This window comes from Streptacidiphilus fuscans, assembly GCF_015690355.1.
In the GTDB taxonomy this organism is placed as follows: Bacteria; Actinomycetota; Actinomycetes; order Streptomycetales; family Streptomycetaceae; genus Streptacidiphilus; species Streptacidiphilus fuscans.
The window spans coordinates 1-57,671 of sequence record NZ_JADPRT010000021.1 but is presented as its reverse complement, the minus strand read 5'-3'; the positions used below and the strand labels follow the sequence as shown (position 1 = coordinate 57,671).

49 protein-coding genes and 1 pseudogene are annotated in these 57,671 nt (G+C 70.7%); 27 read left to right on the top strand and 23 right to left on the bottom strand.

Annotated elements, in window-relative coordinates; genetic code table 11:
* Positions 1-18 precede the first annotated feature (18 nt).
* A complete protein-coding gene (locus I2501_RS35110; RefSeq protein ID WP_196198241.1) occupies positions 19-636 on the top strand; it encodes a Maf family protein in 618 nt (205 codons plus the stop codon).
* A gap of 76 nt (positions 637-712) precedes the next feature.
* A complete protein-coding gene (locus I2501_RS35105) occupies positions 713-1,492 on the top strand; it encodes a hypothetical protein (RefSeq protein ID WP_196198240.1) in 780 nt (259 codons plus the stop codon).
* Here I2501_RS35105 and I2501_RS35100 read toward each other — a convergent pair.
* On the bottom strand, positions 1,407-1,862 hold the full coding sequence (locus I2501_RS35100) for a hypothetical protein (protein WP_196198239.1): 456 nt from the start codon (positions 1,860-1,862) through the stop codon (positions 1,407-1,409). The genes I2501_RS35105 and I2501_RS35100 overlap by 86 nt on opposite strands.
* 231 nt (positions 1,863-2,093) lie before the next feature.
* Here I2501_RS35100 and I2501_RS35095 point away from each other — a divergent pair, with 231 nt between their 5' ends.
* Positions 2,094-3,869, top strand: a complete 1,776-nt coding sequence (locus I2501_RS35095; protein ID WP_196198238.1) for an acetyl/propionyl/methylcrotonyl-CoA carboxylase subunit alpha — start codon at positions 2,094-2,096, stop codon at positions 3,867-3,869.
* 16 nt (positions 3,870-3,885) lie between these two features.
* Complete coding sequence (locus I2501_RS35090; protein WP_196198237.1) at positions 3,886-4,965, top strand: bile acid:sodium symporter family protein; 1,080 nt, start codon at positions 3,886-3,888, stop codon at positions 4,963-4,965.
* A gap of 125 nt (positions 4,966-5,090) precedes the next feature.
* Here the strand turns inward: I2501_RS35090 and I2501_RS35085 are convergent, their stop codons facing one another.
* Both I2501_RS35085 and I2501_RS35080 read right to left on the bottom strand, forming a co-directional pair.
* Positions 5,091-5,939: a DeoR/GlpR family DNA-binding transcription regulator gene (locus I2501_RS35085; protein WP_236047862.1), complete on the bottom strand. Its 849-nt coding sequence runs from the start codon at positions 5,937-5,939 to the stop codon at positions 5,091-5,093.
* A 172-nt stretch (positions 5,940-6,111) separates the two neighbouring features.
* The gene (locus I2501_RS35080) at positions 6,112-7,563 is read right to left on the bottom strand and encodes an NAD(P)H-quinone dehydrogenase (protein ID WP_196198235.1); all 1,452 of its coding nucleotides are present in this window, start codon (positions 7,561-7,563) and stop codon (positions 6,112-6,114) included.
* 72 nt (positions 7,564-7,635) lie between these two features.
* On the opposite strand from I2501_RS35080, the gene I2501_RS35075 reads away from it, so the two are divergent.
* The 4 genes from I2501_RS35075 (at position 7,636) to I2501_RS35060 (ending at position 11,757) form a co-directional block, all read left to right on the top strand.
* Positions 7,636-8,073: a gamma-glutamylcyclotransferase gene (locus I2501_RS35075; protein WP_196198234.1), complete on the top strand. Its 438-nt coding sequence runs from the start codon at positions 7,636-7,638 to the stop codon at positions 8,071-8,073.
* Between the two features lie 153 nt (positions 8,074-8,226).
* A complete protein-coding gene (locus I2501_RS35070; protein WP_196198233.1) occupies positions 8,227-9,057 on the top strand; it encodes a purine-nucleoside phosphorylase in 831 nt (276 codons plus the stop codon).
* Positions 9,058-9,202: 145 nt separating this feature from the next.
* Entirely contained in the window at positions 9,203-10,924 is a 1,722-nt protein-coding gene (locus I2501_RS35065) for a phospho-sugar mutase (RefSeq protein WP_196198232.1), read from the top strand.
* Positions 10,925-10,992: 68 nt separating this feature from the next.
* Positions 10,993-11,757, top strand: a complete 765-nt coding sequence (locus I2501_RS35060; protein ID WP_196198231.1) for a tyrosine-protein phosphatase — start codon at positions 10,993-10,995, stop codon at positions 11,755-11,757.
* Between the two features lie 194 nt (positions 11,758-11,951).
* On the opposite strand, the gene I2501_RS35055 is transcribed toward I2501_RS35060, so the two are convergent.
* A complete protein-coding gene (locus tag I2501_RS35055; RefSeq protein WP_215910258.1) occupies positions 11,952-12,746 on the bottom strand; it encodes a PH domain-containing protein in 795 nt (264 codons plus the stop codon).
* Between the two features lie 206 nt (positions 12,747-12,952).
* On the opposite strand from I2501_RS35055, the gene deoC reads away from it, so the two are divergent.
* From deoC to I2501_RS35035, 4 genes are all read left to right on the top strand, one after another.
* Positions 12,953-13,942 (top strand): deoxyribose-phosphate aldolase, encoded by a 990-nt coding sequence (deoC, locus tag I2501_RS35050; protein ID WP_196198312.1) that lies wholly within the window; start codon positions 12,953-12,955, stop codon positions 13,940-13,942.
* A 5-nt stretch (positions 13,943-13,947) separates the two neighbouring features.
* The gene (locus tag I2501_RS35045; protein ID WP_196198230.1) at positions 13,948-15,384 is read left to right on the top strand and encodes an aldehyde dehydrogenase family protein; all 1,437 of its coding nucleotides are present in this window, start codon (positions 13,948-13,950) and stop codon (positions 15,382-15,384) included.
* The gene (locus tag I2501_RS35040; protein ID WP_196198229.1) at positions 15,377-16,282 is read left to right on the top strand and encodes an aldehyde dehydrogenase family protein; all 906 of its coding nucleotides are present in this window, start codon (positions 15,377-15,379) and stop codon (positions 16,280-16,282) included. The genes I2501_RS35045 and I2501_RS35040 overlap by 8 nt, the downstream gene beginning before the upstream one ends.
* Before the next feature lie 101 nt (positions 16,283-16,383).
* The gene (locus I2501_RS35035) at positions 16,384-17,031 is read left to right on the top strand and encodes a uridine kinase family protein (RefSeq protein WP_328806841.1); all 648 of its coding nucleotides are present in this window, start codon (positions 16,384-16,386) and stop codon (positions 17,029-17,031) included.
* A gap of 101 nt (positions 17,032-17,132) precedes the next feature.
* Here I2501_RS35035 and I2501_RS35030 read toward each other — a convergent pair whose 3' ends face one another.
* Positions 17,133-17,807: a SigE family RNA polymerase sigma factor gene (locus tag I2501_RS35030; RefSeq protein ID WP_196198227.1), complete on the bottom strand. Its 675-nt coding sequence runs from the start codon at positions 17,805-17,807 to the stop codon at positions 17,133-17,135.
* Positions 17,808-18,031: 224 nt separating this feature from the next.
* On the opposite strand from I2501_RS35030, the gene I2501_RS35025 reads away from it, so the two are divergent.
* From I2501_RS35025 to I2501_RS35005, 5 genes are all read left to right on the top strand, one after another.
* Positions 18,032-18,709: a response regulator gene (locus I2501_RS35025; protein ID WP_196198226.1), complete on the top strand. Its 678-nt coding sequence runs from the start codon at positions 18,032-18,034 to the stop codon at positions 18,707-18,709.
* A gap of 215 nt (positions 18,710-18,924) precedes the next feature.
* Entirely contained in the window at positions 18,925-20,352 is a 1,428-nt protein-coding gene (locus tag I2501_RS35020) for a sensor histidine kinase (RefSeq protein WP_236047858.1), read from the top strand.
* A 50-nt stretch (positions 20,353-20,402) separates the two neighbouring features.
* Positions 20,403-20,813: a hypothetical protein gene (locus tag I2501_RS35015; protein WP_196198225.1), complete on the top strand. Its 411-nt coding sequence runs from the start codon at positions 20,403-20,405 to the stop codon at positions 20,811-20,813.
* Positions 20,814-21,049: 236 nt separating this feature from the next.
* Positions 21,050-21,661, top strand: a complete 612-nt coding sequence (locus I2501_RS35010; RefSeq protein WP_196198224.1) for a VanZ family protein — start codon at positions 21,050-21,052, stop codon at positions 21,659-21,661.
* A 68-nt stretch (positions 21,662-21,729) separates the two neighbouring features.
* Positions 21,730-21,918, top strand: coding sequence for a PspC domain-containing protein (locus I2501_RS35005; protein ID WP_196198223.1), 189 nt, complete (start codon positions 21,730-21,732; stop codon positions 21,916-21,918).
* Positions 21,919-21,987: 69 nt separating this feature from the next.
* On the opposite strand, the gene I2501_RS35000 is transcribed toward I2501_RS35005, so the two are convergent.
* The 4 genes from I2501_RS35000 to I2501_RS34985 all read right to left on the bottom strand — a co-directional run bounded on the left by I2501_RS35000 (position 21,988) and on the right by I2501_RS34985 (position 27,342).
* Positions 21,988-22,395, bottom strand: coding sequence for a hypothetical protein (locus tag I2501_RS35000; RefSeq protein ID WP_196198222.1), 408 nt, complete (start codon positions 22,393-22,395; stop codon positions 21,988-21,990).
* Between the two features lie 169 nt (positions 22,396-22,564).
* Positions 22,565-23,686, bottom strand: a complete 1,122-nt coding sequence (locus tag I2501_RS34995; RefSeq protein ID WP_196198221.1) for an adenosine deaminase — start codon at positions 23,684-23,686, stop codon at positions 22,565-22,567.
* A gap of 135 nt (positions 23,687-23,821) precedes the next feature.
* Positions 23,822-26,185 (bottom strand): S53 family peptidase, encoded by a 2,364-nt coding sequence (locus I2501_RS34990; protein ID WP_196198220.1) that lies wholly within the window; start codon positions 26,183-26,185, stop codon positions 23,822-23,824.
* A gap of 188 nt (positions 26,186-26,373) precedes the next feature.
* Positions 26,374-27,342, bottom strand: coding sequence for a LysR family transcriptional regulator (locus I2501_RS34985; protein WP_196198219.1), 969 nt, complete (start codon positions 27,340-27,342; stop codon positions 26,374-26,376).
* 62 nt (positions 27,343-27,404) lie between these two features.
* On the opposite strand from I2501_RS34985, the gene I2501_RS34980 reads away from it, so the two are divergent.
* Positions 27,405-28,688, top strand: coding sequence for an MFS transporter (locus tag I2501_RS34980; RefSeq protein WP_196198218.1), 1,284 nt, complete (start codon positions 27,405-27,407; stop codon positions 28,686-28,688).
* Positions 28,689-28,801: 113 nt separating this feature from the next.
* Positions 28,802-30,016, top strand: a complete 1,215-nt coding sequence (locus I2501_RS34975; protein WP_196198217.1) for a phosphodiester glycosidase family protein — start codon at positions 28,802-28,804, stop codon at positions 30,014-30,016.
* A 43-nt stretch (positions 30,017-30,059) separates the two neighbouring features.
* On the opposite strand, the gene I2501_RS34970 is transcribed toward I2501_RS34975, so the two are convergent.
* From I2501_RS34970 to I2501_RS34935, 8 genes are all read right to left on the bottom strand, one after another.
* Positions 30,060-31,343, bottom strand: coding sequence for a thymidine phosphorylase (locus I2501_RS34970; protein ID WP_196198216.1), 1,284 nt, complete (start codon positions 31,341-31,343; stop codon positions 30,060-30,062).
* A gap of 244 nt (positions 31,344-31,587) precedes the next feature.
* A complete protein-coding gene (locus tag I2501_RS34965; RefSeq protein WP_196198215.1) occupies positions 31,588-31,995 on the bottom strand; it encodes a cytidine deaminase in 408 nt (135 codons plus the stop codon).
* A 16-nt stretch (positions 31,996-32,011) separates the two neighbouring features.
* Entirely contained in the window at positions 32,012-33,325 is a 1,314-nt protein-coding gene (locus tag I2501_RS34960) for an ABC transporter permease (protein WP_196198214.1), read from the bottom strand.
* Positions 33,322-34,707, bottom strand: coding sequence for an ABC transporter permease (locus I2501_RS34955; protein ID WP_215910255.1), 1,386 nt, complete (start codon positions 34,705-34,707; stop codon positions 33,322-33,324). The genes I2501_RS34960 and I2501_RS34955 overlap by 4 nt, the downstream gene beginning before the upstream one ends.
* On the bottom strand, positions 34,704-36,317 hold the full coding sequence (locus I2501_RS34950; RefSeq protein WP_196198213.1) for an ABC transporter ATP-binding protein: 1,614 nt from the start codon (positions 36,315-36,317) through the stop codon (positions 34,704-34,706). The genes I2501_RS34955 and I2501_RS34950 overlap by 4 nt, the downstream gene beginning before the upstream one ends.
* A gap of 143 nt (positions 36,318-36,460) precedes the next feature.
* Positions 36,461-37,546, bottom strand: a complete 1,086-nt coding sequence (locus tag I2501_RS34945) for a BMP family lipoprotein (protein ID WP_196198212.1) — start codon at positions 37,544-37,546, stop codon at positions 36,461-36,463.
* 308 nt (positions 37,547-37,854) lie between these two features.
* The gene (locus I2501_RS34940; protein WP_328806839.1) at positions 37,855-39,045 is read right to left on the bottom strand and encodes an amidohydrolase; all 1,191 of its coding nucleotides are present in this window, start codon (positions 39,043-39,045) and stop codon (positions 37,855-37,857) included.
* Between the two features lie 187 nt (positions 39,046-39,232).
* Entirely contained in the window at positions 39,233-40,816 is a 1,584-nt protein-coding gene (locus tag I2501_RS34935) for an acyl-CoA mutase large subunit family protein (RefSeq protein WP_196198210.1), read from the bottom strand.
* Between the two features lie 168 nt (positions 40,817-40,984).
* On the opposite strand from I2501_RS34935, the gene I2501_RS34930 reads away from it, so the two are divergent.
* The 6 genes from I2501_RS34930 (at position 40,985) to I2501_RS34905 (ending at position 46,319) form a co-directional block, all read left to right on the top strand.
* Positions 40,985-41,731 (top strand): SDR family NAD(P)-dependent oxidoreductase, encoded by a 747-nt coding sequence (locus I2501_RS34930; RefSeq protein ID WP_196198209.1) that lies wholly within the window; start codon positions 40,985-40,987, stop codon positions 41,729-41,731.
* A gap of 292 nt (positions 41,732-42,023) precedes the next feature.
* A complete protein-coding gene (locus I2501_RS34925; RefSeq protein ID WP_196198309.1) occupies positions 42,024-42,569 on the top strand; it encodes a 2-oxo-4-hydroxy-4-carboxy-5-ureidoimidazoline decarboxylase in 546 nt (181 codons plus the stop codon).
* Positions 42,570-42,878: 309 nt separating this feature from the next.
* Entirely contained in the window at positions 42,879-43,256 is a 378-nt protein-coding gene (gene sdhC / locus I2501_RS34920; RefSeq protein WP_196198208.1) for a succinate dehydrogenase, cytochrome b556 subunit, read from the top strand.
* Positions 43,257-43,263: 7 nt separating this feature from the next.
* Complete coding sequence (locus I2501_RS34915) at positions 43,264-43,737, top strand: succinate dehydrogenase hydrophobic membrane anchor subunit (RefSeq protein WP_196198207.1); 474 nt, start codon at positions 43,264-43,266, stop codon at positions 43,735-43,737.
* Between the two features lie 27 nt (positions 43,738-43,764).
* Entirely contained in the window at positions 43,765-45,519 is a 1,755-nt protein-coding gene (gene sdhA, locus I2501_RS34910) for a succinate dehydrogenase flavoprotein subunit (protein ID WP_196198206.1), read from the top strand.
* Positions 45,519-46,319: a succinate dehydrogenase iron-sulfur subunit gene (locus I2501_RS34905; protein ID WP_196198205.1), complete on the top strand. Its 801-nt coding sequence runs from the start codon at positions 45,519-45,521 to the stop codon at positions 46,317-46,319. The genes sdhA and I2501_RS34905 overlap by 1 nt, the downstream gene beginning before the upstream one ends.
* A 121-nt stretch (positions 46,320-46,440) precedes the next feature.
* Here I2501_RS34905 and I2501_RS34900 read toward each other — a convergent pair whose 3' ends face one another.
* Positions 46,441-46,752, bottom strand: a complete 312-nt coding sequence (locus I2501_RS34900; protein WP_196198204.1) for an SCO4848 family membrane protein — start codon at positions 46,750-46,752, stop codon at positions 46,441-46,443.
* A gap of 94 nt (positions 46,753-46,846) precedes the next feature.
* Here I2501_RS34900 and I2501_RS34895 point away from each other — a divergent pair, with 94 nt between their 5' ends.
* Positions 46,847-48,076, top strand: a complete 1,230-nt coding sequence (locus I2501_RS34895) for a D-alanyl-D-alanine carboxypeptidase family protein (protein ID WP_328806838.1) — start codon at positions 46,847-46,849, stop codon at positions 48,074-48,076.
* A gap of 155 nt (positions 48,077-48,231) precedes the next feature.
* Here I2501_RS34895 and I2501_RS34890 read toward each other — a convergent pair whose 3' ends face one another.
* The 4 genes from I2501_RS34890 to I2501_RS34875 all read right to left on the bottom strand — a co-directional run bounded on the left by I2501_RS34890 (position 48,232) and on the right by I2501_RS34875 (position 53,669).
* Entirely contained in the window at positions 48,232-49,149 is a 918-nt protein-coding gene (locus tag I2501_RS34890; protein ID WP_196198203.1) for a YhjD/YihY/BrkB family envelope integrity protein, read from the bottom strand.
* Positions 49,150-49,212: 63 nt separating this feature from the next.
* Positions 49,213-49,968 (bottom strand): decaprenylphospho-beta-D-erythro-pentofuranosid-2-ulose 2-reductase, encoded by a 756-nt coding sequence (locus tag I2501_RS34885; RefSeq protein ID WP_196198202.1) that lies wholly within the window; start codon positions 49,966-49,968, stop codon positions 49,213-49,215.
* A 49-nt stretch (positions 49,969-50,017) separates the two neighbouring features.
* Positions 50,018-51,358, bottom strand: coding sequence for an FAD-binding oxidoreductase (locus tag I2501_RS34880; RefSeq protein WP_196198201.1), 1,341 nt, complete (start codon positions 51,356-51,358; stop codon positions 50,018-50,020).
* Positions 51,359-51,452: 94 nt separating this feature from the next.
* Positions 51,453-53,669 carry a bifunctional glycosyltransferase/CDP-glycerol:glycerophosphate glycerophosphotransferase gene (locus tag I2501_RS34875; protein WP_196198200.1) on the bottom strand — a complete coding sequence of 739 codons (2,217 nt, stop codon included), beginning with the start codon at positions 53,667-53,669 and terminating at the stop codon, positions 51,453-51,455.
* Between the two features lie 257 nt (positions 53,670-53,926).
* On the opposite strand from I2501_RS34875, the gene I2501_RS40410 reads away from it, so the two are divergent.
* Positions 53,927-57,517 carry a bifunctional glycosyltransferase/CDP-glycerol:glycerophosphate glycerophosphotransferase gene (locus I2501_RS40410; RefSeq protein WP_196198199.1) on the top strand — a complete coding sequence of 1,197 codons (3,591 nt, stop codon included), beginning with the start codon at positions 53,927-53,929 and terminating at the stop codon, positions 57,515-57,517.
* 27 nt (positions 57,518-57,544) lie between these two features.
* Here the strand turns inward: I2501_RS40410 and I2501_RS40860 are convergent.
* Positions 57,545-57,671 (bottom strand): annotated as a pseudogene (locus I2501_RS40860) (DUF1048 domain-containing protein); the annotation flags it as partial.

Below are 57,671 nucleotides of genomic sequence, written 5' to 3'. Positions count from 1 at the left end.
ACTGCGTACTGTGGCCGCATGACCGACAACACCGGCAAGCGCCCCCGCCGTGCCCTCGTGCTCGCCTCCGCCTCCCCCGCCCGGCTAGGGCTGCTGCGGCAGGCGGGGATGGATCCGCGCGTCGTGGTGAGCGGTGTGGACGAGGACGCGCTGACCGCGCCCACGCCCGGCGCGCTCGCGCTCGTGCTCGCGGAGGCCAAGGCCGACGCCGTCGCCCCGCAGTTGCACGACGGGGAGGTCGTGATCGGCTGCGACTCCGTGCTGGAGTTGGACGGGGTCGCGCTCGGCAAGCCCGACGACGTCGACGACGCCCGCGCCCGCTGGCACGCCATGCGCGGCCGCTCGGGCATCCTGCAGACCGGCCACTGCGTGATCGACACCCGGACCGGAAAGCGCGCCTCCGCGACCGCCTCGACCACGGTCCGCTTCGGGACGCCGGACGACGAGGAGGTCGAGGCCTACCTCGCGACCGGCGAACCGCTGCACGTGGCAGGCGCGTTCACGCTGGACGGGCGGTCCGCGCCGTTCGTCGAGGGGATCGAGGGCGACCACGGCAACGTCATCGGACTCTCCCTCCCCCTGCTGCGCAGGCTCCTCGCCGAGGTGGACGTCCGCATCACCGACCTGTGGAGCTGACCGGCCTGTGGAGCTGAGCGCCCGCGTCGGGCATGCTCTCTGACGAGATCTCACTTCGACGTCGGGGGCCGGGGACATGAGCAGCGGCGACATATGGAACATCGTGCTGGGCGTCGTCTCCAGCGCCTTCAGCGCCGCGCTCGCGTGGGCGGTCCAGGCGTTGCTGCGGCGTCGACGCCTGGACCGCAAGCGGGAGTTCTTCGGGCTGCGGCCGGGCGGTGAGGCGCTGCTGGTGGTGCCGAGGAAGGTCGGCACCACCGACAACGACCGGATCGTCGCCCAGAACGACGTCTACGCGCTGATGGAGCTCTCCGCCCTGGTCTACGAGTGCGGTGCCCGCTACGCGGTGAAGCCCGCCAACCAGATCCGCCAAGGGATCGGCGACCGCGCCGAGTTCTGCATCGGCGGGCCGCTGGCCAACGAGCGCACCGCCGCGCACCTGCGGCTGAAGCTGCCGGGCTTCGTCCACCACCCGGAGTGGGAGGGCAAGCAGGGCAACGCCTTCGAGATCGGCGACCACCACTACGTCCGCGAGCCGGGCGTCGTCGACTACGTGCTGCTGGCCCGGATCGCCGTGGGCGAGCAGCAGCAGCCGACCTTCCTGGTCTGCGGCCAGACGGCGGTCGCCAACCTCGCGGGGGTGCGCCATCTCCGCAACAACTACCGCCGGTTGAACCAGCGCCACGGCGTGGACGGCACGTTCGCGCTGCTCTTCAAGGTGTTGCAGCCGGACAACTACGGCTCGGACGTCATCGAGCAGGTCGGCGACGTCACGCGGCAGGTGCTGCAGGAGCCGCGGGCCCTCCCGGCGACGGTTCCCGCACCGGCGGCTGCTGCGTCCCGTCCGACGGAATGAAGAGGATCAACACCAGCAGCGTCAGCGTGACCGCGAGCGGCACGAACACCCACACGCCGCTCAGCGCCAGCAGCACCGCGGCCAACAGGCCGTGCAGGACGGCGGCGAGGATCAGCACGATCCGTTCGACCTTCGTCGGCACGACGTCACGAACCGCCACACGCAGCAGCAGCGCCGCGACCAGCAGCAGGAACAGCGCGATCAGCCCGAACCCGACATAGGCGCTGGCGGCCATGGCCGACGTGGGCACCCCGGCGAGACTCATGTGCTGGTAGTCGGCCGCCTTGCCGACGACCAGGGCGACCACGGCCGAGACCCCCGCCTCCAGGACGAGCAGAACCAACGCCGCGACAGCTGTCCATCTCCGCATCCCCGCACCTTACTGAGCGGTAGTCAACTGCGGAAGGCCCTGGACAAGTCCCGAAATCACGGGCTGCGCAGCAGCCCGACAGCCGCACAACGTCGGCTCGAGCCAGGCGGCGTACGGTGGACAGGAACGGCGCTCACCGTGCGTGTGGGCAAGCTCACCACCGAGCCGGACTCGTGGGTACACCAGGAAGTTCCCTAGACTCTCCTGGGTTCTAGAAGGGAGCCACTGACTGTGCGCAAGGTGCTCATCGCCAACCGCGGAGAAATCGCCGTCCGCGTCGCCCGTGCCTGCCGGGACGCCGGAATCGCCAGCGTCGCCGTCTACGCCGAGCCGGACCGGGACGCGCTGCACGTCCGCGCGGCGGACGAGGCCTACGCCCTCGGTGGCGACACTCCGGCCACCAGCTATCTCGACATCGCCAAGGTCCTCAAGGCCGCCGCCGACTCCGGCGCGGACGCCGTCCACCCCGGATACGGCTTCCTCTCGGAGAACGCCGAGTTCGCCCAGGCCGTCCTGGACGCGGACCTGATCTGGATCGGCCCGCCCCCGCAGGCCATCCGCGACCTCGGTGACAAGGTCACCGCCCGCCACGTCGCCCAGCGCGCCGGCGCGCCACTGGTCGCGGGCACCGCGGACCCGGTCACGGGCCCCGACGAGGTCGTCGCGTTCGCCCAGGAGCACGGCCTGCCGATCGCGATCAAGGCCGCCTTCGGTGGTGGCGGGCGCGGTCTCAAGGTCGCCCGCAGCCTCGAGGAGATCCCGGAGCTGTACGAGTCCGCGGTCCGCGAGGCCGTCGCCGCCTTCGGCCGCGGCGAGTGCTTCGTCGAGCGCTACCTCGACAAGCCGCGCCACGTCGAGACCCAGTGCCTGGCCGACCAGCACGGCAACGTGGTCGTCGTCTCCACCCGTGACTGCTCGCTCCAGCGCCGCCACCAGAAGCTCGTCGAGGAGGCCCCCGCGCCCTTCCTCTCCGAGGAGCAGGTCGCTGAGCTGTACCGGGCCTCCAAGGCCATCCTCAAGGAGGCCGGCTACGTCGGCGCCGGAACCTGCGAGTTCCTGGTCGCCAACGACGGCACCATCTCCTTCCTGGAGGTCAACACCCGCCTCCAGGTCGAGCACCCGGTCTCCGAAGAGGTCACCGGCATCGACCTGGTCCGCGAGATGTTCCGGATCGCCGACGGCGAGGCACTCGGCTACGACGACCCCGAGCTGCGCGGCCACTCCTTCGAGTTCCGCATCAACGGCGAGGACCCGGGCCGAGGCTTCCTCCCGGCCCCCGGCACGGTCACCCTCTTCGCCCCGCCGTCCGGCCCCGGCGTCCGCCTGGACTCCGGCGTCGAGACCGGCTCGGTGATCGGCCCGGCCTGGGACTCCCTGCTGGCCAAGCTGATCGTCACCGGCGCCACCCGCAAGCAGGCGCTGCAGCGCGCCGCCCGCGCCCTGGCCGAGTTCCAGGTCGAGGGCATGGCCACCGCCATCCCGTTCCACCGCGCGGTGGTCGTCGACCCGGCGTTCGCGCCCGAGCTCGACGGCAGCGATGCCCCGTTCACGGTCTTCACCCGCTGGATCGAGACCGAGTTCGACAACACCATCCCGCCGTTCGCCGGTGCGGGCGCGGGTGACGCCGACGAGGAGGGCGGTCGCGAGACCGTCGTCGTCGAGGTCGGCGGCAAGCGCATCGAGGTCTCCCTCCCGGCCGGGCTCGGCGTCTCGTCCGCCCCGGCGGCGAAGGCGGCGGGCGGCAAGGCCAAGCGCCGCGCGGTCTCCGGCAAGGGCGGCTCCGCCGTCTCCGGCGACACCCTCGCCTCCCCGATGCAGGGCACCATCGTCAAGGTCGCCGTCGAGGAGGGCCAGACCGTCGCCGAGGGCGACCTGGTCGTCGTCCTGGAGGCCATGAAGATGGAGCAGCCGCTCAACGCCCACAAATCGGGCACGGTCGTCGGCATCACCGCCGAGGTCGGCGCCACCGTCACCTCCGGCGCGGCCATCTGCGAGATCAAGGACTGACGTCCGCGACCTGCATATGGAAGACCTGAACCACCGGACGACGCCCATCTCGGCCCTGCGCACCGCGCTCGGCCGGGTGGGCGTCGATCCGTATCTGCTGGCGATCCTGGCCACCGTCGGCCTGGCCGCGCTCCTCCCGGCACGCGGCGGCGCGGCGCACGCGGTCTCGGACGCGACCGAGGTCGCGATCGGCCTGCTGTTCTTCCTCTACGGCGCGCGCCTCTCCCCGAAGGCCGCGCTGGACGGCGCGAAGCAGTGGCGACTGCACCTGACCATCCTGCTCGCGACCTTCGCCCTCTTCCCGCTGCTGGGCCTGGCGGCGCAGTGGCTCGCCGCCCCGGTGCTGGGTGCGTCCCTGGCCAAGGGCGTGCTCTTCCTGACGCTGCTGCCGTCGACGGTGCAGTCGTCCATCGCCTTCACCTCGATCGCGGGCGGCAACGTCGCGGCGGCGGTCTGCGCCGCGTCGTTCAGCAGCCTGATCGGCATCGTGCTCACGCCGTTGCTGGCGGCGATCGTCCTGGGCGGCAGCGGGCGAATAGACGCGAGCTCGGTTGTCGACCTGCTGGTGCAGCTGCTGTTGCCGTTCCTGCTGGGCCAGTTCTCACGGCGCTGGATCGCGGGGTGGATATCCCGTCACAAGCCCGCGCTGACACTGGTCGACCGGGGCTCGATCCTGCTGGTCGTCTACAGCGCGTTCAGCGAGGGCATGGTCAACGGGGTCTGGAGCAGCCTTTCCGTTGTCCGGCTGGCTCTGCTGCTCGGCGTCTGCCTGGCGGTTCTCCTCGCGGTCCTGGGAGTCACCTCCGTAGCGGGCAAGCGGCTGGGCTTCGCCCGCGCGGACCGGATCGTGCTCGTCTTCTGCGGCAGCAAGAAGAGCTTGGCGAGTGGGTTGCCGATGGCGGCGGTGCTGTTCCCGGCGTCGTCGGTGAGCCTGATGGTGCTGCCACTGATGCTTTTCCATCAGGTGCAGTTGATGGCCTGCACCGTCATCGCCCGTCGGATGGCAGGCAACACCCAGGGGCGCGGGGACTCTGCAGGCGGCACGCCAGGCAACACCCAGGGGCGCGGGGAACTGCGCGACAAGCCACCCACCTAGCTGGCACGCCGAACGAGCAGGGCCATCCGCACAGGGTGGTTTCTCGCGCCCACGCGGCGGAGCCGCATGTCAGCAGAGCCCCGCGCCCCTAGCGTGCTGCAACTCCCCTCTTGCCCAAAGCAGCCTCACCGCCTGCCGGAGGCTACCGGCACGGGCGCGCGGCGCTGGCCGGGAAAGCTGGCCGGCCGGCGCGGAGCGTCCTGCGGTGTGGGGTAGGTGCTCGGTGGAGCCATCGGCGCGACGTGGACCTGGACACCGCAGTCCGCGAGAGCGTCCAGCTCGCGGGCCGCAGGCTCACCCAGCGTGGCCTGCTCGTCGGTGACCAGATGCGTGATCGCCTCGCTCGGCACCGTCTGGAACATGGTGTCGTTGCCGAGCTTGCCGTGGTCCGCCAGGACCACCACCTCCGCCGCCGCGTTGACCAGCGCGCGGTCCACGGACGCCGACAGCATGTTGGTGGTCGAGAGACCGCGCTCCGCGCTGAGCCCGCTGCCGGAGATGAACGCACGGGCGACCCGCAGCCCCTGCAAGGACTGCTCCGCGCCGCTGCCGACCAGAGCGTAGTTGGACCCGCGCAGCGTCCCGCCCGTCATCACCACCTCGACGCGGTTGGCATGGGCCAGCGCCTGGGCGACCAGGAGCGAGTTGGTGACGACGGTCAGACCGGGGACCCGGGCGAGGCGGCGTGCCAACTCCTGGGTGGTCGTACCGGCGCCGACGACGATGGCGTCGCCCTCGGCGACCATGGTCGCGGCGAGGTCGGCGATGGCGCTCTTCTCGGCGGCGGCGAGATGCGTCTTCTGCGGGTATCCGGGCTCTCGGGAGAATCCGCCGGGGAGCACCGCGCCCCCGTGCCGGCGGTCGAGCAGGCCCTCGGCCTCCAGGGCGCGTACGTCTCGGCGTACGGTCACCTCGGAGGTCTGGACGACACGCGCGAGCTCCCGGAGCGACACCGCTCCGTTTGCACGCACCATTTCGAGGATCAACTGGCGACGTTCTGCTGCGAACACGAAACAGACGGTAACGTGCACGACCGTTAGCTTTCAGGCGATTGCGCCTACTTGCTCAAAACGCCCGCAGCGGACCGGCGCATGCCTCTACACTGTGCGCCGCTCCGCTGCCGATCCGCGCTCCCCTCATGCGCCGTCAGTTGTGCTGCCCGCTCCGCTTCCGGACGTGCAGCTGGCGCGCGGCCTCGGCGATGGAGCCGGAGACCGACGGGTAGACGGTGAACGCGTTGGCGACCTGCTCCACCGTCAGGTTGAGGTCGACGGCCAGCGAGATCGGGTGGATCAGCTCGCTCGCGCGCGGCGCGACCACCACGCCGCCGACCACGATGCCGGTGCCGGGACGACAGAACAGCTTCACGAAGCCGTCGCGGATGCCCTGCATCTTGGCGCGCGGGTTGCTGCGCAGCGGCAGCTTCACGCAGACGGCGTCCATCTTCCCGCACTCGACATCCGCCGCGCTGTAACCGACGGTGGCGATCTCGGGGTCGGTGAAGACGTTGGACGAGACGGTCTTCAGGTTCAGCGGCGCGACCGCGTCGCCGAGCGCGTGGTACATCGCGATCCGGCCCTGCATCGCCGCGACGGACGCCAGCGGCAGCACGCCCGTCACGTCACCGGCCGCGTAGACGCCGGGCGCGGAGGTGCGGGAGACCCGGTCGACCTTGATGTGGCCGGAGTCGCTGGTCTTGACGCTCGCCGCCTCCAGGCCCAGGCCCTCGGAGTTGGGGATCGAGCCGACCGCCATCAGACAGTGCGAGCCGGTGATCACCCGGCCGTCGGAGAGGGTCACCTCGACCTTGTCGCCCACCCGGCGCACGGACTCGGCGCGCGAGCGACTCATCACGTTCATGCCGCGGCGACGGAAGACGTCCTCCAGCACGGTCGCGGCGTCCGGGTCCTCGCCCGGCAGCACGCGGTCGCGGCTGGAGACCAGCGTGACCTTGGAGCCCAGCGCCTGGTACGCGCCGGCGAACTCGGCGCCGGTGACACCGGAGCCGACCACGATGAGCTCCTCGGGGAGCTCCTCCAGGTTGTAGACCTGGGTCCAGGTCAGGATCCGCTCACCGTCCGGCTTGGCGTCCGGCAGCTCGCGCGGGTGGGTGCCGGTGGCCAGCAGCACGACGTCGGCGCGCAGCTCCTCGGCTCCTCCGTCGACCAGGTCGACGATGACGGCGCGCGAACCGTCCAGCGCCTGACCGCCCTCCAGGCGGCCGTGGCCGCGCACGACGGTGACCCCGGCGCGGGTGACGGACTGGGTGATGTCGTGCGACTGCGCGACGGCGAGCCGCTTGACGCGTCGGTTGACCTTGCCGAGGTCGACGCTGATGAAACGGTCCGCCGGAGCCGCGCCGCTCACGTCGTCCCGGACGACGATGCCGAGCTCCTCGTAGGAGCTGTCGAAGGTGGTCATCACCTCGGCAGTCGCGATGAGCGTCTTGGATGGCACACAGTCGGTCAGCACAGCGGCCCCGCCGAGGCCGTCGCGATCGACGATGGTCACCTCCGCGCCGAGTTGCGAGGCGACGAGCGCCGCCTCATAGCCGCCAGGTCCGCCACCGATGATCACAATCCGAGTCACGTGCCCCATTCTCCCGCACATTCATGCGCCCGTGACACAGCCCTGGGCCCGGCGTGGCCGGGCTCACGTACGCTATGGCCCATGACGCTCTATGCCGCGTACGCCAGCAACCTCGACGCGCGGCAGATGAGCCGCCGTGCGCCCCACTCGCCGCTCCGTGGAACGGGCTGGCTCGACGGCTGGCGGCTCACCTTCGGCGGCGAGCAGTTCGGCTGGGAGGGCTCGATCGCCACCGTCGTGGAGGACGAGAAGGAGCAGGTCTTTGTCGCCCTCTACGACATCGCCCCCATGGACGAGGAGGGCCTCGACCGCTGGGAGGGCGTCCCGCTGGGCTTCTACCGCAAGCTGCGGGTACGTGTGCACACCCTCGACGGCGACGTCACGGCCTGGACGTACATCCTGAACGACTACGAGGGCGGCCTCCCCAGCGCGAGGTATCTCGGCCTGATCGCCGACGCGGCGGAGTCCGCGGGCGCCCCGCACGACTACGTCATGGACGTGCGCAAGCGCCCCTGCTGAGCCGTTTTCCCCAAGGGGCCGGCTGCTGTCGCCCCCGGCGGTTCCCCGTGTGCCTCATCTGGAGGAAGCTCCAAAGCCACCCGCGACACGTCCACTCAAATGTCATCCTTTCGTGCTCTACGCGCGTAGGAGAAAACAGATATCCTCACTTGCGTGAACGCTTCCCCGCAGCCGGACGCCGGCACGAACCCCGTCAACCCGTACGACGCCGCGAAGGCCGCAGCCTCCCGGCTGCGCGAGTTGACCGGTGGGGTGGCGCACGACGTCGCCCTGGTGATGGGCTCCGGCTGGGTCCCCGCCGCTGACGAGCTGGGCGAGCCCGAGTTCGAGTTCCCCATCACCGATCTTCCGGGCTTCCCGCCGCCCGCCGTCGCCGGGCACGCCGGAAAGATCCGGTCGATCAAGATCGGCGGCAAGCGCGCCCTGGTCTTCCTGGGCCGCACCCACTACTACGAGGGTCACGGCGTCGCCGCCGTCGCCCACGGCGTCCGCACCGCCGTCGCCGCCGGGTGCCGCACGGTCGTGCTGACCAACGGCTGCGGCGGTCTGCGCGAGGGCTTCGCCCCCGGCCAGCCCGTGCTGATCAGCGACCACATCAACCTGACCGGCGCCTCCCCGCTGCTCGGCGCCAACTTCGTGGACCTGACCGACCTCTACTCCTCCCGCCTGCGCGCGCTCTGCAAGGAGGTCGACCCCACCCTGGAGGAGGGCGTCTACGTCCAGTTCCGCGGCCCGCAGTACGAGACCCCGGCCGAGATCGCCATGGTCCGCGCCATCGGCGGCGACCTGGTCGGCATGTCGACGACGCTGGAGGCGATCGCCGCCCGTGACGCGGGCGCCGAGGTGCTCGGCCTCTCGCTGGTCACCAACCTGGCCGCGGGCATGACGGGCGAGCCGCTCAACCACGAGGAGGTCCTCGAGGCTGGCCGCACCTCCGCCACCCGGATGGGCGCGCTGCTCGCCAAGGTCCTCGAGCGCATCTGACGCTCCCGCTCTCACCAACAGAGAGCCCGCAACTCGCTCAGCATGGCATCCGACGGTTCCCGCCCCGGGTGCCATGCTTTTTGTACGGCTGATTTCTTCATTCTTCACTCCACGCAACGGCAACAGGCAATGAGGACGTGACGCGATGACTGCCCATCAGGTCAACTCCGGCGACGATCTGCTCCACCGGGCCCGGACCTGGCTCGCGGAGGACCCCGATCCGGCGACCCGCGACGAACTCGCCGGTCTCCTCGCCGCCGCCGAGGGCGGCCCCGACGAAGCGTGCACCACCGCCTGGTCCGAGCTGTCCGAACGCTTCAGCGGAACGCTGCAGTTCGGCACCGCCGGGCTGCGCGGCGAGATGGGCGCCGGGCCGATGCGGATGAACCGCGCCGTGGTGATCCGCGCGGCCATGGGGCTGGCCTCGTACCTCAAGCAGCGGTCCGGCACCGGACTGGTCGTCATCGGCTACGACGCCCGCCACAACTCCGACGTCTTCGCCCGCGACACCGCCGCGGTGATGGTCGCCCAGGGCCTCAAGGCCGCGCTGCTGCCCGGCCCGCTGCCGACCCCGGTGCTCGCCTACGCCGTCCGCCACTTCGGCGCGGCGGCCGGCGTCGCCGTCACGGCCAGCCACAACCCGCCGCGCGACAACGGCTACAAGGTCTACCTGGGCGGCGACTTCGGCGGCTCGCAGATCGTGCCCCCGCACGACGCGGGCATCGCCGCGGAGATCGACAAGGTCGGCTCGCTGGACGAGGTGCCGCTGGCGGCCGAGGGCTGGGAGGTGCTCAGCGAGGCCGACGTGCTGGAGCCATACCTGGCCCGGGTCGCCTCCGTGGTCGACCCGCACGCGCCGCGCGACCTCTCCGTCGTCTACACCCCGATGCACGGCGTCGGCCGCGGCACCCTGCTGGCCGCGTTCGAGCGCGCCGGCTTCCCCGCGCCCACCGTGGTCACCGCGCAGGGCGACCCGGACCCGGAGTTCCCGACCGTCTCCTTCCCCAACCCGGAGGAGCCGGGCGCGATGGACCTCTCCTTCGCCGCCGCGGCCGAGCGCCAGCCGGACGTGATCCTCGCCAACGACCCCGACGCGGACCGCCTCGCGGTCGCCGTCGCCGACCCGAACGCGGCCGACGGCAGCGGCTGGCGGATGCTGCGCGGCGACGAGGTCGGCGCGCTGCTGGCCGCGCACCTGGTGTCCAAGCAGGCCAAGGGCACCTTCGCCACCACGATCGTCTCCTCCTCGCTGCTCGGCCGGATCGCCGAGGCGGCGGGCCTCGGCTACGAGGAGACCCTCACCGGCTTCAAGTGGCTCTCGCGCGTGGACGGTCTGCGCTTCGGCTACGAGGAGGCGCTCGGCTACTGCGTCGACCCCGAGGCCGTCCGCGACAAGGACGGCGTCAGCGCGGCCCTGCTGACGGCCGAACTCGCCGCCACCCTGAAGTCCCAGGGCCGCACGCTGCAGGACCTGCTGGACGACCTGGCGGCCACCCACGGCCTGCACGCCACCGACCAGCTCTCGGTCCGCGTCGCCGACCTGCGGCTGATCGCCGACGCGATGGCCCGCCTGCGCGAGCACCCGCCGACCGAACTGGCGGGCCTCCACGTCGACTCGGCCGAGGACCTAGAGGCGGGCTCGGACAAGCTCCCGCCCACCGACGGACTGCGCTACCACCTGAGCGGCGAGGGCGTCCGCGGCGCACGGATCGTCGTCCGGCCCTCCGGCACCGAGCCGAAGCTCAAGTGCTACCTGGAGGTCGTCGTCCCGGTCTCCTCCCGCGCCGAACTCGGAGCGGCACGCCAGCACGCGACCGAGCTGCTGGCCCGCCTGAAGTCGGACCTGGGCACGGCCGCAGGTATCTGATCACACCTGATCAGCCGTCCTGCACCCGTCCTGATCACCCGCCAGGGACTCTCTGACATGCTGTCGGGGTGTCGATATCTGGTGTGGAACTGATCCCGGTCCCCGGCGTACGCAACTTCCGCGACGCCGGGGACTTGCCGACCACGTCGGGCGCGCGGCTGGCGTCCGGCCTCCTCTACCGCTCCGGCTCCCTGCACGAGCTCACCGAGGACGGCACCCGCCACCTCACCGGGCTGGGCCTGCGCACGGTGATCGACCTGCGCTCGCAGACCGAACTCGATGTCTGGCCCGACCGTGCGCTGGGCGACGGCGTCGCCGTCCTCCACCTGCCGACCTTCCCGCCGCGCCAGATCAGCGCGGAGGAGATCCGCGAGGAACGCGACAACGAGGAGCGGGACGCGGAGGCCGGACGCGAGTCCCTCGAAAGCCTCTACGCGTTCATGGCCGAGACGGCGGGCCCGGCGATCGCCCGCTCCCTCAGCGCGCTGGCGCGCCCGGGCGCGCTGCCCGCGCTCCTCCACTGCGCGGTCGGCAAGGACCGCACGGGCATCACGGTGGCCACCCTCCAGTCCGCGCTGGGCGTCTCCGACGCGGAGATCCTCGACCACTACTTCGTCTCGAACTCCGCACTGGGCCTGGACCAGGGCCCGGTCCTCTACCTCGACGAGTACGGCGTGGAACGCCACAGCCGCCCCATCTCCCGCGACCTCCTCTCCGCGTTCCTCGCGCGCGTGCGCGAAGACCACGGCGACGCCCGCGCATACGTGCGTGCGCACGGCGTCACGGACGCGGAACTGACCACGCTGGAGACGGCCTTCCTCCGCACGGCCTGACGCGTACGCTCCCACGGGCAGTTGCACTGTCCAGGGGCGCGGGGAACTGCGCGAACAACCCCCTGTGCGGATGGCCCTGCACGATCAGGGCTCTACCTGCGTGGGATGGGGGTCCCCCCGGCCGGAGGTTGGGGGATTGTCGCGCAGTTCCTCGCGCCCCTCGGGAAGTTGCCACTTCCCGCCTACAAAAAGCTTCAGCCCGTCGCCAGGATGACGATCAGGGCGATGATCCCCGCCGCCAGCGGAGCGATGATCGGCCAGGTCCAGGTCACCTTCACCTGGTCCGTCACCGCGGCTGCGCCCTCATCGACAGCCCCGCGCTCCGCGCGGAACATCTCGGCGCGCTCGTTGAGCTCTATGACCGTCTTGTCCGCCCACGCCTGGGTCGGGCCGGTGTCGTCGGGGCGGCCGAAGCCGCCGCCGCCGCGACGGTCCGCGCCGCCCATCAGGCCGAAGCCGAGCCGACCGCCCTCGCGGCCGCCGCGACCCGCGCCTCCGCCGACTGAACGGTCGCCCGCGGCGATCATCGCCTGCTTGTTGGCGCGCTTGCGCTGCCGCATCGAGACCGGAAGCGCCCAGACGATGAACTTCCGTCCGCCTGCGCGCAGTTCGACCGAGAGCGCGGCGGTCAGCGACTCGACCGTGCCCCACGGCGCGTCGATCGTCCGGAACGGGTTGCGGACCAGCAGTCGCTTCTCCCCCGAACGGACCTGCGGCCACAAGGTGAACGCCGTGACCAGCGGAGCCGCCGCCACCAGCACGGCGGCAGCCGTGATCGGCGCGCGGCCGGAGCCGTGCAGCATCGCGTCGATGCTCAGGAAGAGCAGCAGCGCCAGCAGGAAGACGCCGCCCGCCACGCCCGGGACGGAGCGGTAGACCTTGTCGCCGTAAACAGGCTCGTCGCTGTGGGCGCTCTGGGCGCTGTGGCCAGGGACGCCGTCGTCGCTGCCGGAGGAGGTGGGCTTGTCGCCGCCCGGGGTGTCGCTCATGGTCACCGATTCTGCCCCAGGTTCGGTCCGACACCACGTGCAGTGGGGTTGCGTTATTGCATCAGGCGCAACGCGGGCAAATCACCGAGCACATCACCGACCGCATCACCGGGCACGTCAGCGAACAGGTCAGCGAACGGGGCGCACTTCACACGGACGCCCCCCTGACGAAACGCTACGCGTGTAGATATGCTGCGCTGGTGAGCATGTCGTCATCCTCCCTCTCCGCCAGCGGATCGGCCTCCAGGAACAGCCTGGCCGAGGTCGCCTCCTCCGAGGCGTCCCTGCGTCGCTTCCTGCACGGGCTGCCCGGCATCGACGCCGTCGGCCTGCAGGCGCGTGCCGCCGGGCTCGGCACGCGGTCGATCAAGACGTCCGCCAAGGCCTATGCCATCGATCTGGCCATCTCCATGATCGATCTGACCACGCTGGAGGGTGCCGACACCCCTGGCAAGGTCCGGTCGCTCTGCCAGAAGGCCCAGTCCCCCGACCCCGGGAACCCGGACGTGCCGCACACCGCGGCCGTCTGCGTCTACCCGGACATGGTCCCCTTCGCCAAGGAGGCCCTCGGCAGCGCGCCGATCAACGTCGCCGCCGTGGCCACCGCCTTCCCCTCCGGCCGGGCCGGTCTGCCGGTCAAGCTGGCCGACACCGCCGAGGCCGTCGCGGCCGGGGCCGACGAGATCGACATGGTCATCGACCGGGGAGCCTTCCTCTCCGGCCGGTACCTGGAGGTCTTCGAGACCATCACCGAGATCAAGAAGGCCTGCGAGCGCCCGGACGGGACCTCCGCCCACCTCAAGGTGATCTTCGAGACCGGCGAGCTGGTCACCTACGACAACATCCGCCGCGCCTCGTGGCTGGCGATGCTGGCGGGGGCCCACTTCATCAAGACCTCCACCGGCAAGGTCGCCGTCAACGCCACCCCGGCCAACACCCTCGTCCTGATGGAGGCCGTGCGCGACTTCCGCGACGCCACCGGTGTGCAGGTGGGTGTGAAGCCGGCCGGGGGTATCCGTACCACCAAGGACGCCATGAAGTACCTGGTCATGGTGAACGAGATCCTCGGTGACGACTGGCTGAGCCCGGACTGGTTCCGGTTCGGCGCCTCCAGCCTGCTGAACGACCTGCTCATGCAGCGGCAGAAGCTCTCCACGGGCCGCTACTCCGGTCCTGACTACGTGACGGTGGACTGATCACCATGGCACTGTTCGATTACGCCCCCGCGCCCGAGTCGCGCGCCGCCGCGGGTGACATCGCCTCGACGTACGGGCACTTCATCGACGGCGAGTTCGTCGACTCCACCGGCTCCGAGGCGCTCAAGACCGTCGACCCCTCCACCGAGGAGGTCCTCGCCGAGTTCGCGCAGGGCACCGAGGCCGACGTGGACCGCGCCGTCGCCGCCGCCCGCAAGGCCTTCACCTCCTGGTCCGCCCTGCCGGGCGGCGAGCGCGGCAAGTTCCTGTTCCGCATCGCGCGGATCATCCAGGAGCGCTCGCGCGAGCTGGCCGTGCTGGAGTCGATCGACAACGGCAAGCCGATCAAGGAGACCCGCGACGTCGACCTGCCGCTGGTCGCCGCGCACTTCTTCTACTACGCCGGCTGGGCCGACAAGCTGGAGTTCGCCGGCTACGGCCCGAACCCGCGTCCGGTGGGCGTGGCCGCGCAGGTCATCCCGTGGAACTTCCCGCTGCTGATGCTGGCGTGGAAGATCGCGCCCGCTCTGGCCACCGGCAACACGGTCGTCCTCAAGCCCGCCGAGACCACCCCGCTGACCGCCCTGCGCTTCGCGGAGATCTGCCGCCAGGCGGGCCTGCCCAAGGGCGTCGTCAACATCGTCACCGGCGACGGCCGCACCGGCGCCGCGCTGACCGCGCACCCGGACGTCGACAAGGTCGCCTTCACCGGCTCGACCGAGGTCGGCCGCGCCATCGCCCGCACCCTCGCGGGCACCCGCAAGAAGCTCTCCCTGGAGCTCGGCGGCAAGGCGGCCAACATCGTCTTCGACGACGCGCCGATCGACCAGGCGGTCGAGGGCATTGTCGACGGCATCTTCTTCAACCAGGGCCACGTCTGCTGCGCGGGCTCGCGCCTGCTGGTCCAGGAGTCGGTCCACGACGAGGTGCTCGACGCGCTCAAGCGCCGGATGTCGACGCTGCGCGTCGGCGACCCGCTGGACAAGAACACCGACGTCGGCGCGATCAACTCCGCCGCGCAGCTCGCGCGGATCCAGGAGCTGACGGCGGCCGGTGAGGCCGAGGGCGCCGAGCGCTGGTCCCCGGCGTGCGAACTGCCGTCCTCCGGCTACTGGTTCGCGCCGACGGTGTTCAGCAACGTCTCCGCCACCCACCGGATCGCCCGCGAGGAGATCTTCGGCCCGGTCCTGTCCGTGCTGACCTTCCGCACCCCGGAGGAGGCCGTCGCCAAGGCCAACAACACCCCGTACGGGCTGTCGGCCGGCATCTGGACCGAGAAGGGCTCGCGCATCCTGTGGATGGCGGGCAAGCTCCGGGCCGGTGTGGTGTGGTCCAACACCTTCAACAAGTTCGACCCGACCTCGCCCTTCGGCGGCTACAAGGAGTCGGGCTACGGCCGCGAGGGCGGTCGCCACGGTCTGGAGGCCTACCTCGATGTCTGAGCCCACGACGGCACTCCGCCTTGACGTCTACAAGACCTACAAGCTCTTCGTCGGCGGCAAGTTCCCGCGCTCCGAGAGCGGACGGGTGTACGAGGTGACCGACCGCAAGACCGGCGAGTGGCTCGCCAACGCCCCCCAGGGCACCCGCAAGGACACCCGCGACGCGGTCACCGCCGCGCGCAAGGCCTTCGGCGGCTGGTCGGGCGCGACCGCGTACAACCGCGGCCAGATCCTCTACCGCGCCGCCGAGATGCTCCAGGGCCGCCGCGAGCAGTACATCGCCGAGGTGGCGGTGTCGGAGGGCCTCACCGCGAAGAAGGCCGCGCCGCTGGTCGACGCCGCCGTCGACCGCCTGGTCTGGTACGCGGGCTGGGCCGACAAGGTCGCCCAGATCGCGGGCAACGCCAACCCGGTCGCCGGGCCGTACTTCAACCTGTCCACGCCGGAGCCCACGGGCATCGTCGGCGTCGTCGCCCCGCAGGGCGGCAACGGCTTCTCGCTGCTGGGCCTCGTCTCGGTGCTGGCCCCCGTCATCGCCACCGGCAACACCGCGGTCGTGGCGCTGGCGCCGAACGCGCCGCTGCCGGGCCTCTCGCTGGGCGAGGTGCTGGCCACCTCCGACCTTCCGGGCGGCGTGGTCAACCTGATCTCCGGCCGCACCGAGGACATCGCCCCGACGCTGGCCTCCCACGCCGACGTCAACGCGCTCGACCTGTCGGGCGTGGTGGCCGAGGAGGGCCCGGCCTCCGCCAAGGACCTGGAGGTCGCTGCGGCGGACACCCTCAAGCGGATCCTGCGCCCGGCGGACGCCTCGTTCGACTGGACGACGGCCCCCGGGACGGACCGGCTGCTGACCTTCCTGGAGACCAAGACGGTCTGGCACCCGATGGGGATGTAACGCTCCCCACATCGACGCGGGCACGTGCTCTCTCGCCGTGAGCACGTGCCCGCTTCTTTTCGATACCGCAGCTTTATCTGAAGATGTCAGACTGGTGTCCCGTGGCTACCTCTTCCGTGAACCCTTCCCCGGCGCGCGTCATCCTCCTCTGCGGCCCCTCCGGTTCCGGCAAGTCCACGCTGGCCGAGCGCGCCGGTCTCCCGGTGCTCCAGCTCGACGACTTCTACAAGGACGGCGACGACCCGACCCTGCCCCGTCTGCACGACGGCAGCGTCGACTGGGACGACCCGCAGTCCTGGCACTTCGACCAGGCGGTCGCGGCGATCCGCGCCCTGTGCGCGACCGGCACGACCGAGGTCCCCGTCTACTCGATCCCGGCGAACGGCCGCGTCGACTCGCGCCCGCTGTCGATCGGCTCCCCGGTCTTCATCGCCGAGGGCATCTTCGCGGCGGAGATCGTCCGCGCCTGCGCGGCGGAAGGCCTCCTCGCCGACGCGATCTGCCTGCGCAACCACGCGCTCACCACTGCCTACCGCCGCTTCCTCCGCGACGTCCGCGAGGCGCGCAAGTCCGTCCCGTACCTGCTCCGCCGCGGTTTCCGCCTGATGCGAGCCGAGCGGGCCGTGGTCACGCGGCAGGAGGCGCTCGGCGCCACCCCGTGCAACGGTCGGGATGCCTTCGGCCGCATCAGCAAGCTGCACATCCCCGAGGGGCGCGAGGCTCTGCCGATGTGCGGCTCCGTCGCGTAGACGCAGAAGGCCTGGACCCGGCGTCCCCCAACGCCGAATCCAGGCCTCGTGCCGCTGCGGGCTACCCCCGTACCCGCAGCTCCCCCCTCAGAAAAGCTCTCTCAGGCGACCAGCTCGCCGAACGCGTGGCCAAGGTCGCCGTCCGCCGCGGCCAGGCTCTCGTCCTCGCGCAGGCGGCGCAGCGCGCGCCAGATGCTGCTCTTGACCGTGCCGACGCTGATCCCCATCACGTCGGCGATCTCCGGGTCCGTCTTGCCCTCGTAGTACCGCAGGACCAGCATGGTGCGCTGGTTCTCCGGCAGCTTCGCCAGCGCCTGCCACAGCACGGCGCGGAGCTCGGTGCCGCCCATCGCGTCGGTGTCGGCGAAGCTCGCGGGCTCCGGCATCTCCTCGGTCGGGTACTCGTTGACCTTGCGCCGGCGCCAGGCCGAGATGTGCAGGTTGGTCATCGTGCGGCGCATGTAACCGCCGACCGCGGCCTTGTCGGAGATCCGGTCCCAGGCCCGGTAGGTGCTGAACAGCGCGCTCTGCAGCAGGTCCTCGGCGGCGAAGCGGTCACCGGTCAGGTGGTAGGCCGTCGCGTAGAGGGAGGCCCGGCGCTCCTGCACGTAGGCGGTGAAGTCGTCGGTGCGGGTGTCGGTTCCGGACTGTGCGGTCGGCGTGGAACCGTTGGCGGCTGCCTGGCGTCCGACACCAGGGACAGAGCGGAGCGCGTACAGCGGCTGAGGCAGGGTCGCGGCGGCCTTGTCGGCGTGGGCCTCGATGACTGCGTTCATCGTGTGCTCCCTCGGTGTCCAGTGGTGCGTCCGTTGCGGTGTCGGGCCCCCGTTGTTCCTCCCGACACCGAAAATCCTGCCAAGGGGTCGTCATCGCGCTGTCCGCCGACTGTCACAGGCGTGCAACAGAGCACGGGTCGAAGGTCCCGTTCCGGGACGGAGCGGCCGGGAGCCTCCTCACACAGGCTCGATCCACCCCCGTCCGGTAGGCCACAATGAACCGCGTGTCTCACCTGTTGCTCATCGAGGACGACGATGCGATCCGCACCGGTCTCGAACTCGCGCTGACCCGGCAAGGCCACCGCATCTCGGCCGCCGCGTCCGGCGAGGACGGGCTGCGCCTGTTCAAGGAGCAGCGACCGGACCTGATCGTGCTGGACGTGATGCTGCCCGGCATCGACGGCTTCGAGGTGTGCCGGCGCATCCGCCGCACCGACCAGCTGCCGATCATCCTGCTGACCGCGCGCTCGGACGACATCGACGTGGTCGTCGGCCTGGAGTCGGGCGCGGACGACTACGTCGTCAAGCCGGTCCAGCCGCGGGTGCTGGACGCCCGGATCCGGGCGGTGCTGCGGCGCGGCGAGCGGGAGAGCTCGGACTCGGCGGCCTTCGGCGACGTGGTCATCGACCGCAACGCGATGATCGTCACCAAGGCCGGCGCCGAACTCCAGCTGACCCCGACCGAGCTGCGCCTGCTGCTGGAGCTCAGCCGCCGTCCCGGTCAGGCGCTCTCGCGCCAGCAGCTGCTGCGGCTGGTCTGGGAGCACGACTACCTGGGCGACTCCCGCCTGGTGGACGCGTGCGTCCAGCGGCTGCGCGCCAAGGTCGAGGACGTCCCGTCGGCCCCGACGCTGATCCGTACCGTGCGCGGCGTCGGATACCGCCTGGACACCCCCGCGTGACGATGAGCGACGAGCAGGCTCGGCACTCCGAGAGCACCGAGCGCGGCACCGGCCGTGCCGGGACCGGCGCGGACCAGGGCAAGGGCACCGGCAGCGGCAAGGGCGTCGGCAGCGGCACCGGCGCAGGCACCCGGGCCGGCGACGAGCCGCGTCCCGCGCATCCGCGCGCCAGCTGGCTGGCCCGGCGCCTCCGGCTGACCTCGCTGCGGATACGGATGGTCGCCGTCTTCGCGGTGGTCGCCCTGGCAGCGGCGGTGTCGTCGTCCGGCATCGCGTACTGGCTCAACCGGGACGCCGTGCTCAAGCGCACCCAGGACACCGCGCTGGCGGACTTCCGCACGTCGCTGGACCGCAACATCACCGCGCTGCCGCTGGACCCGAACTGCGCGGAACTGCAGGGCACCGCCAACCTGATCGCCGCCACCGGCCTCCGCTACGACGTGCTGCTCACCTCGCCGAGCTGCGCCGTCAGCTCGAACCCGCAGTTCTCCCCGACGACCGTGCCGACCGCGCTCCAGCAGCAGGTCGACACGCCCTGCGAGCGCTGCACCACCGCGCCGAACCAGTACCACCTGTTCTGGCAGCGGGTCAGCATCGACGGCACCCCCTACCTGATCGGCGGCACCAAGGTGCTGCCCGACGGGCCCACCGCCTACATGTTCAAGTCGCTGGACGACGAGCGCCGCGACATGGACTCGCTGGCCTGGTCGCTCGGCATCGCCACGCTGCTGGCCCTGGTCGGCGCGGCGCTGCTGGCGCAGGGGGCCGCGGCGACGGTGCTGCGACCGGTGGCCCGGCTGGCCGAGGCCGCACGGCAGCTCGGCGCGGGCAATCTGGCCACCCGCCTGGACGTCACCGGCCAGGACGAGCTGGCGGAGCTCTCGCGCACCTTCAACCACACCGCCGCGGCGCTGGAGGAGCAGGTCGCCGAGCTCAGCGCCCGCGAGCACGCCAGCCGCCGGTTCGTCGCCGACATGTCGCACGAGCTGCGCACACCGCTGACCGCGATGACGGCCGTCACCGACATCCTGGAGGACGAGGCCGACTCGCTGGACCCGATGATCGAGCCGGCCGTCCGCCTGGTCGTCAGCGAGACCCGGCGACTGACCGAGCTGGTGGAGAACCTCATGGAGGTCACCCGCTTCGACGCAGGCACCGCCAAGGTCGTCCGCGACGAGGTCGACATCGCCGACCTGATCACCTCCACCATCGACGCCCGCGCCTGGCTGGACGCGGTCGAGCTGGACGCGCCGCGCGGCATCGTGGTTCCTGTGGACCCACGCCGGATCGACGTGGTGCTGGCCAACCTGATCGGCAACGCGCTCAAGCACGGCGGCTCTCCGGTCCGGGTGCGGACCCGGGTCGACGAGGCCACCGACGAGCTGGTCGTCGAGGTCGCGGACGGCGGTCCCGGCATCCCCGAGGACGTGCTGCCGCACGTCTTCGACCGCTTCTTCAAGGCGGACGCCTCGCGCCGCCGCTCCGAGGGCAGCGGCCTCGGACTGTCCATCGCCATGGAGAACGCCCGTATCCACGGCGGCACCATCTCGGCGGCCAACGCGGTCGACGGCGCCGGCGCGGTCTTCACCCTGCGCCTGCCGATGACCCCGCCGCCGACGCAGGAAGGCGGCGACGCGAAGTGAAACGACGCCTCGAAGTCGGCGGTCCCGACGGCAGCGCGCGGAAGGGACGCGTGCGGAGTACGCGACGCACGGGAGCGGCGCTGGGCCTTGGTCTGGCCGCCGCACTCGCGCTGACGGGCTGCGGCATCCGCAGCACCGCGGTCCCGGTCGACGCGGGCCTGCCCGCGTCCCGCACCGCCTGCCCCCCGACCCCGGGCGCCTCGAACGGCCCCGAGCAGCCGGTCCCCAGCTTCCTGGTCCCCGCCTCGGCCAGCCCCTCAGCCTGGCTGGCCCTACTCCCGGGCCTCACCGCGACGGCGCCCCCTGCTGACGCGGCGTCAGCGGCGGCGGCAGCAGCGTCCGCTGCGCAGCAGGCGGCCGCCCCGAGCCCGAGCCCGACACCGAGCGCCAGCCAGAGCACGGAGTCGCTGGACTCCTGCCTGAGCCTCTCGCCCTCGGCGGGCAGTGGCCAGGCGCCCTGAAGCAGGTTGTTGCACCTCCAGGGGCGCGAGGCCCTGCTGATGTGCGGCTCCGCCGCGTGGGCGCGACAAGCCACCCACCCACGTAGCGCGCCGAACGTTCAGGGCCATCCGCACAGGGTGGTTACTCGCGCAGTTCCCCGCGCCCCTGAGGTGAGTGCAACTTTCCTCCGCGTGACGGAGGCCACACCGCGGGGGCCCCGCGCAACCAGCCGCGCCGCCGCCGCGTCCTTCTCGCCGTGGACGTACACCAGGGCGCACGGCGGCTCGGACTCCTGCTGCTGACGGTGCATCTGGGCGTACTGCTCTGGGTCACCGTCCACACCACGCCGACCCCGTGGGTCGCCGACACCAACCTGACGCCGCTCGCCTCGGTCCGGGTCGAGCTCGAAGCCGGGACCGCGCAGGCCTATCTGGAGCTGCTGCGCAGCATCCTCGCGCTCGCGCCGCTCGGCGTGCTGCTGCCGCTCGCCGGTGGGCGGCGGGACGCGCCCGCGTTCGCCTCGTTCGCCCGCACGCTGCTGACGGGCATTCTGATCGCCACCGCCATCGAGGTCGTGCAGACCACGCTCGGGCTGAAGATGGCCAACGTCGACGACATCCTGCTGGCCGTGCTGGGCATCGCGCTGGTGCACCTGGCCGTGGTCCCGGCCGGGCGGGCCTGGCTGCGGCGGCGTGCGGACGCGTCCGGCCAGGGGGTCGGAGAGAGCCCTGAGCGCGCCCCCAAGAGCGCCCCCGACAGGAGCCCTGAGAAAAGCCCTGAGATCCGGTCCCTCCGAAGCACGGGTTCGGGCAGGGTACGGATCATCGGCGGGGCTGACGCGACGGCGCTCCCCGCACGGGAGGCTTGAGGTATCGAAACGAAGCCCGGGGCGACGGGAGCAGCCCCCGCCCGGGCCCGATCCTCAGGAGTGATCCCATGTCCGCGACCGCCACCCTCGCCCGTCCCCGCGGCAACCGCATGCTCGGCGGCGTCTGCGCGGGAATCGCCCGGCGCTTCGGGATGAGCCCGCTCACCGTCCGCGTGCTGTTCGTGCTGTCCTGCCTGCTGCCCGGGCCGCAGTTCGTCGTCTACCTGGCCCTGTGGCTGCTGCTCCCGTCCGACTGAACAGGGTCGGACCGGTCCGGTCCGACCCCGCCAGGGAGCGTCTGCACGGGCCGTAGCCCGCGCCGCGCGTCAGCTGACGGCAGGGGCCTGGATCGGCAGGCCGTGCAGCGCGTCGAGGGCGTGGCCGACGCCGCCCGTCAGCTGGTCGGTGCCCGGCAGGCCGCCGCCCAGGGGCGAGAGCGCCGCCGTGCGCTGCTCGGGCATCGAGCGCGTGGCGATCGGCAGGGAGGACGTCGGCAGCGAGGACGTCGCGCCCTGGACCGTCGGCGCGGCGTTGTTGATCAGGCCCTGGGCCGTCGAGGTCACGTTCGACAGACCGCCGTTGGCGGCGGTCAGCGACGAGGCTCCGCTGGTCAGCGAGCCGAGCTGCGGCGCGGCAGCGCCGGCCGGGTCCGCCGCGGCCGGACCGGCGACGGCCGCGACAACCGCGGCGCCGAGCAGGGTCGTGCCCGCTACCTGCAACGTGGCCTTCTTCATGAGCGGTCTCCTCGTGTCCTCGTCTGCGTCGTGTGCCGCCGGGCTCCGGCAGTCACTACCGGTGCCCGACTGGCCGCCCAACGTATCCACGAGGCCTGGCCCGCCCCAAATCCCGTATCCCTCGAAAGGGTGACGGGAACTGGGGCGCCCAGGAGCTCTCAGGGAGAGCTCAGGAGAAGAGCCACTCCGCCTTGAGTGCGGCGTAGCCGGGCTTGATCACCTCGTTGATCATGGCCAGCCGGTCGTCGAAGGGGATGAACGCGCTCTTCATCGCATTGACGGTGAACCACTGCAGGTCGTCCAGGGTGTAGCCGAAGGCGTCCACCAGGTGCTGGAACTCCTGGCTCATGCTGGTGCCGCTCATCAACCGGTTGTCGGTGTTGACGGTGACCCGGAAGTGGAGGCGGCGCAGCAGGCCGATCGGGTGCTCGGCGTAGGAACTCGCCGCGCCGGTCTGCAGGTTGGAGGTGGGGCACATCTCCAGCGGGATGCGCTTGTCGCGGACGTAGGCGGCGAGTCGGCCGAGCTCGACCTTGCCGTCGTCCTTGACGGTGATGTCGTCGATGATGCGGACGCCGTGGCCGAGACGGTCGGCGCCGCAGCACTGGATCGCCTCCCAGATGGAGGGCAGACCGAAGGCCTCACCGGCGTGGATGGTGAAGTGGTTGTTCTCGCCCGCCAGGTACTCGAACGCGTCCAGGTGCCGGGTCGGCGGGTGACCGGCCTCGGCACCGGCGATGTCGAAGCCGACGACGCCGTGGTCGCGGTAGCGGTTGGCCAGCTCGGCGATCTCGCGGGAGCGGGCGGCGTGGCGCATGGCGGTGAGCAGCGTGCCGACCTTGATCCGGTCGCCGTTCGCGCGGGCGCGCTCCTCGCCGAGGCGGAAGCCCTCGTTGACGGCCTCGACCACCTCGTCGAGCGTCAGCCCGTGCTCCAGGTGCTGCTCCGGCGCGTACCGCACCTCGGCGTAGACGACGCCGTCGGCGGCCAGGTCCTCGGCGCAGTCGGCGGCGACGCGGATCAGCGCCTCGCGGGTCTGCATCACGGCACAGGTGTGGGCGAAGGTCTCCAGGTACCGCTCCAGCGAGCCGGAGTCGGCGGCGTCACGGAACCACTGGCCGAGCTTGGCCGCGTCCCGCTCGGGGAGAGCGTCGTATCCGACGGCGTCGGCGAGCTCGATGATCGTCTGCGGGCGCAGGCCACCGTCGAGGTGATCGTGCAGGACGACCTTGGGCGCGCGGCGGATCTGCTCCGGTGTGGCAAGAGGGCTGTGAGGAGTCTGGGTCACCATTTGCCGATGGTAGCGCCTACGCGCGTAGATGCAACTCCTGAGTCCACCGTCGCGCAGGGCACGAAACAGCAAGGGTGCCCAGGTCAGCCGGTACGACGCGGCCCTGGGCACCCTCCGTGCAAGGAGCGTTCCTGCTCAGCCGTTCGGGTGATCCTTGAACCAGGTCAGGAAGCCGGGTGCGGGGCTGCCCTTTCCGGTGATGTCGTCGTAGCCGGGTGTGGCCTTCAGCGAGGTGTCCGCATCCATCTGGATCATCACCGGAGTCTGACTCTGGTCCCAGGTCTCCTGGGCCGGCTCGTACCCAAGCCGAGCAGGCGGCCCCTGGATGTCATGGAGCGCGGAGGTCCCGTTCAGTTTGTACAGCACAGGATTGGCGAATCCCACGGCCACGCCACCCGCGGCTTGCTGGGCCAGCGCCTCGACCCCGGAGAAGAGCGGGGCGGCGAGACTGGTGCCGCCGTCCTGGTAGTAGGTGTACTGGCCACCGCTCTCACTGAAGGTCGCGCCCGAGCCGCTGGCATTGGGGTCGACGCTGATCGTGCCGTTCAACGTCTCCCCCTCAAGGATGCCGGTGTAGCCGTCGCCGTCCATGCTGATGTCGGGCACCTCACGGTTCGCAGTTCCGGTGGCCGTGGTGGTCAGCGAGTCGGGCACCACGCCCTTTTGGTACACGGGCTGAGGGAAGATCTTGCTGTTCCCTCCGCCACCACCGCCACCGAAACCCGGGGTAGAACCCCAACTGCTCCCGGCGAGCGTGTGCGACACGTCACCCCAGCCGCTCTCCCAGAGGTAGTTGCCGTTGGCGCCGATGCCAAGGCTGGTGCCGCCCACCGAGGTCACGAACGGGTCGGAGGTCGGAAAGTCGACCGCCGGCGACGGCTGGACGTCATTCGGGTCGGAGCTCCCCCGAGCAGGGACCGTGTAGTCGCCGTTGTCTCCGGCGGAGAAGTTGAAGCCGATGCCCTCAGCCGCTCCCTGCTCGAAAATCTGAGTCCTCGCCTGGAACTCCTCCTCAGCACTCCCGGCTTCAGGGCTGCCCCACGAACAGCTGACGATGTCCGCCGTGTGCTTGGCGACGATCGCCTCCAACGCGGTGTCGAAGTCCGAGTCGCTGCTGGAGGGCGTCCCGTAGTAAACGATCTTCGCAGCAGGGGCCATGGTGTGGATGGCCTCGATGTCCATCGATTCCTCGCCCGCCCACTCTTGGACGTCCGAGGGGTTGGTGTCCAAGTTGAAGCCACCATTTGGCGCCACCTGCGAGAACTGGCCGGGAGCGAACTGGGGCAACCCCATCTCCTGGTTGTACCGCGCCAGATCCTGCACGATGGTCGGCGAGGCGTACGCGTCCACCACGGCAACGGTCACGCCCTTACCGGTCAGGCCGCTCTGCGCCACGCCGTATGCATGCCGCAGCTGGTCCGGGGTGTAGCCACAGTTCTCCATCGGAAGTGAGCCGCCAGGCCCGGGCGGGGCATCGTTCCAGTGCTTCTGACCCCAGTAGACGCTGCAGTACTGCGTACTGAAACCACTGGCGCTGGCAGGCGCGTACTTTCCCGGACTTGCCGCGACTACCTTCCCCTTCTTCTTCGGCGCAGGAGCCGCCTTGTCGGGGAAGCCACCGAAGACCGGTGAAGACGTCGTCAGACCAGTGACGCTCGCTACGTACTGACCGACGTCGGACGGGTACTGCGGCTGAGTGGTGGGCGCGATGTCCACCCGGCCGTCGTGCTTGTATTTGTCGACCTGCACCTTGAGGATGTTCTCGACCTCGCCCAGGGTCGTGGAGACGACGATGGACTGGTCGTCCTGCGAGACGATCGTCATGCCTGCCTGCTGCACCCATCCGGCGACAGCGCTGCTGGCGTCCGGTGCATTGGTGAACTGCGAGGCGAACTGAGCAGGCGTCAGATACTTGTGGTAGTCCGGCGATCCCGGTGTAGCGACGCTCTCGGCGTACTCGGCCAGGCTGTTCGGGTCCTTCTTGGCCAGCCAGACGGTGCCTTGGACCTTGGTCTTGGGGTCTGCCGCGCCGATGTCGTTCTGCTTCGTCGCCCAGGACGGCGGGCTCCAGCTGCTCCCACCCGCGGCCGAGGTGTGGACCGCGTTGCCGCTCCCCACAGCCATGGCCACCGCGCCGCCGCCGGCAAGCACGACGAGCACCACGCCCACCGTGATCAACAGCTTCTTTCTGGACCGCCGCGGCCCACCACCGCCGGGACCATCGGAGCCACCCGGACCACCCGGTCCGCCGGGTATACCCGGCCCGCCGCCGAAGGGCGGCTGCCCGCCGCCGTACGGCGGCTGACCACCGTACGGGGACTGCCCGCCGTAAGCAGGCTGCCCACCGTAGGGCGAGGGCGGCGTGGCCGGACCCGAGTTGTACGGGTTCGCGGGCTGCTGCTGCGGAGGCTGCCCCTGCGGCGGAAAGCCGCTCTGGTACGGGTTGTTCGGCTGGGGCTGGTTGCCGCCGGGGCCGCTGCCGTAAGGCGGGTAGCTCACAGGTGCCTTCTCCTCGAAGCTCGTCCGGGAGTCATGACACACCGACAGACGCGCGCGGCCCCCCGGTCGTCATGCACATTCCTCGCACGTCAGTGCGCATCGTAGCGAGGCGTCATACAGGCCGGTCACAGCGGTTCCGGCCTGCACACGGAACGATCACAACCGCCGGGACGGATCCGGGCAGCCGGTCAACTGTGCAGCGGCAGGTGGTCCTTCTCCGAGAGGACGTAGTCGCGGAACGCCTCGGCCGGCGGCGGGAGCGGACGGACCGAGGACCAGGCCAGGGCCAGCTCGCGGCGGGCTGCGGCGGAGGTGAGGGCCAGCTCCACCACGTCGGAGCGCGGCACCGACGCCGGCGGCAGCACGGCGACGCCGAGGCCCGCGGCCACCAGACCGCGCAGCGTCTCCGCCTCCTCGCCCTCGAAGGAGATGCGTGGCGTGAACCCGGCCTCCGCCCACAGGCTGTCGGTGATCCGGCGCATCCCGTAGCCCGGGACCAGGGTGACGAAGGTGTCCTCGGCGAACTCCTCCAGCCGTACCCGTCGGCGTCCGGCCAACCGGTGCTCCGCCGGGACGACCAGGCGCAGCCGCTGCTCCCCCATCCGACGTGACGTCAGATCCGGTAGCTCCGGGCGGGGAGACAGCAGGCACAGGTCCAACTCCCCCTCGCGCAGCCGGTCCAGCATGGCCTCGCCGTAGTCCTGCACCAGCTGGAACCGCACCCGGGGGAACTCCGCGCGGAAGCCGCGCAGCAGCATCGGCACCGCCTCCGTCCCCATGGTGTGCAGGAAGCCGAACGCGACCCGGCCGCCCATCGGGTCCGCCTCGGCGCGGGCGGCGTCCACGCCGCGTTCCAGCTCGGCCAACGACCGTTCCACCGAGGCGAGGAAGACCCGTCCGGCGCGGGTCAGCCGGACCGCGCGTCCCTCACGGGAGAGCAGGGCGACCCCCAGCTCGGACTCCAGCCTGGCCACCGCCCGGCTCAGCGTCGGCTGGGGCATGGCCAGCTCCGCCGCCGCCCGGGTCACGTGCTCCTGCCGGGCGACCGCCGCGAACTGCGCCAGCAGCGGGGAGAGCAGCGCCGCAGGTGATCTGGGCGACAGCTCGGCCGGTTCCGTCGGCAGGGAGGTGGGCTCCAGGCTGCGATGATGCCTCATGGTATGGATTCTCGCTCATTGATGTATTGGACGCATCAATGCGTCGGTTCTAGTTTCGGAGCATGCCAGCGGAAGCAGCCCCAGCCAGCAGCGCCACCCTCCCCGACCTCCACCTCGACCTTCCCGACGCCGACCTGCGCCATCGGCCCGGCTCCCCCGGACTGCGCCGCACCCAGCTGGCGCTCTTCGGAGCGGGTCTGGCCACCTTCCTGCTGCTCTACTCGACCCAGGCGCTTCTCCCCTCCCTCTCCCAGGGGCTCCACCTGACGCCGGGGCAGGCCAGTTGGACCGTCTCCGCCGCGTCCATCGGGCTCGCGCTCGCGGTGATCCCGATCAGCGCGCTCTCCGAGCGGTTCGGGCGGACGCAGATCATGACCGCCTCCGTCTTCGCCGCGGTGGTCATCGCGCTGGTGCTGCCGTTCACCGACAGCCTGGCGGTGCTGACCACGCTGCGCGGTCTGCAGGGCGTCGCGCTCGCGGGGCTGCCCGCGACGGCGATGGCCTTCCTCGCCGAGGAGGTCCACCCGTCCGCGCTCGCCCCGGCGATGGGCCTCTACGTCGCGGGCAACAGCATCGGCGGAATGAGCGGCCGACTGCTCTCCGGCGTCGTCGCGGGCGCGTACGGGTGGCGGGCCGGGCTGGCTGCCGTCGCCGTCGCGTCGCTGCTGTGCGCGATCGCGTTCCGGGTGCTGATCCCCCGGGCGCGGTGCTTCCGTCCCGGACCGGTCAACCCGCGTGCCCTGTGGCGGACCGTCACCGGGCACATCCGGAACCCGCTGCTGTCCCGGCTCTTCGCGCTCGGCCTGCTCTTCATGACCGTCTTCGGCGCGGTCTACACCGTGCTCGGATTCCGGCTGGTCGCCGCGCCGTTCAACCTGCCGCAGGCCCTGGCGAGCTCCATCTTCGTGGTCTACCTCGTCGGCACGGTCGCCTCGGCCCTCTCCGCCCGGGTGGGCGCCCGGCTGGGACGGCGCGGCGCGCTGTACGTCGCCGCCGGGACGACCTCGGTCGGCCTGCTGCTGACCCTGCCCGACTCGCTGCCGCTGACCCTGATCGGCCTGGTGCTGATCACGGCGGGCTTCTTCACCGGCCACTGCGTCGCCTCGGCGGCGGTCGGCAGGACGGCCACGACCGGCCGGGCGCAGGCCTCGGCGCTCTACCTGGCGGCGTACTACCTCGGCAACAGCCTCGGCGGCTCGGTCGGCGCGGACGCGTACCACGCGGCCGGCTGGAACGCGACGGTCATGGTGGCGCTGGCGGCGATGGTCCTGGCACTGGGCGTGACGGCCTACGGCTCCGTCTCGGCCGCCCACCTGCGGCGTGCTCAGGCGACCGCGCTCGGGTAGGTCCCGCCGGGACGCGTCGCGGGACCAGGTCCGCCGGGAGGGTGAACTTCCCGGCGGGCCGCTCGCGAAGGGGTACATCTCCCCGGACCTGTGCGCCGAGCGAAGAGGTCCCCATGCGACTGCCCCAGATCAGAGCGCCGCGGTTCAGAGTTCCTCGGATCAGACTGGCCCGGTTCGAACTGCCCCGGTTCGGAAAGGGCGCCTTCACCCCCAAGCGGCTCCGCTGGACGGCGCTGGGCACCGCCCTGGCCCTCGCCGCCGGTGTCGGCTACTGCGTGGAGGACGCGCTGGCCACCCCCGGCCCGGACGGGACCGAGACCAAGCTCGCGCACTGGGGACGCTGCCACGGCCTGAGCTCCGTCGTCGACCTGGTCGACAACCGGCACCAGCACTCCGCCCGCAGCCTCGCCTGCGTCCCGTACGGCACGGCGGCACAGGCCCACACCCTGACGGCCGTTCACCCGGCGCGGAAGCCGACGCGGACCGTCCCGCCGATCCCGATGCACGCGGCGGTCCAGCCGCTGGTCTCCCCCGCCCAGCACGGCGAGGGCGTCTTCACCCCGCTGGTGACGGAGGACGGCCAGCCGGTGATCCAGAGCACGCTGGTCCGGTGGGCCGCCTACGACAGCGCCAACCCGGTGGGCGTGGTCTGGATGAAGCAGAAGGCGCTCCGGTTCGACCTCCACCCCGGTGTGCTGGAGCCGGGCGGGACCTGGCCGGTCCCGCCGACCATCCCGCCGAGCCAGCGCCTCGGCCTGGTCGCCGCCTTCAACGGCGGCTTCAAGGTGTCCAACGGCGACTCCCACGGCGGCTTCTACCTCGACGGGCGGACCGTGGGCGCGCTGCGTGACGGCGCGGCGTCGGAGGTCTTCCACAAGGACGGCTCGCTCTCCGTCGGCGTCTGGGGCCGGACGGTCGCGATGACGCCGGACGTGACCGGCGTCCGCCAGTGCCTGGTCCCGCTGGTGTTGAACGGTCAGGTCACCGACGACGCCCGCTACGGCGGCGTCTCCACCTGGGGCCTGGACGACGGCGGCAACCCGGCGGTCGCCCGCTCGGGCGTCGGCGTCGACCGCAACGGCGACGTCGTCTACGTCGGCGGACGCCTGCTGACCGTCCAGGACCTGGCGACGATGCTGCAGCGAGCGGGCGCGGTGACGGCGATGATGCTGGACATCAACCTGAGCTGGCCGTCCTACATCTCCTACGACGCCACCCACGACGCGAAGGACCCGGTCCCCCACAACCTGGTCAACTTCGTCCGCGCGCCCACCCGCTACTACGACTACTCCAGCCGCGACTTCGTCGCCGTCCACGCCCGGCCGTGAAACGGCCCGACCTGCTGGAGCCGCGCTCCGGCCGGACCCGCGCTCAGGCGATCCGGTCGAGGACGATCGGGGTCGGGCGGAAGTCCTTGCCCTCCGGGGCGACGGTGACCGCGCCGTCGACGTCGAGCGCCTCCAGGGCGTAGGCGAAGCGGTCCGGGGTGTCGGTGTGCAGGGTCAGCAGCGGCTGGCCCGCGGTGACCTTGTCGCCGGGCTTGGCGTGGATCTCGACGCCCGCGCCGGCCTGCACCGGGTCCTCCTTGCGCGCGCGGCCCGCGCCGAGGCGCCAGGCGGCGACGCCGACGGCGTAGGCGTCCAGGCCGGTCAGCAGGCCGGTGGCGGGGGCTGTGACGACGTGCTGCTCGCGGGCGACCGGAAGCGTCGCGTCCGGGTCGCCACCCTGGGCGGCGATCATGCGACGCCAGTGGTCCATCGCGGAGCCGTCCTTGAGGGCGGTCTCGGGGTCCTTGCCGCTCACGCCCGCAGCGGCCAGCATCTCGCGGGCCAGCGCCAGCGTCAGCTCGACCACGTCCGCCGGGCCGCCGCCCGCCAGCACCTCGACCGACTCGCGCACCTCCAGCGCGTTGCCCGCCGTGAGGCCCAGGGGCGTGCTCATGTCCGTCAGCAGCGCGACGGTGTTGACGCCCGCCGCCTTGCCGAGGCCGACCATGGTGCGGGCCAGCTCCTGCGCGTCGGCCAGGTTCTTCATGAACGCGCCCGAGCCGACCTTGACGTCCAGGACCAGCGCGCCGGTGCCCTCGGCGATCTTCTTGGACATGATCGAGGACGCGATCAGCGGGATCGCCTCGACCGTGCCGGTGACGTCGCGCAGCGCGTAGAGCTTCTTGTCCGCCGGGGCGAGGCCGTCGCCCGCCGCGCAGATGACCGCGCCGGCCTCGCGCAGCACGTGCATCATCTCGTCATTGGAGAGCAGCGCCTGCCAGCCGGGGATCGACTCCAGCTTGTCCAGCGTGCCGCCGGTGTGGCCGAGCCCACGGCCGGAGAGCTGCGGCACGGCCGCGCCGCAGGCCGCGACGAGCGGGGCGAGCGGGAGGGTGATCTTGTCGCCGACGCCGCCGGTGGAGTGCTTGTCCGTGGTCGGCAGCGGCAGCGAGGAGAAGTCCATCCGGACGCCGGAGCGGATCATCGCCTCGGTCCAGCGGGAGATCTCGCGCAGGTTCATGCCGTTGAGCAGGATCGCCATCGCCAGCGCGGACATCTGCTCGTCGGCGACCTCGCCGCGGGTATAGGCGTCGATCACCCAGTCGATCTGAGCGTCGGTCAGCTCGGCGCGGTCGCGCTTCGCGCGGATGACGGAGATGGCGTCCACGGTGGCTCCTGAGGTGCGGGGGATGACGCAGGTTTGACGCGGCAACTCTACGCGCGTAACCAAGGCGGGCACCAGACGCGAGGCCGCGGCACGGGCGGATTCCGCCCAGACCTCACGATCCCGCAGCTCACGGACGCGCACCACCCGTGCGACAGGCCTCGTGGAGCCGTCGCGAACACCTCAGGGGCACGGGGCAGCAGAGCCCCGCGCCCCTGGAGGTGCAACTAGCTGCGGCAGCGAAAGCTTAGAGCCGCTCGGGCCCGAACGCGTCGGGCAGGAGCTCGGTCAGGGGCCTGATCCCCGAGACGGACTCGACGATCAGCTCCGCGCCCCCGTGCTCCCACAGGAGCTGCCTGCACCGGCCGCACGGCATCAGTGGCTTGCCGTCGCGGTCACAGCAGGTGAACGCGACGAGCCGCCCGCCGCCGGTGGCGTGGAGCGCGGAGACGAGGCCGCACTCCGCGCACAGGCCGAGGCCGTAGCTCGCGTTCTCGACGTTGCAGCCGCTGACGATCCGGCCGTCGGAGACCAACGCCGCCGCGCCGACCGGGAAGTGGGAGTACGGCGCGTACGCGCGCCCCATCGCCTCCCGGGCGGCTGCCCGCAGCGCGTCCCAGTCGATCACCAGGTCCGCCGCCTTCGTCTCCGCCATGCGAATTCCTCAGCCCTCAGCCCTTGATGTACGGCTTGCCGGACGCCGCCGGCGGACGGGAGAGACCGCCCAGCGCCGCGACGACGAAGATGGTCACCAGGTACGGCGCCATCGCCAGGAACGCACCCGGGATCGGGGTGCCCAGCGAGGAGAGCGCCAGCTGGAGCTCGGTGGCGAAGCCGAAGAGCACCGCCGCGCCCAGCGCGCCGATCGGCGACCAGCGGCCGACGATCAGCGCCGCGATGGCGATGTAGCCCTTGCCGTCGCTCATGTCCTTGCCGAACGAGCTGGCCAGACCCAGCGTCAGCCAGACGCCGCCGAGGCCGGACAGCAGACCCGCCGTGATGACGTTGCGATAGCGCAGGCCGATGACCTTGATGCCGACCGTGTCGGCGGCCGTCGGGTGCTCGCCGACCGCGCGGGTGCGCAGGCCCCAGCGGGTGCGGAAGACCAGGAACCAGATCACCGGCACCAGCACGTAGGCCGCGTAGAACACGATGTTCTCGTTGAACAGCGAGCCGATGATCGGGATGGACGACAACCCCGGGATGGAGATGTTGCTGAAGCCCAGACCCTTGTTGTACTCGCCGCCGTTGGTCGACATCAGCCGGTCGTAGAGGAAGCCGGTGATGCCGGAGGCGAGGAGGTTGAGCACGACGCCGAGGACGACCTGCTCGATCAGGTAGCGGTTGGCGAAGACGGCCAGCAGGGCGCACATCAGCGCGCCGCCGAGGCAGCCCGCGACCGCACCGGCCCAGACCGAGCCGGTGGTGGACGCCGTCAGCACCGCCGCGAACGCGCCGAAGAGGAACTGGCCCTCGACCGCGATGTTGACCACGCCGGAGCGCTCGCACAGCAGGGCACTCAGCGAGCCGAGGATCAGCGGCACCGCGGCCAGCGCGGTCTGCTGGATGATCGACGGAACGTTCAGGCCGACGGACGAACCGGCCGCGGCCCACACCAGGAAGGCCACCACGTACGAGGCGAAGTAGACGCCCGCCAGCCAGAGCTGGACCTTCTTCGACACCGGCGCGAACGCGCGGACCAGGCCGCACAGGACGGCCAGCGACATCAGCGCCAGCGCGACCGGCTGGGCCGGGGCCGAGATGGGGCCGAGGCTGCCCGAGCCTGGAGTCAGCTCCAGACCGAACAGCGTGTGCACGCCGTGGGAGGTACGCGAGCCGAAGCCGAAGCCCCACAGGCCGAGCGCGCCGATCACGGCCATGGCGATGCCGCTGACCAGCTTGGACCGTTTGGCTGCGGCGTCGGCCAGGGAGAGCATGTCGCCGCCCGTGCTGTTGTTCCCGGTAGCGGTGGATGCCGTGCTCATGCCTCGCCTCCGGCAACGTTGGTGGTGTCGGTCGTGTGGAACGGGTCGGGGGCAGGCGTGTTCTCGTCGCCCTTGCCACCGGTGTCGATCTTGTGGGCCCGGAGCCGGAAGATCTCCTGCACCAGCTGCGGCGCGGCGACGAAGATGACGATCAGGGCCTGCATGACGGTGATGATCTCGATCGAGACCTGCGCCTGCGTCTGCATCAGGGCGCCACCCGCCTCCAGCGCGCCGAAGAGCAGCGCCGCCCAGACGACACCCCACGGCTTGGTGCGGCCCAGCAGCGCCACGGTGATCGCGGTGAAGCCGAGACCGGCGTCGATGTTGGGGCTCAGCGAGTTGTTGTTCGGGTTGGCCAGACCGAGGGTCTGGGTCACGCCGATCATGCCCATCAGTCCACCGGAGATCAGCATCGAGGCGATCTGGACCCGGTTGACGTTGATACCGGCGGTGCGCGCCGCGCTCGGACGCAGACCGACGGCACGGACCTCGAAGCCCAGCTTGCTGCGCTTGAAGAACCACGCCACACCGAAGGTCGCGGCCAGCGCGAAGAGCAGGCCGATGTCGGTGAAGAGCGAGTCGCCGAACAGGTGCGGCAGCACCGCGCTGGGACTGGCCGGCTTGGAGATCGCCTGGCCCGCGGCGGCCGGGTTGTGGAACACCGAGGTGTTCAACAGCCAACTGCCGAGGAAGAAGAAGGCGACGTAGTTGAGCATGATCGTGACGATCACCTCGTGCGCGCCACGGTAGGCCTTGAGCCAGCCGACCAGGCCGCCGTAGAGCATGCCGCCGACGATGCCCGCGAGCACCGCGACGATCATGTGCAGCAGGCCCGGCAGCGCGGTCCAGGAGAAGCCGACGTAGGAGGCGCAGATCGCGCCGACGATCAGCTGGCCCTGGCCGCCGATGTTGAACATCCCGGCCCGGAAGGCCACCGAGATCGCCAGACCGCCGAACATCAGCGGCGTCGCGTACTCGAGGGTGTTCGAGATCGGGCCGAAGAACTGGGACGGCGTGCCGGAGACCGTCGCCGGGTCGAAGATCGCGCCCTTGAACAGCGAGGAGTAGGCGCTGGAGATGTCGTTCCAGGCGGAGGAGAGGAAGTCCCCGGGCGCGGCGAAGAAGTAGCCGAGCTTGTTCATGGTGTCGGTGTTGGACACCACGATCAGGATCGCGCCGACGACCAGGGCCAGCACGATGGCCAGGATGGTGACGGTCGCGGAGTTCTCGGCGGTGAAGACGTTGCGGATCACCGTGCCCCAGTCGCGGGACGGCTTCGGCGCGGTCGGCGTCGCGCCGTTCGGCTGCGCGGAGGCGGCGCCCTTGGCGGCCTCGGCCTTGGCGGCGTCGGCCTCGTTCTTCTCAGGGTCGGGCGTGCTCACGAGTCCGCCTCCTCCGTGTTCGTCGGTGCGGCGTCCGCCGCGCTGTCAGTGCTCTGGGCCTCCGGGCCGGCTTCCCCGGAGGTGGCGGGCGCCTGGCCGTTGGTGATGCCGGCCATCAGCAGACCGATCTCCTCGCGGGAGGTGGTCGGCGGGACCGTGGCGACGATCTTGCCGCGGTACATCACCGCGACCTTGTCCGCCAGCGCCAGCACCTCGTCCAGCTCGGTGGAGACGACCACGACCGGCCGTCCCTGGTCGCGCTCGGCGACGATGCGCTTGTGGATGAACTCCATCGCGCCGACGTCCACACCACGGGTCGGCTGCGAGGCCACCAGCAGCCGCAGCGGACGGGACAACTCGCGTGCCACGACGACCTTCTGCGCGTTGCCGCCGGAGAGCTTGCCCGCCGGGTGCTGCGCCACGGCCGGGCGGATGTCGAACTCCTGGATCCGCTGCTTCGCGTTGTTCTCGATCTCGCCCAGGTTGATCGAGAGCCCGCGCCCGAACGGCGCCGACTTGTAGAGGTCCAGCACCAGGTTCTCGGCGATGGTGAACTCACCGACGACACCGTCGTGGCCGCGGTCCTCGGGGACGAACCCGACGCCCGCGTCCAGCACCTGACGCGGGGTCCGGCCGGTGAGCTGCTTGCCGTCCAGCGTGATGGACCCGGCGGCGGCCGGGACCAGGCCGATGATCGCCTCGGCCAGCTCGGACTGGCCGTTGCCCTGGACCCCGGCGATGCCCAGGATCTCGCCGTCGTGGACGGTGAAGGAGATGTCGTCGACGGCGGCCTGGCCGTTGGCGTCCAGCACCGTCAGGTTCTCGACCTGGAAGGACGGGGCGCCCGGCTCGGCCGGCTCCTTGTCGACGACCAGCTGCACGCTGCGGCCGACCATCATCGAGGCGAGCTCCTGCTCGCTGGAGCTGGGCGAGGCCTGGCCGACGACCGCACCGCGCCGGATCACGGTGATCCGGTCGGCGATCGCCTTGACCTCCTTGAGCTTGTGGGTGATGAAGACGATCGACTTGCCCGCCTCGCGCAGCGAGTTCATGACGACGAAGAGCTCGTCGATCTCCTGCGGGGTGAGCACGGCGGTCGGCTCGTCGAGGATCAGCGTCTGGGCGTCGCGCACCAGCGCCTTGACGATCTCGACGCGCTGCTGGACGCCGACCGGAAGGTCCTCGACCAGCGCGTCCGGGTTGACCGGGAGGCCGTAGCGCTCGGAGACCTCCCGCACGTCCTTACGGGCGCGACGGCGGTCGAGCAGTCCGAGCGGGCCCCGGCTGGCGCCGAGCTCGACCTCGTCGCCGAGGACGACGTTCTCGGCGACGGTGAACACCGGCACCAGCATGAAGTGCTGGTGCACCATGCCGATCCCGTTGGCGATCGCGTCGCGCGGGCTGCTGATGGTCCTGGCGACGCCGTCGACCAGGATCTCGCCCTCGTCGGGCTGGTGGAGTCCGTAGAGGACGTTCATCAGCGTGGACTTGCCTGCGCCGTTCTCACCGAGCAGACAGTGGACCTCACCTGGCTCGACCGTCAGGTCGATGTGGTCGTTGGCGACCAGCGAACCGAATCGCTTGGTGATGCCGCGAAGTTCCAGACGCACTTGTTACTCACTCCTCACGCCGGGCATCAGAGTCGATCGGCGGAAGCTATCGAGGACTTGACGGACGCGCCAGGCACACGGGCCGACACGCCAGTAGGCGGGCGCGCGCACTATGCACGCGCCCGCTCGAACCGTGGCGGGAATCAGCCGGTCGGCTGGTTCTTCGACTTGATCTTGATGGTGCCATTGATGATGTCCTGCTTGACCGTCGCGAGCTCGGCGGTCAGGGACGCGGGCACCTTCGACGCGAAGTCGTGGAACGGGGCCAGGCCGGTGCCGTTGTTGGCCAGCGTGCCGATGAACGGCGTCGCGGAGAACTGGCCGCTGGCCGCCTCCTGCACCGCGGTGCTCACGGCGGGCGCGATGCCCTTGGTCACGGAGGTCATGATGACCGAGCCGTACTGGGCGTTGGAGTAGAAGCCGTCGTCGTCGACCCAGATGGCGTTCAACTTGCCGCCGGAGGACTGGGCCTGGGCCAGCGCGCCGATACCGGTGCCACCGGCGACCGGGAAGACGATGTCGGCGCCCTCGGACTGGAAGGTCGCGGCGATCTGCTTGCCACCGGCCTGGTCGGTGAAGGACTGGGTCGGGTCGAAGGTGCCCGACTGCGTGGTCTCGTCCCAGCCGAGGACCTGGACGTGGGTGCCGTGCTTCTGGTTGTAGTACTGCACGCCCTCCCAGAAACCGTCCATGTAGACGGTGACGGTCGGGTAGTTGGCACCACCGAAGGTGGCGACCTTGCCGGTCTTCGACATGGCAGCGGCGAAGTAGCCGCCGAGGAAGGCGCCCTGCGCGGTGTTGAACTCCAGGCCCTTGACCTGCGGCGCGGTCGAGGTGTTGTCGACGATCGCGTAGTGCTGGCTCGGGTTCTTCTTGGCCGACGCGACAGTCGCGTCGTTCATGGCGAAGCCGACCGTGACGATCAGCTTGCACTGGGCGGAGACGAAGCCGGAGATGTTGCTCGCGTAGTCGTTCTCCGTCGCCGAGGTGGCGTTCTGAACGGTGATGTTCGAGTTGGCCTTGGCGGCATCCTGCATGCCGGCCCACGACTCCTGGTTGAAGGAGTGGTCGTCCAGGCCGCCGGTGTCGGTGACCATACAGGCCTTGAAGCTCCCGGCAGCGTTCGCCGAGGAGGTGGAGCCCGAAGTGGAGACGGGCTTGGAACCACACGCCGATGCGGTCAGAGCGACAAGAGCCGCGATCGCCGCCAGCCGAACGGGCTTGTTCATCAATTCCTCCAGATAGGAGCCGACATCGCAGAGCCCGGGGGCAGGGAGCGGCATTGCTCGTACACCGCGGCGTCCCTGGCAACCGGGAGCATGGGTCTCCTTGGTCGACGCGCACCTGGTCGGCGCGGATTGGATGCGACGTTAACGCGCGTAGAACACGTTTGTGTCACGGCTGCATTGCCGTTATCAGATCGTCGCATTTCTGCCATCCAGGCACAGGTGAACAGGCCGATCCAACTGGATGAATCTGCTCCGCTGTCGCCCGAACGGAGCAACAACGGAGCAGGTGACGGACGACTGACCCGGGCTCAGCCCAGGGCCAGCGAGGCGAACAGCTCGGCGCCGACGCCGATGGCGCGCTCGTCCGCGTCGAAGGTGCCCTGGTGGAGGTCGCGGGTGCCCTGCTCGTCCGGCGAGCGGACGCCGAGCCGGGCCAGCGCGCCCGGCACGTCCTGGAGGTACCAGGAGAAGTCCTCGCCGCCGAGGCTCTGCTCGGTGCCCTCGACGCTGTCCTTGCCGAAGCGCTCGGTCATGACGGACTCGATCATGCCGATCGACTCCTCCTCGTTGACCACCGGCGGGACGCCACGGTGGTAGTCCAGGACCCACTTCGCCCGGTGGGTCTCCGCGATCTGCCCGACCAACTCGTCGATCGCGCCCGGCGCCTCGCGCCAACCGGCCAGCTCCAGGCAGCGGACGGTGCCCTCCAGCTCCGCGTGCTGCGGAATGACGTTGGCGGCCGAACCGGAGGCGATCCGACCCCAGACCAGGCTGACGCCCCAGCGCACGTCCATCCGCCGGGCCAGCGCGGCCGGCAGCTCGGCGGCCGTCCGGGCGACCGCGGTGACCAGGTCCGTGGTGAGGTGCGGACGCGCGGTGTGGCCGCCGGGCCCGTCGAGGCTGACGACCAGCCGGTCACACGCCGAGGTGATCGCACCGACCTTCAGACCGACCTTGCCGACCTCGACCTTCGGGTCGCAGTGCACGGCGAAGATACGTTCCAGCCCCTCGGCACCGCCGCACTTGACGACGTCCAGGGCACCGCCCGGCATGACCTCCTCGGCCGGCTGGAAGATCAGCCGCACCGGGCGCCGGAGCGCGCCGGAGCGGGCGGCCTCGGCGAGGACGATGCCGGTGCCGAGCACGATGCTGGTGTGCAGGTCGTGCCCGCAGGCGTGGGCCCGGCCGGGAACAGTCGAACGGTAGGGCACGGTCGCGGGCTTGGCGTCGTCGATCGGCAGCGCGTCGATGTCGGCGCGGAAGCCCATCAGGCCGCGGTCCGCGGGGAGACCCTCCGGGACGATGTCGCAGAGCAGACCCGTACCGCCCGGAAGCACGCGCGGCGCGAGGCCGGCCTGCTCCAACCGCTCCTTGATCAGCGCCGTGGTCCGGAACTCGTGCCGACCCAGCTCGGGGTGCATGTGCAGGTCGCGCCGGAAGGCGATCAGCTCGGGTTGCAGGGCCTGGACGCGGGACCGCAGCTCAGTGGACTGGTTCACCTCCACAAGGCTACGGCCCTGGGGCAGTTGTGGCAGGAGATCACCGAAATTCATACCGCCGGACGAGAAAGTTGTCGCCCGCTCGGCGCATGGTTCTTCCCGAACCGGGTAGGAATCCTCGTTCACGCGCGCCTCCCACTGCGTCGTTGAAGAGATCAACGAGCGAGCCGACGGAGAGGCACGAGGGTCAGAAGCTGTCGACCGGAACGTACGTCCCCCAGACGTCGCGGAGCGCGTTGCACGTCTCGCCGACAGTGGCCCGCGCGGCCAGCGCCGCCTTCATCGGGTACAGCACGTTCTCCCCTTCCGACTCCGCCGCGCGACGCAGCGCGGAGAGCGCGTGGTCGACGGCCGCGCTGTCGCGGTCCGCGCGGAGCTTCGCGAGGCGCTCCGCCTGGCGCGCCTCGATCGCGGGGTCGACGCGGAGCGGCTCGTACGGCTCCTCCTCGTCCAGTGGGAAGCGGTTGACGCCGACCACGGTCCGCTCGCCCGCGTCCGTCTCCAGGGCGACCTGGTAGGCGCTGCGCTCGATCTCGGCCTTCTGGTAGCCGCGCTCGATACCGGCGACCGCGCCGCCCATCTCCTCGACCTTGGTCATCAGCTCCAGCGCCGCCGCCTCGACCTCGTCGGTCAGCGACTCCACCACATACGACCCCGCGAACGGGTCGACGGTCGCCGTCACGTCCGTCTCGTACGCCAGCACCTGCTGCGTCCGCAACGCCAGCCGCGCGGACTTCTCCGTCGGCAGCGCGATGGCCTCGTCGAAGCTGTTGGTGTGCAGCGACTGCGTGCCGCCCAGCACCGCCGCCAGCGCCTGGATCGAGACCCGGACCAGGTTGACCTCGGGCTGTTGGGCCGTCAACTGCACGCCCGCGGTCTGGGTGTGGAAGCGCAGCATCATCGACTTGGGGTTCTTCGCATGGAACTCCTCCTTCATGACGCGTGCCCAGATCCGGCGGGCGGCGCGGAACTTGGCCACCTCCTCCAGCAGGGTGGTGCGGGAGACGAAGAAGAAGGAGAGCCTGGGCGCGAAGTCGTCCACGTCCATACCGGCCGCGATCGCGGTGCGGACGTACTCGATCCCGTTGGCCAGCGTGAAGGCGATCTCCTGCGCGGGCGTCGCCCCGGCCTCGGCCATGTGGTAGCCGGAGATGGAGATGGTGTTCCAGCGCGGGATCTCCGCGCGGCAGTACTGGAAGACGTCCGCGATCAGTCGCAGCGACGGCTTCGGCGGGAAGATGTACGTCCCGCGCGCGATGTACTCCTTGAGCACGTCGTTCTGAACGGTCCCGGTGAGCATCGAAGACGGGACGCCCTGGGACTCGCCGACCAGTTGGTACAGGAGCAGCAGCAGCGAGGCGGGCGCGTTGATGGTCATCGAGGTGGAGACCTCACCCAGCGGGATGCCGTCGAAGAGGACACCCATGTCCTCGACGCTGTCGACGGCCACGCCGACCTTGCCGACCTCGCCGTGGGCGACGGTGGCGTCCGAGTCGTAGCCCATCTGCGTCGGCAGGTCGAAGGCGACGGAGAGGCCCATGGTGCCGTTGGCGATCAGCTGCTTGTAGCGGGCGTTGGACTCGGCGGCGGTGCCGAACCCGGCGTACTGCCGCATGGTCCACGGCTTGCCCGTGTACATGGTCGGATAGACCCCACGGGTGAACGGGTACTGTCCGGGCTCGCCGAGCTCGGCGGCAGGGTCCCAGCCCGTGAGCGCAGCCGGTCCGTAGACGGGTTCGATGGGCAGTCCGGACTCGGACAGGCGGGCCATGGGGAGTCCTCCGCGATGATGGATGACAGTGGACCTGGGCCTGGACGCTGACAGCGGTGAGCGTCCCGCTTCGCTACGTACGGTAATGATGCGCCCGTGCAGGGAATAGGCGCATCCGCTGGGAGCTTGCTCACAGCGACCCGGAACTCGCTTGGAGGAACAGCAGAGATGACAGTGCAGAAGGTCGCCGTGGTGACGGGCGCGAGCAGTGGGATCGGCGCCGCGACGGCCCGTGGTCTGGCCGCCGCGGGCTACCAGGTGGCTCTGGTCGCCCGACGCGCGGACCGGCTGGAGGCACTGGCCAAGGAGATCGGCGAGGCGGCGAGCGTGCACGTGCTCGACGTGACCGACCGCGCGGCGGTGGCCGCGTTCGCGGCGTCGCTGGACCGGGTCGACGTCCTGGTCAACAACGCGGGCGGAGCGATCGGCGCGGAGCAGGTCGCCGACGCGGACCCGGCGGACTGGCGGACCATGTACGAGGTCAACGTCCTCGGCGTCCTCCAGGTGACCCAGGCCCTGCTGCCCGCGCTGCGCGCGTCCGGCGACGGCACGGTCCTCGTCCTCTCCTCCACCGCCGCGTTCGCCCCGTACGAGGGCGGCGCGGGTTACGTCGCGGCGAAGGCGGGCGCGCACGCCATCGCCGCGACGCTCCGGCTGGAGGCGCTCGGCGAGCCGATCCGCGTGATCGAGATCGCTCCGGGCATGGTCCAGACCGACGAGTTCGCCCTCACCCGCTTCCGCGGCGACGCGTCGAAGGCGGCGGCGGTGTACGCGGGCGTCCCGGACCCGCTCAGCGCGGAGGACGTCGCGGACACCATCGTCTGGTCGGTGACCCGTCCCTCCCACGTCAACATCGACCTCCTCGTCGTCCGCCCCCGCGCCCAGGCGGCCCAGCACAAGGTGCACCGGCTGTAGCCCTCCGGGGGCGCGGGGTCCCTCGCCTGCACAACCTCCCCGCGCCCCTGGGTGGTGCAACCACCCCGTGCGCCGCACAGGTGGCCGACAGATCGTTCATCCGGCTGACGCCGTCTCATAATTCGGCCGTAGAGGTCTCGACTTAATACCCCGTGCGAGTGAATCCTGGTGTCGGACGCCCGTGCGCCAGCGGCCCCGACGTCTTATCGAGTGCCGATGTCGTCGGTGGCAGGCCCTAGCCTCTGGGCATCGACCACCGCTCCGCCAACCCGCACCCTCCGAGGAGGACCCGCTGGCCAGGTCGCCGATCCCACCGCCGGCCACGCCGGACTCGCCCGACGCGCACGCCGCAGGACTGCGACGTCTCAACGTGGCGAGCCCCGGCGCAGCCGAAGAAGCCCTGCTGGCCTGCTGCGGCAGCCGGCGTTGGGCGATAAGGATCGCCGCGCACCGTCCGTACCCGGACGTGGGCTCGCTGCTCGCCGCGGCCAGCGAGGCGTCCTACGACATGTCGCACCGGGACCTGACGGAGGCGCTCGCCGACGAGAGCTGCATGCCGCAGCCCCTGCTGGGCATGCGCGCGCCCGGGAGCAACGCCGCCCGGACCGCGCTGCGTGCCGCGCACGCCGCGTACGAGGCGCGGTTCGGGCACGTCTTCGTGGTGTGCCTGGACGACTGCCCGCCGGACGAGATGCTCGACACCGTCCTCGCCAGCATCCGCGCACGGCTCTCCAACGACCCGGACGAGGAGCGCTCCACCACCGCCGAGGAACTGCGCCGGATCTCGCAGAGTCGGCTCACCCACCTCGTCGCGTCTCACGCCTCGGCGACAACGTGAGACGACCAGGGTGAGATCAACCACACCCGCCCGTCCGGTCTCGAACTGACGGCCGGTCGACCGGCCTCCCAAGCCCCCGAAAACCCTCGGAAACCCGGACGTAAGGCCTCCGAGCCGCCCCGTTGGTCGATCATCCAAACGATCAACGGGGTGGAACCGCGTCCGGCACAGGACCCCCAACAGGCCCCCGGTGCTCCGCTCTGGCTACGATGGCCGCGGCCGGTGGACCGTATCCGGCCGGGCCGACCGACACCGACGTTGATGCCGAGATGCCGGGCGACCCCCGCCCCGCTCCCGGAGGGTTCTTCCGTGCCGGCTGGAACGCTGTACCGCGGCCGGGAAGGAATGTGGTCGTGGGTGGCTCATCGAGTCACCGGCGTCCTCATCTTCTTCTTCCTGTTCGCCCACGTCCTCGACACCGCCCTGGTCCGTGTTTCGCCGCAGGCCTACAACAGCGTGATCGCGACGTACAAGACGCCGCTCGTCAACCTGATGGAGTACGGCCTGACGGCCGCCATCCTCTTCCACGCGCTGAACGGTCTCCGGGTCATCGCGGTGGACTTCTGGGCCAAGGGGCCGAAGTACCAGCGACAGATGCTGTGGACCGTCGTGACCGTCTGGGTCCTGCTGATGGCGGGTGCGTTCTACCCGATCCTGCAGGAGACCCTGAAGAACTGGTTCGGGTGAGGCAGAGATGGCAACCGACTCCATCGGCAGCGTCGAGCTGACCGACACCGGCGCTCCGGTCGACCCGACCGCTTTCCTCATCGAGCCGCCGCGTAAGCGCACCAAGACCACCGCGGGTCGCCGCAGCCGGACCAACTTCGAGATGCTGGCGTGGCTGTTCATGCGCCTCTCCGGCGTCGTGCTGGTCTTCCTGATCCTCGGCCACCTGATCATCCAGCTGGTGCTGGACGGCGGTGTCTCGAAGATCAGCTTCGCCTTCGTCGCCGGTCGCTGGGCCTCGCCGTTCTGGCAGGGCTGGGACCTGCTCATGCTTTGGCTCGCCATGCTCCACGGCGCCAACGGCATGCGTACAGTCATCAACGACTACGCCGAGCGCGACACCACCCGCTTCTGGCTGAAGGTCCTGCTGGTGGCCGCCACGGTGTTCACCGTGCTGCTGGGCACCCTGGTGATCTTCACCTTCGACCCGAACATCAGCTGACGCGGACGGACGAGGCAGCTAACTGACATGCAGATTCACCAGTACGACACCGTCATCGTCGGCGCCGGCGGCGCCGGGATGCGCGCCGCGGTCGAGTCGACCAAGCGCAGCCGCACCGCGGTGCTCACCAAGCTCTACCCGACCCGCTCCCACACCGGCGCGGCCCAGGGCGGCATGGCCGCCGCCCTCGCCAACGTCGAGGACGACAACTGGGAGTGGCACACCTTCGACACCGTCAAGGGCGGTGACTACCTGGTCGACCAGGACGCCGCCGAGATCCTGGCCAAGGAGGCGATCGACGCCGTCCTCGACCTGGAGAAGATGGGCCTGCCCTTCAACCGGACCCCCGAGGGCAAGATCGACCAGCGCCGCTTCGGCGGCCACACCCGCAACCACGGCGAGGCCGCGGTGCGCCGCTCCTGCTACGCCGCGGACCGCACCGGCCACATGATCCTCCAGACGCTGTACCAGAACTGCGTCAAGGAGGGCGTGGAGTTCTTCAACGAGTTCTACGTCCTGGACCTGCTGCTCACCGAGGTGGACGGCGTCAAGCGCACCGCCGGTGTGGTCGCCTACGAGCTGGCCACCGGCGAGGTGCACGTCTTCCAGGCGAAGTCGGTCATCTTCGCCTCGGGCGGCAACGGCAAGTTCTTCAAGGTCACCTCGAACGCGCACACCCTGACCGGTGACGGCCAGGCCGCCGCGTTCCGCCGCGGCCTGCCGCTGGAGGACATGGAGTTCTTCCAGTTCCACCCGACGGGCATCTGGCGCATGGGCATCCTGCTCACCGAGGGCGCCCGCGGCGAGGGCGGCATCCTGCGCAACAAGGACGGCGAGCGCTTCATGGAGCGCTACGCACCGGTCATGAAGGACCTCGCGTCCCGTGACGTCGTCTCCCGCGCCATCTACTCGGAGATCCGGGCCGGTCGTGGCTGTGGCCTCAACGGCGACCACGTCTACCTGGACCTGACCCACCTGCCGCCGGAGCAGCTGGACGCCAAGCTGCCGGACATCACCGAGTTCGCGCGCACCTACCTCGGCATCGAGCCCTACACGGACCCGATCCCGATCCAGCCGACCGCGCACTACGCCATGGGCGGCATCCCGACCAACAACGAGTCCGAGGTCCTGCTGGACAACGAGACCGTCGTCCCGGGTCTGTACGCCGCCGGTGAGGTCGCCTGCGTGTCTGTCCACGGCGCCAACCGCCTGGGCACCAACTCGCTGCTCGACATCAACGTCTTCGGCCGCCGCGCGGGCATCGCCGCCGCGGAGTACTCCCAGACCGCCGAGTTCGTCGAGCTGCCGGAGAACCCGGCCGCCAAGGTCGTCGAGATGCTCGAGGGCATCCGCACGGCGACCGGCAGCGAGCGCGTCGGCGACATCCGCGAGGCGCTGCAGCAGTCCATGGACACCAACGTGTCCGTGTACCGCACCGAGGCGACCCTGAAGCAGGCGGTGGCCGACATCGCCGAGCTGAAGGAGCGTTACAAGAACATCTCGGTGATGGACAAGGGCCAGCGGTACAACACCGACCTGCTGGAGGCCGTCGAGCTGGGCAACCTGCTCGACCTGGCCGAGGTCACCGCGGTCTCCGCGCTGGCCCGCCAGGAGTCCCGCGGCGGTCACTACCGCGAGGACTTCCCCAAGCGCGACGACGTCAAGTTCATGCAGCACACCATGGCGTACCGCGAGGTCGACGAGAAGGGTGAGACCAGCGTCCGCCTGGACTACAAGCCGGTCGTGGTCACCCGCTACCAGCCGATGGAGCGTAAGTACTGATGAGCACCCCCACCATCACTGACGCGAACCCGCACTCCGCCGCGCTCGACGCGGCCGAGTCGGGCAAGGTCGAGCTGATCACCATCACGCTCCGGATCCGCCGGTTCAACCCGGAGGAGCACCCGGACGCGGTGTGGGTCGACTACCAGCTCACGGTGGACCCGAAGGAGCGCGTCCTCGACGCGATCAACAAGGTCAAGTGGGAGCAGGACGGCACGCTCACCTACCGTCGCTCCTGCGCCCACGGCGTCTGCGGCTCCGACGCGATGCGGATCAACGGCAAGAACCGTCTTGCCTGCAAGACCCTCATCAAGGACGTCACTGCGCTCGACAAGAGCGGCGTGGCCAAGCCGATCACGATCGAGCCCATCAAGGGCATGACGGTCCTCAAGGACCTGGTCGTGGACATGGACCCGTTCTTCCAGGCGTACCGCGACGTGATGCCCTTCCTGATCACCAAGGGCAACGCGCCGACGCGTGAGCGGATCCAGTCGGAGGAGGACGTCCAGCGCTTCGAGGACACCACCAAGTGCATCCTCTGCGCCGCCTGCACCTCCTCCTGCCCGGTGTTCTGGAACGACGGCCAGTACTTCGGTCCGGCCGCGATCGTGAACGCCCACCGCTTCATCTTCGACTCGCGTGACGAGGGCGCGGAGCAGCGGCTGGAGATCCTGAACGACCGTGAGGGCGTGTGGCGCTGCCGCACCACCTTCAACTGCACCGACGCCTGCCCGCGTGGCATCGAGGTCACCAAGGCGATCCAGGAAGTGAAGCGCGCGCTGATCACGCGTCGCTACTGAGCTTTCGCCTTCACGGCGTAGAGCGTGAAGAAGCCCGGCCCCTTCGGGGGCCGGGCTTCTTCTGCGTTTCTTCAGCGGTCCGGACTCGTTGGACCTTGGTGACGCCGTGTCAGACGCCGTGTCAGGCGACGGGCTCGGTGGCCCGCTCCGGCTGCTCCTCCGTGGCCTGCTGCTCCGAGGTCTGGCTCGCGGCGCGGCGCATGCTGCGGAGGCTGCGCACGCCGATGCTGCCGACCACGACGCCCAGGATCAGTGAGCTGAGCGCCAGCGCCGCGTGGATCCAGAAGTAGGCGGTCGGCCGCGAGTGGTCGCCGTGGACGAAGGCGAGGCCTTCGCCGTCCGCCCACAGGTTCTTGAAGAAGGTGACCCAGATCCAGATCGACCACACCCCGAAAGCGGCCAGGAACCAGGAAGCACGTCGACTGAGTCTCATGAATTCAGTATCCCCGGAGCGGCGGACGCGTCCGGACGAGGGGTCCTGTGAGCTTTAATGACAAACGTTGCGACGGATTGGGTACGGTCGGGCCGTGCAGCTACGTGATCACGCGCTGAGGAAGCCCCTCACCGGCATTGCCGCATTGACGGTCATGGCCGCCGTGACGATGACGATGACGGCTGCCGGGCGCGCGCCCGGCCTCGCCCAGTCCCCCGTGCGCAGACCGCCCGCGCAGATGTCCGCGGTCGGCGGCGAACAGCTCAGCCGTCCCGGCCCGCAGACGGGCCCGGGTGCGCCCGCCCTGCCGTCGGGCCTGTCGGCGCTGTCCTGGATGGTCTCCGACGGTGACTCGGACGACGTCCTCGGCGCCCAGAACCCGCACTGGCCGCTGCCGCCGGCCAGCACGCTGAAGACCCTCTTCGCGGACACCGTGCTGCCGAAGATCCCGCAGGACGAGGTGCACAGGGTCGTCGAGTCCGACTTCGACGGCATGGGCGAGGGCAGCAGCGAGGTCGGGGTGATGCCGGGTCAGACCTACCGGGTCTCCGACCTCTGGCTCGGCGTCTTCCTCCGCTCCGGCAACGACGCGGTCCACGTGCTCGCCGCGATGAACGGCGGCGTCGCCACGACGGTCCAGCAGATGCAGGCCGAGGCGGCGTCGCTGGGCGCGCACGACACCCACGTCGTCAGCCCCGACGGCTACGACATGCCCGGACAGGTGTCCTCGGCCTACGACCTGACGCTGTTCGCGCTGCACGGGCTGAAGAACCCGGTCTTCGCCAAGGACTGCTCCACGGCGAGCTCCGAGTTCCCCGGCGGCCCGAGCACGAAGGGCAAGCCCTTCGAGATCGACAACACCAACCGGCTGCTGACGGGTTTCGACGGTGCCGGCCCGACGTATCCCGGCCTGATCGGGGTCAAGAACGGCTACACGACCAACGCGGGCAACACGGTGATCGAGGCCGCGCGGCACGACGGGCACACGATGCTGGTCACCGTGATGAACCCGCAGAACCCGGAGCGCAACGAGGTCTACAAGGAGGCCCGCGAGCTCCTCGACTGGGGCTTCAACGCGGAGGCGCACGGCGCGCACCCCATCGGCACGCTGGACGCGGCACGGCCCGCGTCCTCCGACACGGCGGCCAAGCCCTCCACGAAGTCGTCACCGGCCCCGGCCTGGGCGGCGTCCGCGAACGCCGCGGGCACAGCGGACACGAGCGCGTCGTACGCGGAGGCGACCGCGGCGGCGGTCGCCGTCGCGGTCGGCGGCACCCTCCTCTTCGCCCGCCGCAGGCGCGCCCGCAGGCGCGGAAACCTATGAATCTGCGGTGAGTTGCAACACCCAGGGGCGCGGGGAACTGCGCGAGAACCACTGACATGCGGATGGCCCTGAACGTTCGGGGCTATACCTCACAGGGTGGCTTGTCGCGCAGTTCCCCGCGCCCCTGAAGGTGCAACCACCTGCGGCAGCACAAGTCACTCTTCTGCCTCGGCGTCAGCCAGGATCTCTTCCGCCCGGGCGCGCGCACGCGCTCGCGCTGCGATCGGATCGGCAATCGCCGTCCAGGCGACGCAGTAGAAGAGCAAGCGGCAGACGAAGTTGATCCAGAGCAGGAGGGCGATCGGCGTTCCGAACGCGCCGTACACGTTCTTCGTGGCGACCCCGCTCAGGTACGCCGCCATGGCCTGCTTGAGGATCTCGAAGCCCACCGCGCCCAGCAGCGCGGCCTGGAGGAGCGTCCCCCGCGGCGGAGCGGGAAGGCGGGGGAGGCCGACCAGGAGGTAGGCGAAGACCAGGACGTCCGCCGCGACCGCGATCAGGAACGCGGCGACCGAGAGGCCGACCCGGCCGGCGGAGGACTCGGCGATGCCGAGGCCCTTGGCGACCTGTCCGGTCAGGGCCACGGCCGACGAGGACGCGCCCAGCGAGACCGCGCCGACGAGGCCGAGGCCGACCAGGACCACGACGTCCCACAGCTTGCGGACCACGGCGTTGCCCGGCTCCGGTGGGAGCCACCAGGACTGGCGGATGCAGGCGCGGGTGGTGTCGACCCAGCCCAGGCCGGAGACGAGCAGGATCGCGCCGCTGATCACGCCCACCGTCGTCGCGTTGGCGGCGATGTCGTGCAGGTTGATCTGCTTGGAGAGGCCGGGGATCTGCTCGCCGATCTTCTGCTGGAGCTGGTTGACCCTGCCGTTGGTCAGCACGGTCGCGGCGATCGCCAGAGCCACCGTCAGCAGCGGGAAGAGGGCCAGGAAGGCGAAGAAGGTGACCGCGCCCGCCATCCGGTTCGAACCGACGTCGTTGAAGTGCTCGTAGACGCGGTAGGCGCGCGTTCGCAGCACCCGGGCCACGAGCGGGCCGAGGACGGGCAGGCGGGTCAGGAAATCCACCGGTCGAACCTAGCGTGGGCCTCACCCGCCCGGCCGAGGCGACACACGGTCAGGGCAGCAGGCTCAGAGCGGAAGCCTGCGGAAGAGCGGTCTCGGCAGGTGGCGCAGGCCGGACATGACGTAGCGGAGCGCGCCCGGCACCCACACCGTCTCGGCGCCGCGACGCAGGCCCGCGTCGATCGCCTCGGCGACGGCGTCGGCCGTGGTGGCGAGCGGGGCCTCCTTCAGGCCCTCGGTCATCCGGGTGCGGACGAAGCCGGGGCGGACCACCATCACCCGCGCGCCGCTGCCCTGGAGGGAGTCGCCGAGGCCCTGGGCGAAGGCGTCCAGGCCCGCCTTGGTGGAGCCGTAGAGGAAGTTGGAGCGGCGGGCCCGCTCCCCCGCCACCGAGGAGAGCACGACCAGCGCGCCGTGGCCCTGCCGCCGCAGCGCCTGGGCGCAGACCAGCCCGGAGCTGACCGCGCCGACGTAGTTGACCTGGGCGAGGGAGACGGCGGCCATCGGCTCCTGCTCGTCCCGCTGCTGGTCACCGAGGACGCCGAAGGCGAGCAGCACGACGTCGATGTCGCCCTCGGCGAAAATCTTGCCGAGGACCGTCTCGTGGGTCTCGGGTGCGGCGGCGTCGAAGTGGTGGACGGCCACCTCGGCGCCGAGGGCGCGCAGTTCGGCGGCCGCGGCGTCGAGCGCGGGCGAGGGGCGTCCGGCCAGGTGGACCGTGCGGACGCGGGACCGCACCATGCGGCGCGCCGTGGCCAGACCGATCTCGGAGGAGCCACCGAGCAGCAGCAGGGACTGCGGGTCGCCGAGGGCGTTCATCATCGTCTCTTCTCCTGGAGGACTGGAGCTGGGCGGCTGGAACTGATGGCGGCTAGAGCTGGAGCCTGCGGGCGAGGTCGGAGGTGAACACGCCGCGCGGGTCGATCCGTTGCCGCAGCGCGCGGAAGGCGCCGAGCCGCGGGTACATGCCGTGCAGTGTGCCGGGGCGCATTCGGGAGTCCTTGGCCAGGTAGACCCGGCCGCCCACGGCAAGCACCTGCTCGTCCAGCCGGTCCAGCAGCGGGCCGAGGCCGGGGACGGTGGCGGGCAGGTCGAGGGCGAGCGTCCAGCCGGGCATCGGGAAGGAGAGCCAGCCGGACCCGCCCTCGCCGAACCGTTTGAGCACGGCGAGGAACGACGGGCAGCCGTGTCGGCTGAGCTGCCCGACGATGCCGCGCAGCGTCTCCTCCTGCCCGTACGGGACGACGAACTGGTACTGCAGGAACCCGGCCGGGCCGTAGACGCGGTTCCAGTCGGGGACGCCGTCCAGCGGGTGGAAGAACGCGCCGATGCCCTGGAGCTGGCCGCGCCGCTCGCGCGGGGCCTTGCGGAACCAGAGCTCGTTGAAGACGCCGACGGTTCCGGTCCGCAGCAGCCCGCCGGGGATGCCGCGCGGTGCGGCGGGGAGGCTGCGCGGGCGGAAGGCGAGCGGGTCGGCCAGCTGACGCGGGCTCAGCTGATCGGGGGTCGCGTGGTCGCCACGCGTGAGCACGGCCCGGCCGGTGGCCGCGCCGCGGGCGACCAGGTCGATCCAGGCGACCGAGTAGCGGTAGCGGTGGTCGGTCGAGGTCAGCCGGTCCATCAGGTCGTCGAGGTCGGCGGCGCGTTCGGTGTCCACCGACATCAGCGAGGTGCCGACGGGCAGGAGCTGGACGGTCGCGTCCAGGATCACGCCGGTCAGGCCCATGCCCCCGGCGGTGGCGTCGAAGAGCTCGTCGCCGGGGGCGACCTCGCGCACCGCGCCGTCGGCGGTGAGCAGCGAGAACCGCGTGACGTGACGGCTGAGGCTGCCGCTCACGTGGTGGTTCTTGCCGTGGATGTCCGCGCCGATCGCCCCGCCGACGGTGACGTACCGGGTGCCGGGGGTCACCGGGACGAACCAGCCGAAGGGCAGCAGCAGCCGCATCAGCCGGTCCAGGCTGACGCCCGCCTCGCAGGTGACCTGCCCGCGCTCCAGGTCCAGCGCGCGGATCGCCGAGAGCGCGGTCATGTCGAGGACCGTGCCTCCGGCGTTCTGCGCCGCGTCTCCGTAGCTGCGGCCCAGGCCGCGGGCCAGCACGCCGCGTCCGCCGGCGTCGCGCAGGGCGTCGGCCACGTCGGCGGCGGTGCCCGGCGCGCGGAGCCGGGCGGTCGTGGGCGCGGTGCGGCCCCACCCCGTGAGTGTGGCTTCCATGCCAGCGACGCTAAGCCCGCCCACTGACAGCACGCACGCGCGGCAGTGGCCTCACCCGTGAACCCCACCCGAACGGGTGAGCGGGCGCGCGGGGTTACGCGCCCGCCTGCTCCGGCGTGGGGGCCGGGGTGCGGTCGGCGAGCGGGACGACAGGGAGCGGGGTGGGCTCGCCCAGGAAGACGGTGCGGACCACGCGCTCGGCGGCGTTGCCGTCGTCGAACTCGCAGAACCGCTCGCGGAAGGCGGCGCGCAGCGCGGCGGCCTCCGGTCCGTTCCAGGCGCCGGAGCGGAAGACGTCGACGAGCTCGTCCTCGCTGGTGGCCAACGCGCCCGGGGTCTCGCCCGGCCTGCCGGAGAGCAGGTCGAGGTAGACGCCGCGGGTCTGCTGGTAGACCTCCCAGTCGTCGGCGAGGACGACGATCGGCCGGTCCAGGTTGGCGTAGTCGAACATGACCGACGAGTAGTCCGTGACCAGCGCGTCCGCCGCCAGGGCCAGTCGCTCGACGGAGGGGTGCGCGGAGACGTCGATCACCCGGGCGCCGCCGCCGACGCCGGTGGACGGCTGCTCGTCGTAGAGGTAGTGCGCCCGGTTGAGCAGCACGTAGCCGTCGCCGAGGCGGGAGGCCAGCCGGGCCAGATCGAGCTGCGGCCGGTAGGAGGCGCGGTAGTCGCGCAGCGTGGGGGCGTAGAGGAGCGCGGTCGCGCCCTCGGGGATGCCCAGCTCGGCGCGGGCCGCGCGGACCTCCTCGGCTCCGGCCGAGTAGTAGACGTCGTTGCGCGGGTAGCCGTACTCCAGGCTGCGGAAGGAGGAGGGGTAGACCCGCTCCCAGATCAGCGTGGAGAAGCGGTTGGAGCTCAGGCTGTAGTCCCAGCGGTCGACCCGCTGGAGCAGCTTTTCGAAGTCGATCGCGTGCCCGGCGGCCGGGTAGTCCTGCAGGTCCAGGCCCATCCGCTTGACCGGCGTGCCGTGGTGCGTCTGCAGCTGCACGGTGCCGGGGCGCTTGGGCGCCCCGTCGGGGAAGTTGACGTTGTTGACGAAGTACCGGGCGCGGGAGATCGCCTCGCGGTAGGTGCGCGAGCCAGGCGAGACCACGCTGATGCCCTTGGGCATGTCGGACTTCCGCTTGGCCTCGACCACCCAGACGGTGCGCAGCCCGGGGGCGAGCTCGCGGAGCTTGGCGTGGATGGCGGCCGGGTTGCAGGCCGGGACGCGGCCCCAGTAGCTGGCGAAGACCGCCAGCTCGTCCTCGATCGGCAGTTGCCGCTGGATCCGCTGGTAGCCACCGAGCACCGGACCGGCGACGGCGCGGCGCAGCTCCGGCTGGGCGGCCTTGACGGCCTGCTTCGCCTTGCGGGCGACCTGGCCCAGCGGACCCGCCTTCCAGCTGCCGTGCAGTTCGATCGCGGCGCTGCCCGCCGGGCGGTGGCGGCGCTCCGCCTCGGCGGCGCGCTCGAAGAACTCCTTGCGCGCGGCCGGGGGCACCCGGTCGGGGTGGTTGCCGATGGTGCGCAGGTGCTCGGCCATCCGCCGGTGCAGCAGCGGACGCCACCGCTCCAGGCCGGGGTGGTCGTCGACGAACGCGAAGACCCGGTCGTACTGGTCGAAGATGTCGAAGTGCTTGCGGCTGACCGTGGCCAGGATGTTGCCGCCCTGGCGGCGCTGCCGGTAGTGGACCACGACCTTGTCCAGCATGGCCACGGACTGGGCCGCCAGCAGGGTCGGGTAGGTCCAGGGGGTGTCCTCGTAGTAGCCGGGCGGGAAGGTGAACCCGTGCTTGGCGACGAAGTCGCGCCGGTACACCTTGTTCCAGACCACCATCAGCAGCCCGAGGACCTCCTCGCGCTCGGCGATCGTGAAGACGTCCGGGCGGCCTGTGCCGTCCGGAGCGGTCGACGCGAAGAGATGAGCGTCACGGCTGCGCACGACCCGGCCGTCCCAGAAGGTGCGGGCGTAGTCGAAGATCAGCACGTCCGGGTCGCCGGTGGCGTCCAGCCGGTCGGCGATCGCCTGGAGCGCGCCCGGGGTCAGCGTGTCGTCGCTGTCCAGGAAGAAGAGGTACTCGCCGGTGGCCAGCTCCATACCCGCGTTCCGTGCCCGCCCGAGGCCGACGTTCTCGTCCAGGTGAACCACGCGTACCCGGTCGTCAGCCCGTGCGAATCCGTCGAGAATCTCGCCACTGCCGTCGGGCGAGCAGTCGTCGACCGCGATCACCTCGAAGTCCGTGAACGACTGGCCGAGCACCGACTCCAGGCACTCACCCAGGTACGCCTGGACCTGGTAGGCGGGCACGATGACGCTGATCCGAGGCATGCCGGTACGATACAGGCCCCTCCTTGGGCGGCCGTTCCGTGCTTGTGTGCCGATTTGCCCGGCCATCGCCACACGGGCTCCACCGCGGGTTCGCGAAGCTGTCACGCCGTTCTTACCCTGTGGGAAGGCGCGCGACGGCACGGCCTCCTGTTCGAGTCCCGCTCCAGATACGCTAGGGCTCGTTCCTACGTGCGGTAAGCCCCGTTCACCTCCCCAGGCGGGCGCCGTGCCAGCAAAGAAAGGCTCGAGCACCCCCCATGGCCCCCCGCCTCTCCGTGGTCGTCCCGATCTACAACGTCCAGCTCTACCTGGACGAGTGCCTGGCATCTCTTGCCGCGCAGACGATGAGCGACCTCGAAGTCGTCATGGTGGACGACGGGTCCACCGACAACAGCGCCGAGATCGCGCGCGAGTGGGAAGCCAGGGACAGCCGCTTCCGCCTGGTCCAGAAGGCCAACGGCGGCCTCGGTCCGGCTCGTAACACCGGAATGGAGCACATCTCGCCGGACAGCGAGTTCCTGTGCTTCGTCGACAGCGACGACACGCTGCCGCCGACCGCGTACGAGCTGATGCTGGAGACGCTGGACCGCACCGGCTCCGACTTCGTCGCGGGCAACGTGCTGCGGTTCCGCTCCGTGGGCATGGTGCAGTCGCCGGTCCACCGCAAGCCCTTCGCGAAGACCCGCCTGGCGACGCACATCAGCGATTTCCAGCCGCTGACCACCGACCGCACCGCGTGGAACAAGGTCTACCGCCGGTCCTTCTGGGACAAGCACAACATGCTGTACCCCGGCATCCTCTACGAGGACGCCCCCGTCTCGATCCCGCTGCACTACCTCGCCGAGAAGGTCGACGTCCTCGCCGAGCCGATCTACCACTGGCGTGAGCGCGAGGTCGGCGCCCGCTCGATCACCCAGAACCGGACCGACCCGAAGGGCCTGATCGACCGGGTCCGCTCCATCGGCATGGTCCGCGAGTTCCTGAAGAAGCAGACCGGGCCGCGCTTCAAGCAGTTCCTGGCGGACTACGACCAGAACGCGCTGGTCGAGGAGATCCCGCTGTTCTTCCGCGCCCTGAGCGAGGGCGACGACGTCTACCGCACGGCGTTCCTCGACCACGTCGGCAAGATGATCGAACAGCTCGGCCCGGACGCGATGAACGCGCTGCCGCAGCCGATGCGGCTCAAGTACTACCTCACCGTCAAGCGCCGGATGGACGACCTGCTGGCGCTGCTGGAGTTCGACCGCAAGCACCCGTGGACCATTCCGGTGCGCGGCAACGTGCGTCACCAGGCCCACTACTCCTTCCTGGCCGACGTGCCGGACTCGGTGCTGCGCCTGGACTCGGAGCTGGTGGTCCGCACCGGGCTGCGGCGCGCGGACTGGACCGAGGACGGGCGGCTCTTCATCAAGGGCTACGCCTACCCCAAGCACGTCGGTGCCATGCACGCGTACGACTCGGTCAAGATGCTGATGCTCCGTGAGAACGGCAGCCGACGCACCATGGCGCTCCCGGCGAAGACGGTCAAGGACCTGGACGTCACCGCCAAGGCCTACGACCAGCCGCTGCGCCACTGCGACCACGCGGGCTTCGAGCTCTCCTTCGACCCGGACCGGCTCAAGCACAAGGGCCAGTGGGTCGACGGCATCTGGCGGGTCACCATCGGCGTCTTCGGCCCCGGCCGTCCGCGCCGCAGCCGGATCAAGGCGGGCCCCTACGACTCCGGCGCCAACCCGGCGCCGCGCTGGGTCACCGACAACGTCCGGGTGCTCCCGGAGATGCGCGACGACCACCTCTACCTGCGGATCGAGACCGTCGACGCCCTCGTCGGCTCCGCGTCCTCGGTCGGCGACGCCTTCGAGCTGAGCGGCCGGATCTCCGCCGCCAAGGCGGGCAAGGTGCGCGCGCTGCGACTGGTCCACCAGGAGGACGGCGCGACGGCCGAGCTGGAGTGCCCGGTCACCCTCGGCGCGACCGCCCGCGGCTGGACCTCGTTCACCGCCTCCGTCGACCACGCCGTGATGGCCGCCGCCCGCAAGGAGCTGCTGCGGCTGCGCCCGAGCGTGGCGCAGCAGGCCCAGGACCGCTGGGGCACCGAGCTGGTGCTGGAGGACGACAGCACCCTGCAGCTGGTGATAGACGACCGTGAGGCCAAGGCCGCGGTGCAGTACCCGGTCGCGTCGACGGCCGACGAGGGCCCGCAGGTGCTCTGCTTCAAGCGGTCGCCGCGCGGATACCTGCAGATCGTCGAGCAGCCGCTGCAGCCGGTCTTCGAGAAGGTGACCGCGCTCCCGGCCGAGCAGGCCTTCGCGTTGGAGGGCACGTTCCCGCTTCCGGGCCGGCACGCCCTGGAGCTGGTGCTGCGTCACAACTACCACGCCCAGCCGCAGGTCTTCCCGGCCGAGGCGGTCGACGGCCGCGTCTACGCGACGCTGCCCGCGCTGCCCAACCCGGGCTGGAACGGCGACGTGCCGCTGCTCTCCGGTCAGTGGGGCCTCTCCGTCCGCGTGCTGCCGGACAACCTGGCCGACCAGGACGCGCTCGGCTCGGTCGGCGTGGTCGAGGTCAAGGCCCGCCTGGCCGCGTCCGCCTTCGCCTCCCTGCCGGTCTCCGTCGAGGCCCGCGGCCGGACCGTCAGCCTGCACCGTCGCTGGTACGACGCGGCGCTGCTGGACGTGGAGGAGGCCGTCCCGCTCGCGGAGCGCGGCAACTACCACATCCGCCGGATGCGCGACGAGGTCTACCCGGCGGCGCTGAACAAGCCCGTGCTGCCGCAGGTCCTCTACGACGTCTTCGAGGGCAAGGACTACTCCGACTCCCCGAAGTACATCCACCAGGAGCTGCTGCGCCGTCGCGACGACCTGGAGCACCTCTGGGTGGTCCGCGACCACCGCGCCGCGACCCCGCCCGGCACCCGTGCCGTGGTCCTGGACAGCGAGGAGTGGTACGAGGCGTACGCGCGCAGCCGCTACGTCGTCGGCAACACCCACTTCCCGCGGTGGATCACCCGGCGTCCGGGCCAGACCATCGTGCAGACCTGGCACGGCACGGCGCTGAAGCGGATCGGCTTCGACTTCGACAACGACTGGTTCGCCGACACCGACTACCTGGAGGCGCTGGAGCGCGAGGCCAAGCAGTGGCGTCTGCTGCTGTCGCCGAACAAGTTCAGCACCCCGATCCAGGAGCGGGCCTTCCGCTACACCGGCGAGATGCTGGAGTCCGGCTACCCGCGCAACGACATCCTGCTGGCCGAGGACCGCGAGGTGCTGGCCCAGCGGGTGCGCGAGCACCTGGGCCTGCCGGAGGGCAAGAAGGTCGTGCTCTACGCGCCGACCTGGCGCGAGGACAAGATGCGTCACGCCGGAGGCCACCAGCTCGACCTGCACCTCGACCTGGAGCTGATGCGGCGTGAGCTGGGCGAGGACCACGTGCTGCTGGTCCGCCCGCACGCCCACGTGGTGGACGCGATCCAGGGCACGGGCGACGGCTTCCTGTGGGACGTCGGCAGCTACCCGGACATCGCCGAGCTGTACCTGATCGCCGACGTGCTGATCACGGACTACTCCTCGGTCATGTTCGACTACGCGGTGACCGGCCGTCCGATCCTGTTCTTCACCTATGACCTGGAGCACTACCGGGACACCCTGCGCGGCTTCTACTTCGACTTCGACGAGCAGGCACCCGGCCCGCTGCTGGGCACCTCGGACGAGGTAGTCTCCGCGCTGCGCAACCTCGACACGGTGGTGGCCGACAGCGCCCCCGCCTACGAGGCCTTCCGCAAGACGTACTGCGACCTCGAAGACGGCCACGCCGCCAAGCGTGTGGTCGACCGGATGCTGGAGCTTTGATGGCAGTGGGCTCGACCTCGACCCGTCCCGGGCTTCCTTTCCGCCGGCCAGTGCCGTGCAGAAGCCGCGGATGTCGTCGCCGAGCACCTCGCCGATGCTCAGTCCGTCCGCCGCCGTCTCCTCCAGCAGGGCCAGCGCGGCGTCGACGATCGGC

Excerpts from the sequence above, each read along its gene's own strand:
- I2501_RS34975 (WP_196198217.1), top strand. The coding sequence starts at position 28,802 with ATGCGACTGCCCCAGATCAGAGCGCCGCGGTTCAGAGTTCCTCGGATC.
- I2501_RS35000 (WP_196198222.1), bottom strand. The coding sequence starts at position 22,395 with ATGAAGAAGGCCACGTTGCAGGTAGCGGGCACGACCCTGCTCGGCGCC.
- I2501_RS35080 (WP_196198235.1), bottom strand. The coding sequence starts at position 7,563 with ATGGGGCACGTGACTCGGATTGTGATCATCGGTGGCGGACCTGGCGGC.
- I2501_RS35040 (WP_196198229.1), top strand. The coding sequence starts at position 15,377 with ATGTCTGAGCCCACGACGGCACTCCGCCTTGACGTCTACAAGACCTAC.
- I2501_RS34980 (WP_196198218.1), top strand. The coding sequence starts at position 27,405 with ATGCCAGCGGAAGCAGCCCCAGCCAGCAGCGCCACCCTCCCCGACCTC.
- I2501_RS40410 (WP_196198199.1), top strand. The coding sequence starts at position 53,927 with ATGGCCCCCCGCCTCTCCGTGGTCGTCCCGATCTACAACGTCCAGCTC.
- I2501_RS35105 (WP_196198240.1), top strand. The coding sequence starts at position 713 with ATGAGCAGCGGCGACATATGGAACATCGTGCTGGGCGTCGTCTCCAGC.
- deoC (WP_196198312.1), top strand. The coding sequence starts at position 12,953 with ATGTCGTCATCCTCCCTCTCCGCCAGCGGATCGGCCTCCAGGAACAGC.
- I2501_RS34995 (WP_196198221.1), bottom strand. The coding sequence starts at position 23,686 with ATGGTGACCCAGACTCCTCACAGCCCTCTTGCCACACCGGAGCAGATC.
- I2501_RS35005 (WP_196198223.1), top strand. The coding sequence starts at position 21,730 with ATGTCCGCGACCGCCACCCTCGCCCGTCCCCGCGGCAACCGCATGCTC.
- I2501_RS35110 (WP_196198241.1), top strand. The coding sequence starts at position 19 with ATGACCGACAACACCGGCAAGCGCCCCCGCCGTGCCCTCGTGCTCGCC.
- I2501_RS34915 (WP_196198207.1), top strand. The coding sequence starts at position 43,264 with ATGGCAACCGACTCCATCGGCAGCGTCGAGCTGACCGACACCGGCGCT.
- I2501_RS35065 (WP_196198232.1), top strand. The coding sequence starts at position 9,203 with ATGACTGCCCATCAGGTCAACTCCGGCGACGATCTGCTCCACCGGGCC.
- I2501_RS34875 (WP_196198200.1), bottom strand. The coding sequence starts at position 53,669 with ATGCCTCGGATCAGCGTCATCGTGCCCGCCTACCAGGTCCAGGCGTAC.
- sdhA (WP_196198206.1), top strand. The coding sequence starts at position 43,765 with ATGCAGATTCACCAGTACGACACCGTCATCGTCGGCGCCGGCGGCGCC.
- I2501_RS34945 (WP_196198212.1), bottom strand. The coding sequence starts at position 37,546 with ATGAACAAGCCCGTTCGGCTGGCGGCGATCGCGGCTCTTGTCGCTCTG.
- I2501_RS34880 (WP_196198201.1), bottom strand. The coding sequence starts at position 51,358 with ATGGAAGCCACACTCACGGGGTGGGGCCGCACCGCGCCCACGACCGCC.
- I2501_RS34960 (WP_196198214.1), bottom strand. The coding sequence starts at position 33,325 with ATGAGCACGGCATCCACCGCTACCGGGAACAACAGCACGGGCGGCGAC.
- I2501_RS35020 (WP_236047858.1), top strand. The coding sequence starts at position 18,925 with ATGGTCGCCGTCTTCGCGGTGGTCGCCCTGGCAGCGGCGGTGTCGTCG.
- I2501_RS34935 (WP_196198210.1), bottom strand. The coding sequence starts at position 40,816 with ATGGCCCGCCTGTCCGAGTCCGGACTGCCCATCGAACCCGTCTACGGA.
- I2501_RS35045 (WP_196198230.1), top strand. The coding sequence starts at position 13,948 with ATGGCACTGTTCGATTACGCCCCCGCGCCCGAGTCGCGCGCCGCCGCG.
- I2501_RS35030 (WP_196198227.1), bottom strand. The coding sequence starts at position 17,807 with ATGAACGCAGTCATCGAGGCCCACGCCGACAAGGCCGCCGCGACCCTG.
- I2501_RS34900 (WP_196198204.1), bottom strand. The coding sequence starts at position 46,752 with ATGAGACTCAGTCGACGTGCTTCCTGGTTCCTGGCCGCTTTCGGGGTG.
- I2501_RS34965 (WP_196198215.1), bottom strand. The coding sequence starts at position 31,995 with ATGGCGGAGACGAAGGCGGCGGACCTGGTGATCGACTGGGACGCGCTG.
- I2501_RS34985 (WP_196198219.1), bottom strand. The coding sequence starts at position 27,342 with ATGAGGCATCATCGCAGCCTGGAGCCCACCTCCCTGCCGACGGAACCG.
- I2501_RS34905 (WP_196198205.1), top strand. The coding sequence starts at position 45,519 with ATGAGCACCCCCACCATCACTGACGCGAACCCGCACTCCGCCGCGCTC.
- I2501_RS34930 (WP_196198209.1), top strand. The coding sequence starts at position 40,985 with ATGACAGTGCAGAAGGTCGCCGTGGTGACGGGCGCGAGCAGTGGGATC.
- I2501_RS35100 (WP_196198239.1), bottom strand. The coding sequence starts at position 1,862 with ATGCGGAGATGGACAGCTGTCGCGGCGTTGGTTCTGCTCGTCCTGGAG.
- I2501_RS35090 (WP_196198237.1), top strand. The coding sequence starts at position 3,886 with ATGGAAGACCTGAACCACCGGACGACGCCCATCTCGGCCCTGCGCACC.
- I2501_RS35075 (WP_196198234.1), top strand. The coding sequence starts at position 7,636 with ATGACGCTCTATGCCGCGTACGCCAGCAACCTCGACGCGCGGCAGATG.
- I2501_RS35085 (WP_236047862.1), bottom strand. The coding sequence starts at position 5,939 with ATGGTGCGTGCAAACGGAGCGGTGTCGCTCCGGGAGCTCGCGCGTGTC.
- I2501_RS35055 (WP_215910258.1), bottom strand. The coding sequence starts at position 12,746 with ATGAGCGACACCCCGGGCGGCGACAAGCCCACCTCCTCCGGCAGCGAC.
- I2501_RS34885 (WP_196198202.1), bottom strand. The coding sequence starts at position 49,968 with ATGATGAACGCCCTCGGCGACCCGCAGTCCCTGCTGCTGCTCGGTGGC.